Below are 56235 nucleotides of genomic sequence, written 5' to 3' on the forward strand. Positions count from 1 at the left end.
TTCGCGCTAATTACGGGTTTGGGTTATGCCTTTACCGCCGAGCAGGGCGGGATTGCTCGCAAGCTTATAAACCGAGTTGCACAAGGTTTGTATCAAATTGGATTGCAAGGCGCAGCAGGGGTTTTCTTTCAAAACCCTGATGACCGTGCATTATTTCAAAGCTTAGGCTTGTTGCCTAAAAAAACTCAAGTGACCTTGGTTAATGGTTCTGGTGTGGATACTGCACATTTCGCGTCGTCCTCATTACCCGAAACTCCAAGCTTTTTGCTCATTGCTCGCTTGCTGGCTGATAAGGGGGTGCGCGAGTATGTCGCCGCTGCAACCCGCGTCAAGGCACAATATCCCCTAGCCAGATTTCAATTGGTTGGCCCGCTTGACCCAAATCCAAGTGCAATTAGTCAGCGAGAGCTAGACGGCTGGATACAATCCGGTGCGATTGAATATCTGGGAGTATTGCAAGATGTTCGCCCCGCAATTGCTGCTGCTAGCGTCTATGTTTTGCCTTCATACCGAGAAGGTACCCCACGTTCGGTGCTGGAAGCTATGTCTCAAGGTCGCGCCATTATTACTACGGATGCACCTGGTTGCCGTGAAACCGTAGAGCAGGGTATCAATGGCATATTGGTTCCTGTGCGGGATGTTGATGCATTAGCCAACGCAATGATTTCTTTGATTGAGAATCCCGCACAAATTGTTGCAATGGCAAAGTCATCCCGTCTAATTGCGGTTGAAAAATACGATGTGCATAAGGTGAATGCTGTCATGCTTGGCGTTATGGATTTGGCAAAATGAAACGTTTATTTGATGTGGTTGTTTCGCTGGCTGTGTTATTGCTGGTTTGGCCAGCGTTACTGGTTTTGATTGTTTTGATTCGATTTAAGTTGGGCTCACCGGTTTTCTTTACCCAAGTTAGGCCCGGTTTGCATGGTAAGCCGTTTCGGATGGTGAAGTTTCGTACCATGACCGATGAGAAGGATCACGCTGGCAATTTGCTGCCTGATGACGTACGCCTGACTCGTTTTGGTCAGTTGCTGCGATCTACAAGCCTCGATGAGTTACCTGAGCTTTGGAATGTTCTCAAAGGCGAAATGAGCTTAGTAGGCCCGCGTCCGTTACTGATGGAATATTTGCCGCTGTATTCTGCGGAGCAGGCACGCCGACATGAAGTTAGGCCTGGTATTACTGGTTGGGCGCAAGTGAATGGTCGTAATGCTATATCTTGGGAAGAAAAATTTGCACTTGATGTTTGGTATGTCGAGCATCAGTCGATTTGGCTTGATATTAAAATTCTTTGTTTGACAATTAAAAAAGTATTAATTCGTGATGGAATATCTGCAGAAGGTCAAGCCACTGCAGAAAGATTTAGAGGTTCAAAATGAAAATTGTTTATGCTATTTATGGTGCTAGCGGTTACGGTAGAGAGGTTTTACCGTTATTAAAGCGGCAGTTTAATTTAAGTAATGAAAATTTGTTTTTTATTGATGATGCAAAAAATGAGAGTGCCGCAATTGTAAATTCAATACCCGTATTGAATTATCAACGGTTTTTGAATTTGGAAGCTGATTGTAAAAATGTTGTAGTAGCTATAGCAAATAGTCGTATTCGTGAAGATTTATCAAAGAAACTTATTGAAGATGGAATGCAACTTATCTCTGTTGAGGCTGATAATATTGTTAAATATGATGAAGTAAGTATTGGGTCATCATCTATAATTTCTGCTTTTGTAACATTAACTTCTAACATTTCGATCGGGGAAAGTTTTCAAGCTAATATTTATAGCTATGTAGGGCATGATTGCGTTATAGGAGACTATGTAACGTTTGCACCTGCAGTAAAATGTAATGGTAATGTGATTATTGAAGATCATGCTTATATCGGTACTGGAGCAATAATAAAGCAAGGAACTCCATCAAGGCCTTTACGCATCGGTGCTGGTGCGATTGTAGGAATGGGGGCGGTAGTTACAAAGGATGTGCCTCCAGGTGTTACCGTTATTGGAAATCCAGCTAGACCTTTTAGCAAAGAGGCGCTTCGTAATGAACGTAAATGATGTGAATTTTGGTGGTTATTCAATTGAGGATATCTCAATTGGGATGAAAGAGGCATATTGCCATACTATTTCAGATGCCGATATTAAGTCATATGCAGGTATATCTGGCGACAATAATCCTGTGCATATGAGCAAGGCTTACGCTGCAAGCACCCGCTTTAAAGATAGAATAGCTCATGGCTTCTATTCAGCAGGATTTTTCTCTGCGCTATTTGGTACTAGATTGCCTGGGCCGGGCTGTGTATATGTATCACAAAATTTAAAATTTATTCGTCCTGTGTATATTAATGATGAAGTGATTGCTGTTGTTGAAGTGACCGCTTTAGATCTGCCTAGGGGGCGTGTTTTTTTTAGTACTCGTTGTTTTGTAAATGAAAAAATGGTCATCGATGGTGAGGCCGAGTTATATCTACCCAAGAAATAAGGTTGAATAGTGCTTAATACAAAATTAACTCCTTGGCCTAGTTTTAATATAGAAGAAGCGGAAGCCGTCCAGTCTGTATTGTTATCCAACAAGGTAAATTATTGGACTGGTACGGAGTGTCGTGATTTCGAAAAGGAATTCGCTGCATGGTGTGATTCGAAATATGCTGTTGCACTTGCCAATGGCACTTTGGCTTTGGATGTAGCGTTTAAGTCGCTGGGAATTGGTGCTGGCGATGAAGTGATCGTTACCTCGCGCACCTTTCTGGCTTCGGCGAGTAGTATTGTTACTGCTGGGGCAAACCCAGTGTTTGCCGATGTCGATCTCGATAGTCAGAATATTACGGCTGATACTATTCGTGCGGTGTTGACGCCCAATACCAAAGCTATTATTTGCGTGCATCTAGCGGGATGGCCGTGTGAGATGGACGATATTATGGTCTTGGCTCAGGAAAAAGGCCTCTACGTTATAGAAGACTGCGCTCAGGCTCATGGTGCGAAATATAAAGGTCGCTCAGTAGGCTCGATTGGGCATATTGCGGCATGGTCATTCTGTCAGGACAAAATCATGACCACCGGTGGTGAGGGCGGCATGGTCACGACGAATGATGAGCAGCTTTGGAGAAAAATGTGGTCGTATAAGGATCACGGTAAATCATGGGAAGCGGTTTACGAGCGCCAGCATCCACCAGGCTTTCGCTGGGTGCATGATTCGTTTGGCACCAATTGGCGGATGATGGAGATGCAGGCTGTTATCGGCAGAATCCAACTTCGTCGCATGGCGGAGTGGACCAATAAGCGCCAGGCTAATGCGGATAAGATCGATCAGATTGCGAACGCGTTTACCTCTATTCGTATTCCTACTATCCCTGTTTATATTGAGCATGCCCAGTACAAACATTATTTATTTGTCGAGCCGACTCAATTGAAAGAGGGGTGGTCGCGAGATCGAATTATTGAAGCGCTTGCCGCTTTGGATGTGCCTTGTTATCAGGGATCGTGTTCCGAAGTGTATTTAGAAACAGCTTTTGATGGTACACCTTGGCGTCCAGCGCAAAGACTTGCAATTGCTCGCCAATTAGGTGAAACCAGTCTGATGTTTTTGGTGCATCCGACGTTGACTGATGCAGATATGGATTTGGTTTGTAATGGCCTAAATGCAGTTTTAAGTCAAGCTACATTGTAGGGCGGAAATAAATTCATGATTCATCGTATTTCATATCTGCCCCGCACGACCAAAAGTCTAATCATTCTAGCTGCTGATTTTGTTTTGTTGCCTCTTGCTTTATGGGCGGCAATTGCACTGCGTTTAGATGATTGGCGTTATCCTATCCAGTTTTCTTGGTGGGTTTTTTTATTACCGTCAATCATTGCCGCACCGATTTTTATTCGCTTTGGCCTGTATCGGGCGGTGATTCGTTATATCGAAGATCGGGCGGTGTTAACCATTGCCACTGTGGTGAGTTTAGCGCTATTGGGCTTTGTGGCCGCGATTCAGTTATTGCAAATTACCGGTATTCCGCGTGGTTCTTTAGTGATTTTTTGGCTGTTGGCGATGGCGATTATTATTGCCAGTCGTTTTGCTGCGCGTAGCCTGTTGCGTAAATTGGCCCCGCTATCTAAAGAGCGAAAAACGGTATTGATTTATGGTGCCGGTAGCGCAGGGCGGCAATTGGCGGTGGCTTTGCGTACTGGGCAAGAGTATGAGCCGATTGGTTTTGTTGACGACTCAGTCGCTCAGCAAGGGCTGCAAATTGGCGGACTTAAAGTCTTTAGCAATGATCAAATGCACGGCCAAATTACGCTGGGCCGAGTGGATCAAGTGTTATTGGCGATGCCTTCTGCGCCGCGCTCGCGCCAAATCGAGATCGTTAACCAGCTTGAGCCTTTAGCTGTCGAAGTGCGGATTTTGCCGGGGATGGCCGATTTGGTCAGTGGCGAAGTGCGTTTGGCTGACGCGCGCGAAGTGGGCGTTGATGAGCTACTGGGCCGCGAACCGGTGCCGCCCAATTATGAATTACTCGCCCGCAATATCAGCGGTAAATCGGTGATGGTGACTGGCGCAGGGGGCTCGATCGGCTCGGAGCTATGTCGGCAAATTATTAAAAATCAACCCACGCACTTGGTGTTGTACGAACTGTCCGAATTCGCTTTGTACACGATTGAGCAAGAGCTCAGCCAAATCATTCGTGAACACGCCTTGCCGATTGAGCTACATCCCGTGTTGGGTTCGGTACAAAATGGCCTACGCCTTGCTGCAATTATGGCGCGCTATGGGGTGCAAACGGTATATCACGCCGCAGCGTATAAACACGTGCCCTTGGTTGAATTTAATATTACCGAGGGGATTTTAAATAATGCCTTTGGTACTCGCGCGGCGGCGGCGGCGGCGATTGATGCTGGGGTTGAATCCTTTGTTCTGATTTCAACCGATAAAGCCGTTCGCCCGACCAATGTCATGGGCGCGAGTAAGCGAATGGCCGAATTGGCCTTACAAGCTTATGCGCTAGATCCTTCGGTCAAAACGCGTTTTAGTATGGTGCGCTTTGGCAATGTGCTGGGCTCAAGCGGCTCGGTGGTACCTTTGTTCCGTAAGCAAATTATGGCGGGTGGGCCAGTCAAGGTCACCCATCCTGAGATAAATCGCTTCTTTATGACGATTCCAGAGGCGTCGCAATTGGTGATTCAGGCGGGTGCCATGGGCGGTAGTGGCGAAGTGTTTGTGCTGGATATGGGGCAGCCCGTTCGCATTGTGGATTTGGCGCGGCGGATGATTCATCTATCGGGCTACAAGGTAAAAGATGACGCCAATCCTGCGGGCGATATTGCCATTGAGTTTTCTGGCTTACGCCCCGGTGAAAAGCTGTATGAAGAACTGCTGATTGGCGACAATGTGAGTGGCACCGAGCACGCCCGGATTATGAAAGCCAACGAACAATGTTTAACGCTCGATGAGCTGGAGCAAATCATTGCCGATCTGAGTGTTGCCTGTGTTGGGAATGATTCAACGCAAATCATTGGGATTTTACAGCGCTGCGTGTCTGGCTTTAAACCTGATCAAGCGGTGCGCGATCATTTGCATGAATTTACATAGTTGTCGGTCATGCAAAGTGGAATATTGTAGGGTCGGCTTTCGCCGACTTGTTCGTCGCCTGAAGGCGACCCTACGTAGCTGATATATTCGCTTGCAGCGTTTGATTGAATTTTTTTGGGTATTTCAAACTAAGTACCGCAGATACGCTGAGCAAAGCGTAATCGTACGCATGCCATTCCTCCGATTTCGCTTTGCTCTATCGGAGCTACAGTACTGCGTGTCTGGCTTTAAACCCGGCCAAGCGGTGCGCGATCATTTGCATGAATTTACATAGTCGTCGGTCATGCTAAACGGCGTCTTGTAGGCTCGGCTTTAGCCGACTTATTTGTCGCCTGAAGGCGACCCTACGGCAGTAGTTGATTAGTTACTGCTTAGGTATGTAGTTCTAGCCTCTGTTAATTAAAGGCTAGATACGAATACCCTACACCAGCACCACATCAAACTGCTCTTGTGTATACGCCGTTTCTACCTGCAGGTAGATGGGTTTTTTGATGAAGTCGGCCAGTTGCGCGAGGTTGGCCGATTCTTCGTCAAGGAACATATCGACCACCGATTGCGCGGCGAGGATGCGGTATTCTTTGGCGTTAAATTGCCGGGCTTCGCGCAAAATCTCGCGCAAAATTTCGTAGCATATGGTTTGGGCGGTTTTGATTTCGCCGCGCCCTTGGCAGGTGGGGCAGGGCTCGCACAGCACATGGGCGAGCGATTCGCGGGTGCGTTTGCGGGTGATTTCGACTAAGCCTAGGCTGGTGAAATTAGAGACGGTGATTTTGGTGCGATCTTTGCCTAGCGCTTTATTCAGTTCGCTCAGCACCGCGGTTTTGTGTTCTTCATTATCCATGTCGATAAAATCAACGATGATAATGCCGCCTAAATTGCGTAAGCGCAGTTGGCGGGCGATGACTTGGGTGGCTTCGAGATTGGTTTTGAAGATGGTGTCGTCAAATGAGCGGGTGCCAACAAAGCCGCCGGTGTTGACGTCTACTGTCGTCATGGCTTCGGTTTGATCGATGATCAGGTAGCCGCCAAATTTAAGATTGACGCGGCGGCTCATGGCGCGCTCGATTTCGGCTTCGACGCCGTGCAGCTCAAACAAGGGGCGATCGCCCGAATACAGTTGAATGCGCGGTAACACGTCGGACACAAAACGGCCGGCAAATTCAGTCATTTTGGCGAAGTTTTCGCGGCTATCGACCCAAACACTGTCGGTATCGGTGGTGACCATATCGCGCAGCGCGCGCAATTGCAGCGATAAATCTTGAAATAATAGCGAGCGGGCCGGTAGGGTGATCGAATTGGTTTTGATATCGGCCCAAATCAAGCTGAGGTATTCAATATCGGCGCGTAGCTCGTCGTCTGAGGCATGATCGGCGCTGGTGCGAATAATGTAGCCGCGATGATTGTCGGGCAATAAGCTTTCCATCCGAACGCGCAAACGGTCGCGCTCTTGGTCGTTACCAATGCGCTGAGAAATGCCAATGTGGGTGTCTTGCGGTAAAAACACTAAAAACCGGCCAGCAATGCTGATTTGCGTTGAAAGCCGCGCGCCTTTACTGCCGATCGGGTCTTTAACCACTTGCACCATAATGGCTTGGCCTTCATGAATCAGCCGCTCAATGCGCTGCACTTCACTGGGGTTTTGCCGCTGCTCGATGACGTCGGCAATATGCAAAAAAGCGGCGCGCTCAAGGCCGATTTCGATAAAGGCGCTTTGCATGCCGGGCAATACCCGCTTGACCATGCCGAGATAAATATTGCCGACCAAGCCGCGATGCGCGGCGCGTTCGATATGAATGTCGTGAACTACACCTTCATCAATGCTAGCGACGCGGGTTTCTTGCGGGGTGATATTGACGAGGATTTGTTCTTTCATAGTGGTCTCAAAGACTGGCTCAGTGGGTGCGTAGCGATGTGCTGCCAGATACTTAATAAATGCTGTGTTCCCGTTAGAAACTGTTGAATCAATTGGGCACTCAGTTGCGGATCATCAGGATATTCATGGGCGAGTGTGTTGCGGGTTTCACGCAGTGTTTTCCATTCGTTGACGCTAGGAATGACGGTCAGACGCTCTAATCGTTGTAGCTTTTCGGCGAATGGCGTATTGGGCGGAAAAGCTTCGCCAGCTAAGTCACAGATTGCGGGGAGCAGTAGCATGCCTAATGTGTCTTGTAATTTACCAAAGCGATACGCCAGTTGATCCAGTATTTGGCGTTGCTCCATCGTCAGATTACCCCAATCGGGGTGATCAAACTGATCTAGCTGCATGAGCGCATTTTGCATGGTGCTGGCATGCAGTTGGCAGCTTTGAAAGATGCTGCGTAGTTTAAGTGGGTTCATAAGATCACGCCTTCTCGCTTGGCAACCGCAACGATGGCGGGGGCTTGTGTGAGTTGTGGGCTGCTGAGTACCACGTCGATTTTTTCATCTTCAAGGCAAGGCTGGCTGTGCAGTTGCACTAAAAATGCTAATTTGGCTTGGATTAATTGGGCTGCGTTTAAATCGGCTTCAATCAGCAAATCGTAATCACCGCCTTTGGCGGCATCGTTGACTCTGCTGCCAAATAGCCAAACTGTGGCGCTAGGGCCAAAGTGTTGTTGAGCGGCTTGTTGTATTGCGCGGTGTTGCTTAGCGGTGATTCGCATTGTTCGCCCTGCTTAAACTTAGCGCCATTGCGGTCAGCTCATGCCAAACTTCACCTTCGCCGATGCCTTTGATCAAACTGTCGATGCGCGCGGCCTGTTGTAGTGCATTGGTCAGTTGCCGGCGGTTAACGCGGGCGGCGGCGGCTTCGATGAGTTTTTGCTTGTTGCCCCACAGGCGTAAATCTTTGATCAGTTGCGCGGTGGGGATATTGCGCGCGCGCCCTTGGGCAAAACGATAGAGATTACGCGTTTCTTCGGTCAGCGCCCACAGTACCAGTACCGCCGATTCGCCCTCGGCTTTGAGCCCGCTGAGCATATGCACCATGCGCTCGGCGTCGCCCTGCAGTAGCGCTTCGCCCAATTGAAACACATCGTAGCGCGCCACATTGGCCACAGCCGCCGTCAGATCGTCCAGCGTTAATAGGCCAGATGGGTGCAATAGCGCGAGTTTTTGGATTTCTTGCAATGCGGCTAATAAATTGCCTTCAACGCGATCGACCAACCACGCCATCGCTTCGGGGCTGAGGTTTTGTGCTTGGGTGGCGAGGCGTTTGCTAATCCATTGTGGTAAGGCACTGCGCTCGATGAGCTTGGCTTCGATGACTTCACCAGCCTTGGCCAGCGCCGACATCCATTTGCTATTGAGCGCGGTTTTGTCGAGCCGAGGCAGGGTAATAATAGTGAGTGTATCGCTGGGCAGCTTGCTGGCAAAGGCTTCTAGGGCTTTACCCCCTTCGGTGCCGGGTTTGCCATTGGGAATGCGTAATTCTAAAATCCGCAGCTCGGCAAATAAAGACAGCGATTGCCCGGCCGAGATGAGCTGCTCCCATTGAAACTGCGCGGCGTTTTCAACAGTGAGCACTTCGCGCTCGCTATAGCCTTGCTGCCGCGCGATGTCTCTGAGCGTTTGCACCGCCTCTAGGCTCAATAGCGCTTCGTCGCCATGAATAATATAGAGCGGGGCGAGTTTGCGTTTGGCTGCGGCGGCTAAGTCTTCGCTACGCATTATGGTTGTGTTGGCTTAATCGCGGATGCTGCCGATGTTGCTGCGGATGTTGCTGCGGATGTTGCTGAGGCCGCCGATGCTGCTGATGCCGCTGAAGCTTTATTGACGCCTTTGGCGGCGGCATTGATGCGGCGAATCAATTGCTGCGAAGAATCGCGCTGCATTTCGGTAATCAATTTACCTTCTTCGCTTTCATTGGCGAGGATGTCATTTTCATCCCACTGCAAGGTACGGCTCAGCGAGATATTACCGTCTTCAATTAATGGCTGTTTGTCGAGCGTGGCGGTAAAGCGAACGCGGTAATACACGCGGTATTGCACCACTTGGCCCTTGTTATTGACACTTAAAATTTGCTTGTCACTACTTTCATTAACGATATTGACCGCCACTTGCGCATCGCTAGTCACCAATTTAACGTTGTCTTGCACGATGATGGCTTTGCGTAGCTCTTGCGCAGCGCTGCCGCCACCGCTGACTTGTATGGTTTTAAAGTTCAGTTGTGCGGCCGGCCCTTGTCCGCGTAAATGAAAGCCGCAGGCCATTAGGCTAAGGCAGAGCCCAAGAAGGACGAGGGTTTTCAAACGTAAGGGCATGTGGTACTCCAAAATAATTGCGGCTTAACGCCAGCGGCTTGATATGGGCTGCGGGCATTGAGTCGGCGTATTGACGGGTATGGACCAGTTTTTTACTGGCTGGTTCACACAACGGTTCAGTCGATTGGATACGTCTAGCGTATCGGTGCTTTGGGGTGCTTATTATGCCCGCTGATTTGCCACCCAACTCAGCGAAATCGAGCGGGCTTGCCCGCGATGGTTTTTCTAATGCACTGCTACGTTTGACCTTGCCGTACTCGATCAGTGACAAGGTCAAACGCTTAACTCGCTAAATGCTCGCGTGCAGCGTTAGAGCACAATACTGACTAATTTATTCGGCACTACAATCACTTTCTTCGGTGTGCCAGTCAGGTGTTTTTGTACCGCTTCATCGGCCAATGCGGCGGCTTCGATTGCGTCTTTGCTGGCGTCTTTGGCGACAAAAATCTCGCCGCGAACTTTGCCGTTCACTTGCACCATCATTTTGATTTCGTCTTGCGTGAGCGCGTCCAGAGCGGGCTCTGGCCATGCTGCATGCGCGATTTCACCGGCAAAGTTCAAGTCTAGCCACAAGGTGTGTGCGATATGCGGCGCAGCAGGGTAGATTGCGCGTAGCAACAGACCAAAGCATTCGCGCATCACTGCGGCATTGCTCTCCGAGTACGCATCAAGCGCATTGAGCATTTTCATCACGCCAGACACGATGGTGTTGTATTGCAGACGTTCGTAGTCGTTATTAATTTGCTTGAGCGTGTTGTGGATTTCAAAACGCAAGGTTTTGTCGGCTTTACTGAGTTCAACGCCATCAAGGGTATTGCTTGCTGATTTAATTGCATCAGCATGCTTAACGCTATACCCCCATAGACGACGCAGGTAGCGATAAGCACCTTCTACGCCGCTGTCTGACCATGCTGCGCTTTGCTCGGGTGGGCCAGCAAACATCGTGAACAGGCGCGCAGTATCGGCACCAAATTTTTCGATAATGTCTTTTGGCTCAACCACGTTGTTTTTCGACTTCGACATTTTTTCGATGCCGCCCATCACCACGGGCAGGCCGTCTTCGACGCAAATTGCTGAAATCGGGCGACCTTTTTCGTCGTGTTGAATTTCAACTTCGGCAGGATAGAACCAGCGTTTTTTGCCGCTGGCTTCTTCGCGATAATAACTGTCGCGCAGCAACATGCCTTGGGTAAAGAGGTTTTTGAAGGGCTCGTCAAAGTTGATCAAGCCTTCATCGCGCATCGCCTTGGTCCAAAAACGGGCGTACAGCAAATGCAATACCGCGTGCTCAATCCCGCCGATGTATTGATCCATGCCGCCAGCTGCATCTGAACCGGCGCCCATCCAGTATTGGGTGCCATCGCCGACCATGGCTTCCGTATTTTTTGGGTCGCAATAGCGCATGAAATACCAGCTCGAATCGACGAAAGTATCCATGGTGTCGGTTTCGCGCTGCGCGGCTGTGCCGCATGTTGGGCAGTCGACATTCAAAAAGTCGGCGCGTTGTTTCAGCGGATTGCCTGAGCCATCGGGGATGCAGTCAGTCGGTAGTACGACTGGCAATTGCTCGTACGGTACCGGCACATCGCCGCAGCATGGGCAGTGGATGATTGGGATTGGCGTGCCCCAATAACGTTGGCGTGAAATGCCCCAGTCGCGTAAACGCCAAGTGGTTTTTTTCTCGCCGGCGTCTTGCGCTGCTAAATCAGCAGCAACCGCATCAACGGCCGCTTTAAAGCTCAAGCCGTCGTATTTGCCAGAGTTGATCGTTACGCCACGCGTTTTGTCGCCGTACGATTCTGCCCAAGCATCCGTACTGAAGTTTTCGCCTTCAATCGCAATGACTTGTTTGATTGGTAAGTCGTATTTTTTGGCAAAACCAAAGTCGCGTTCGTCGTGCGCTGGCACGGCCATCACTGCGCCGTCGCCGTAGCCCATCAACACGTAATTGCCGATCCAGACTTCAACTTGCTCGCCAGTGAGTGGGTGAGTGACGAATAGGCCGGTGGCTTTACCGAGTTTTTCTTGGCTGGCGATTTCAGCTTCGGATACGCCGCCTAGTTTGCATTCTTCAATAAACGCCAGCAATTCTGGTTTGAGTTCAGCAGCGCGGGTGGCGATGGGGTGTTCGGCGGCTACCGCACAGAAGGTCACGCCCATAATGGTGTCAGCACGGGTGGTGAACACAAACAGCTTGCCGTCTTGCACTAAATCGCCGTTGGCATCTTGAATGTCGTGATTAAACGCAAAGCGCACGCCTTCGGATTTGCCAATCCAGTTGCGCTGCATGGCGCGCACCATATCAGGCCAACCGGTGAGCTGATCGATGTCGGCCAGCAATTCTTCGGCGTATTGTGTGATGCCAAAGTAGTAGCCCGGGATTTCGCGTTTTTCGACCAAAGCGCCAGAGCGCCAGCCACGGCCATCCACTACTTGCTCGTTGGCTAATACGGTTTGATCTACTGGATCCCAATTGACGACTTGGGTTTTTTTGTAGGCAACGCCTTTTTCCAGCATTTTTAAGAAGAACCATTGGTTCCACTTATAGTATTCAGGATCGCAAGTGGCGATTTCACGCGACCAGTCAAATGACAAACCCAGTGGTTTCATTTGCGACTTCATGTCGGCGATATTGGCGTAAGTCCATTCCGCTGGCGATTTGTTGTAGGCAATGGCCGCGTTTTCTGCTGGCAAGCCAAATGCATCCCAACCCATTGGCATCAAAACATTAAAGCCTTTCATCCGTAGGTGGCGCGCCAGCATGTCGTTGATGGTGTAGTTACGCACATGGCCCATATGCAACTTGCCCGATGGGTAAGGCAGCATTGAGCAGGCGTAATACTTAGGACGGCTCTCGTCTTCAGTGACTTCAAACGCGCGTGCATCTTCCCAGTGCTGTTGGGCGGCGGCTTCGACTTCAATCGGTGAATACTGTTCTTGCATGTGAATGGACCTGCGGATGGCTGACAACAATCTGCCGATTATACCCGAGTGCGTGTTTTAAAAGTGCTGCGTCGGGCTTGAACACTGACGATTTTGGTGACGAGCTGCCGCAAATTGGCTTGCAATAGCTTAAATAATGACAAATATTGAATGCTATTTGACTGACTCAAGAAAGAATTTGATCGGTTTAACTGGATTGATGGGTTTATCTGGCGTGAGATAGGAGTAACAACAATGCGGCAAAAACAGGGCTTTACCTTGGTTGAAATGGCGATTGTACTGGTGATTATTGGTTTGATTTTGGGGGCGGCGTTTAAGGGCAAAGATTTGATTGATAGCGCCAAGGTGAAAAATATGGCGGCGCAAGTCAATAAAATGCAAACCGCGTTTAATGCCTATTTTGATAAATACGGCGCGTATCCGGGCGATGGTTGTCCGGGCACCGGCACTGCGCCCGCATTGGGCAATGGCGTGAGTCTGTGTGTTGCTGGCAGTCGTAATGGCTTACTGAGTGATGCCACCGAAGCCAGTGATGCACTGATTTTGTTGCAAAATACCAATACGCTGACTGCTGCCGATTTAAATAGTGTTTTTGGCGTGCCGTGGCAGATTTCAGTCGCCGGCGCAGCGAGCGGCAATTATGCGGCCAATACCAACTATATGCAGCCGGGCACGGGCGCGGTGGATTTGCGCTTTGTGTGCGCGCTGGATCGTTTAATTGACGATGGTATTCCCAGCGCGGGGGTGATGCGCAGCTCGGCTACCGCAGGGGCGGTCACGGCAACAGGTACCAGCTACGATGCGACGTCTGACTGTTGGCAAGGCGCGACACAGGTCACGATGGGCGTGCGCATTTTGCCTTAATACCTGCCGTATGGGACGGCTGACGCGTCACCGCCGATGTGCCGGCATGGCGCTGCAATGCACGATCGCTATCGCGACGAGAGTGCGATGCTGTCTTTTGCTGCAATTGATTTTTGTCGGCTGGTTTGTCTGCGAGGCGCACTTGGATCGTCGGCTAAAGCCGACCCAACAAAGTCGTTGGCTTTCTGAACGAAAAACATCAGCAAATAAGGCTAGGTGAGTGAGCCGCAGCTTTAGCGTGGCAAGGCGCGCGTGGCTGGCCTTAAAGCCAGGGCGTCAATGACTAAGCTGATTCGTTTTTGAGCGCTTCGCGCAATAGGGCGAGCGTGACTGGGCGTTGCTTGGATAACGACAGGGCGTTAATGGTGTCGATTTGCCGATACAGATTGGGTAGGTCGCGCTCGGCATGGCGCATTAAATAATCAACTTGCTCTTCGCTGAGCTCAAAACCCAAACTGCGTGCGTGGCGTTGTAATGCGGCGGCTTTGTCGGTATCCGATAGCATTTTGAGTTGATAAATCAAACCCCAGCCCAAACGAGTGGTTAAGTCGTCGCGCAGCGGCAGCAACATCGGCGGTAAATGGCCGCTGACCAAAATCCGGCCATTGCCTTCACGCAGCGTATTGTAATGATCAAATAAAACGATTTGCTGCTCGGCGTCGAGGTTTTCTACGTTATCGACAATCAACGCAGCATCGCTGGCGAGGGTTTGCGGCAGCATGTCGCGTTTGGCATTCACTAAATACACGGTGTGCGCGTCGATGAGGCGCTCTTTGGCCGCAGCGAGCAGATAGCTTTTACCTGCGCCGTGTTCACCCCAGATATAAATCGCGCGAACGGTACGATCGCCACTGGCCCATTGGCTGAGTTGAAACAGCAGCTCGGCGTTTTCTCCGCGCACAAAATCATCAAAACTTTTGGGTTGTGGCAGGTGCAGATCAAGGACGAGCTGATTCATTCAGGGCGACCTTGTCGGTTTTGGAGGCAATTTATGCGCTGAAAACGCATTCTTCCTGTGAATGGGGGCAGGCGAAGTGTCAATTTTGATATAAAATGCGTGGTTTAGCTGATGTGCTCTCTATTCTAACGCACACGGCGGGTGTTTTGACAGTCAATGAGTTAACTCATTACCAAGCCATCCGCGCTCAGCCCAGATCACTCCAGTACGAGGCCTTAATCCATGTCCAAACAAAGTCTGAGTTACCGCGATGCCGGTGTTGATATCGACGCTGGTGACCAGCTCGTTGAAAACATCAAACCGTTTGCTAAACGTACGATGCGCCCAGAAGTGCTTGGCGGTATCGGTGGTTTTGGCGCGCTGGTTGAAATCAGCAAAAAATTCCAAGAGCCAGTGTTGGTGTCGGGCACCGATGGTGTGGGCACTAAACTCAAACTCGCATTCGAATTGAATCGTCACGATACCGTGGGGATTGATTTGGTGGGTATGAGTGTGAATGATATTTTGGTGCAAGGCGCAGAACCGCTGTTTTTCCTTGATTATTTTGCTTGTGGCAAGTTGGACGTTGCTAGCGCAACTGAAGTCATCAAAGGCATTGCTGCCGGTTGCGAGCAAGCCGGTTGCGCTTTAACCGGCGGCGAAACCGCTGAAATGCCAGGCATGTATCCTGTTGGCGAATACGACTTGGCGGGCTTTGCCGTTGGCGTCGTTGAAAAAAGCAAAATCATTGACGGCACCACCATTGCTGCTGGCGACGTGGTATTGGGCTTGGCATCCAATGGCGCGCACTCGAATGGTTATTCGCTGATTCGCAAAATCTTGCATCTGGCTGATGCCGATTACGCAGCTGAATTTGATGGTGGCAAGAGCTTGGGTGATGTGGTGATGGCACCAACGCGCATCTATGTGAAGCCATTGTTGAAACTGATGGCCGAAATGACCGTCAAAGGCATGGCACACATCACCGGTGGCGGCATTACTGAAAACGTACCGCGCGTATTGCCAGCTAATGTGGTGGCGCAAATTGATGCGGCTAGCTGGACGATGCCAAAATTGTTCCAGTGGTTGCAAACAGAAGGCAATGTTGCGCCACAAGAAATGTACAAAACCTTTAACTGCGGCGTGGGCATGGTGGTGATTATGTCGGCGCAAGATGCTGCTGCGGCTACGGCTTTACTTGAAGCTGAAGGCGAAACGGTTTACCAAATGGGTACTGTGCGTGCACGTGTTGGTGAAGAGCATCAAACACAAGTGGCGTAAGTTACCGCGCAGCTGATCGCGAATGGGGAGGCAAACATTAATATGGATGCCGGCCTTTTTTGCGAGGTGCTAGGCGAGACCAAGGTCGGTCTCGCTTTTTTATTTTTAAATCCACAACATTACATTTAGTGGGTATACGAATGCAGTCTTTTCTGTATCTAGCTTGCATTCATATACGTCACTCATTAGTTAGAATTTATGCCAAAAAATATTGTTATTTTAATTTCGGGCCGTGGCAGCAATATGCAGTCGATTGTTAACGCACAGATTGCCGGAGCGCAGATTGCGGCGGTGATTTCTAATCGGCCAGATGCGGCTGGATTGGCATGGGCGGCTGAGCGTGGCATTACCACGGCGGTGCTCGACCATAAAGCCTTTGCGGGGCGCGATGCGTTTGATGCGGCCTTGCAAAATTTGATTGACGGCTTTGCGCCAGATTTGGTGGTGTTGGCTGGATTTATGCGGATTTTAACCGCGGATTTTGTGAAGCATTACGTCAATCGCTTGATTAATGTGCATCCTTCATTATTGCCGGCGTTTATTGGCGTGAATACCCATCAGCGGGCGATTGATGAAGGCGTTAAATTAGCCGGTTGTACCGTGCATTTTGTAACGGCCGAGCTCGATAGCGGGCCGATTATTGCGCAAGCGGCAGTGCCGGTATTGCTCGACGATACTGCCGATAGTTTGGCGCAGCGGATTTTGCAGCAAGAGCATCAGCTCTATCCCAAAGTGGTGCAATGGTTTGTCGCAGGTCAGCTTGAAGTGCAAGGTTCGCGAGTGCGGGTGAGCGCGGCCAATGATGCAGCGGCCTTTTTGCAAGCGCCGGGTGGCTAAGGGATGAAATTTTGGCGCTATCTTTTTGGCTTTGCTTTACTGGCTTCAGTGTTGCTGCATTTGAGCGTACTGCTGGCTGGACCGATTTATGATTGGTGGACGCAGCCGGAGTTTGAGCAAACTGCGCTGAGAAAAACTGAGCGTAAATTGGCCGAACAAAGCTTAGACGACAGCGATAAACCGGCTGAGCTGGCGAATGTGCAAGCAGTGGATCAGCAGCAAGTATTTTTAGCGCCAGCGACTGAACCTAGCATCAAACCGACAGCAACCAAAGTCGCCAGCGCGCAGCCAAAGCCGCGACTCAAGACGGCATCCAAACCGGCGGTACTGGTCGCTTCCGCAGTTGTTGTTGCCTCTGCCGTGGCCAGCGAAAACATGCCGGTGAGTGTCGATGGCAGTGATAGTTTGGGGGTGAATGTCGCCAGTGCGGTTGTGGAAAATAATCCAGCGAGTGCGGTGGCCAGTCAGCCGGCGGCGGCGGTCACTGCGGATGCAGAGCCCGCGAGTAAGGTAGCCAATAAAGCCTCACGGGTGATGGCGCAGCTCAATCGTGAAGCGAATAAACGCTTTCCAAAAGTGGTGGATATTGGCTATTACTGGACCGTGTTTGATGCGCGAATGCAGTGGAAGATCGACAAAGATCAGTATGTTTTGCGCTTACAAGCCAATCCAGTCGGCAAAAAAATTGAGTATTTGAGCGAAGGTAAAATCAGCGCCAAACAGGGCGTAACACCAATGCGCTTTGCCGATTTGAGTCTGGGCCCCAATACACCTAAAAATTCGGTTGATTTTAATTGGGCCACGCAGACGGCCGTTGTGGGCCCGCCGAACGCGCTAAAAACCGAGCCTTTAGAGGCGGGCGATCAAGATTTATTATCCGCCGCCTTGCATTTGGCGCTGATGGGTAGCCGACAAACGAGTTATGGCATGTCCTTGTTTAGTGGTAAAAAACGCTACCCCGATGTGGTTTTTGAGCTTAAAGGCGAGGCCACATTGACTTTAGGCACCACTAAAGTGGATGCCGTTTTGATGCGCGCACAATGGAGTGATCGCCAAGTTGATTTTTGGTTGGCACCGGAATGGAATAATCTGCCGGTGAAAATGTCGGTCAATTTAGGCAAAGATGGTAGTTTTGAAATTTTGGCCAAGGAAGTGACGTTGGATGGGCGTAAAGTGCTAGAGTGGATTAGCCCGCAAAATCAGCAGCAGCGCCGACCTTAATGTCGATGATCAGTAATGAATGAGCGCTCATTTGAGTGTGAAACGTAATTAATAAAGAGAGTAAATCATGACCCCTATTCAGCTTTCCGCTACTTTGGATGTGCTTAACGCCGCGCTAGGTTTTAATGCGCCTGCTGATGCCGTGGTTTCACGCCATTTTCGTGAAAATAAAAATTTAGGCCCAAAAGATCGTGCCGTCGTTGCTGAAACCGTATTTGGTGTATTGCGCCATTTGCCACAGCTCGATTGGTTGGCCGGTGGTGATGCGGGGAGCAAACTACCGAGCACGCGCGATTTATTGTTGGCGTTTTTTACCCGCATTAAGCATTTAAATCTGCGTGAGTTGCCAGGCGTATTTGGTGATAATGATAAAGAACGTGCTGCTGGTATGAAGGGTATGTCGCTGCGTGACGCACCACTTCACGTGCGTGCAGCATTACCCCAGTGGGTGATTGATGCTTTATTGGCTTCTGGCAAAACCGAAGATGAAATTTTGGCCTTGGGCCAGTCGATGTTGCAAGCGGCACCGCTCGATTTGCGCGTCAATGGCATTAAAGCCAAGCGCGATGCGGTGGCGGAAGAATTAAAAGCCGCGGGCGATATTAATACCACGCCAACGCCATTTTCACCGTGGGGTTTACGCGTTGAAGGCAAGCCGGCGATTAATAAATACAAAGCGTTTATGGAAGGCCGCGTTGAAGTGCAAGACGAAGGGAGTCAGTTGTTGGGCTTACTATGTGGCGCCAAACGCGGTCAAATGGTGGCGGATTTTTGCGCTGGTGCGGGTGGCAAAACATTATTGCTGGGCGCAATGATGCAAAATACCGGCCGCTTGTATGCGTTTGATATTTCAGAAAAACGACTGTCAAACCTGAAACCACGCTTGTCGCGTTCGGGTTTGTCGAACGTGCATCCGCAATTGATTTCGAGTGAAACCGATCAAAAAATCAAGCGTTTGGCTGGCAAAATGGACGTGGTTTTGGTGGATGCGCCGTGTTCAGGGATGGGTACTTTGCGCCGCAATCCCGATCTTAAAGCGCGTCAAACCGCTGAGGGTGTGTTGGAGTTAAATGCCAAGCAAAGCAGTATTTTGAAATCAGCAGCGCGTATGGTAAAAGCCGGCGGTCGTTTGGTGTATGCCACATGCAGCTTTTTGCCGAGTGAAAATGAAGCGATCGTGGCTGAATTTTTAGCTAATCATGCCGATTTCCAATTGCTTGATGCGCGTGAAATCTTGAAAAAAGAGCGCGTTGAGATTGAATTGGCGAATGAATATTTGCAGCTCACGCCACAACAGCATCACACTGACGCCTTTTTTGCTGCGGTGATGACGCGAGTGGTACCGACGGCGGTTGTTGCTCCAGATGAAGAAGTCCCAGCAGCGGAATAAATCAGCGCCACCCAATAAAAAAGACCCGCAAGGGTCTTTTTTATTGTCTGAACTTTGATTCTCTGAACAGTTACTTATTTTACCACGCGTAATTGCGGCTTGCCCGTTGGGCGTGGTGGCGGATCTTTGGGCTCATCCGATGATTCTGGCGCACTTTCTGGTGCGCTATCGGCTTCTGCAAAATTATCTTCGTATTCAAAGCCCATTCCTTCGCCATTTTCGCGCGAAAAAATAGAAATCACTGCGCCGACAGGGATGGCGATATCGCGTGAAACGCCATTAAATCGAGCCGAAAATTGAATAAAGTCATTGGCCAGCTCTAAATTGCGACAAGCGCTATAGCTAATATTAAGGACGATTTCACCGTTTTTGACGTATTCCATCGGCACTTGCATCTGGCCGCGCACCGCAACGACCAAAAAAGGGGTGAAGCCTTGATCGGTACACCATTCATGGATGGCGCGTAATAAATAAGGTTTGGTTGACACGATTTGCATAAGATTCTCCGTGAGAATGGGGTGTGAGGTGGGGCTTGCGCCTCACACCTCTTCACAGCATTACTTGCGCATTGCTTTTTCGTTGGCAGTCAATGAGTCAATAAATGCTTCGCGGCTAAATAAACGCTCAGCATATTTCATCACTGGCGCTAGGCCTTTGGTGACTTCGATTCCGTAGTGCTCAAAGCGCCATAGTAGCGGTGCGATGGCAACGTCGAGCATTGAGAAATCTTCGCCCAAGATGAATTTTTGCTTGGTAAACAGTGGGGCAATTTGCGTCAAATTATCACGGATGGTGGTGCGCGCCAGTTCAAGCGCTTTTTTCGTTGAGCTGCTGTCTTCGAGGGTTTTAACGTGAATAAATAATTCGCGCTCCAAATTAAAGAGCATCAAGCGAGCACGAGCGCGCATCACTGGATCGGCTGGCATTAATTGTGGGTGAGGAAAACGCTCATCAATATATTCATTGATAATGTTGGATTCGTACAATTGCAATTCACGCTCAACTAAGACCGGAACTTCATTGTAGGGGTTCATGATGGCCAAATCTTCGGGCTTGCTGTGGATATCGACATCGAGAATTTCGAAATCCATTCCTTTTTCAAATAGTACAATGCGGCAGCGGTGACTAAATGGGCATGAGGTACCAGAATATAATTTCATCATAATGATGCCTATCAACTTTTAAGAATGAATGGGATTTTACTATTTTTGCAGCGCAATATCTAGTTGTTGTGCCATAAGTGCTTGTTATTAAATAAGTAATTGCGAAGTAATTGGCAATAAAAAAGGGCGGTTAATCCGCCCTTTAAATCGATTTCACACTTTAATGAATGTCTTTCCAGTATTCTTTTTTCAGTAAGTAAGTCAGAGGCACCAAGATAAACAGTAAGAACAGCACGACGGCGTAGCCGATTTGTTCACGTTTAACTTGTGCAGGTTCTGACATATACGTCATGAAATTCACCAAATCACCAACACGCTGGTCAAATTCTTTGTTGTCATAGCCGCCACTTTCAGTGCCTCGGGTTAAGAGGCCCGGTTGTGCCAGCTTAAGGGTATGCACTTCGTGCTCGCCTTCTTTTTTGACTTCTAGAATCTGCTGACCTTGCAGTTGCCAAAGTACGTTTGGCATGCCGACTTTATCAAATACGGTGTTGTTCCAGCCAGTAGGGCGGGTGTCATCACGGTAAAAGCCACGTAAATAGGTATACAGCCAATCAGAGCCACGTGAACGCGCAATTAAAGACAGGTCTGGCGGTGTGGCACCGAACCAAGCTTTGCCTTCTTTGGCATCCATCGCCACTTTCATTGGGTTGCCAATTTTGTCAGTGGTGAACATCAGATTTTTTTCGATCTGCTCTTGAGTTAAACCAATGCCTTCGAGGCGGTTATAGCGCATCGCTACCGCGCCATGACAGCTAAGACAGTAGTTCACAAAAGTTTGTGCACCCCGTTGCAGGCTTTCAGCATTACGCAAGTCAATCGGCGCTTTGTCCAGTGCAACGCCACCACCAGCTGCATGGCTGTTGATTGACACTGCCGCAAGCAAGGCAAACAGTAAGTGATTAATAATTTTTTTCATGCTCCCCGCCTTATCTCATTGTTACGCGGTCAGGAACCGGTTTCGTTTTATCGATCTTGGTATACCAAGGCATCGCGATAAAGAATAAGAAATAAATGACTGATAACACTTGCGACAAAATCGTACCAATTGTCGTTGGTGCTTGTGTCCCTAAGTAGCCCAAACCTAAGAAGGAAATGACAAACAGGGTCAGTGCAAATTTATAAATCGGTCCGCGATAGCGAATTGATTTCACCGGTGAGCGATCGAGCCAAGGTAAAGCAGCAATAATCATCGTTGCCGCACCCATCGCCAATACGCCCCAGACTTGCGAACCAAAGAACGAGGGTACCGCACGCAAAATCGCGTAGAACGGGGTGAAATACCAAACAGGGGCAATATGCGCCGGTGTTTTTAAGGCGTCCGCTGGGTCAAAGTTGGGTGCTTCTAAGAAATAACCGTTCATCTCTGGAGCAAAGAACAAGATGGCAGTAAACACCACTAAGAACACCGATACACCAAAAATGTCTTTCACCGTGTAATACGGGTGAAACGGAATGCCATCGAGTGGAATGCCAGTTTTTGGGTCTTTGTTCTTTTTGATGTCAACGCCGTCAGGATTGTTTGAGCCAACTTCGTGCAATGCCACCAAGTGAGCAACCACCAGGGCCAACAAAACTAAAGGTACGGCGATCACGTGCAGTGCAAAGAAGCGATTCAAGGTTGCATCAGAGACGACAAAGTCACCCCGAATCAACTCAGATAAATCTGGGCCAATCACCGGGATTGAAGCAAACAAGTTCACAATCACTTGTGCACCCCAAAATGACATTTGACCCCAAGGCAATAGATAGCCTAAGAATGCTTCAGCCATCAGGCACAAGAAAATCATCATGCCAAAAATCCAGATTAATTCACGGGGTTTTTGGTATGAGCCATAAATCAGGCCACGGAACATATGCAGATAGACCACGACAAAAAACATCGATGCGCCGGTTGAATGCATATAGCGAATCACCCAGCCGCCGGCGACATCACGCATGATGTATTCAACAGAGGCAAAAGCGACCGAAATATTGGTACCCGGAATCAAATTGCCATCCGGTTTGTAGTTCATGGTCAAGAAAATACCGGTGACGATTTGGATAACCAAAACCATCATGGCTAATGAACCAAAAAAGTACCAAAAGTTAAAGTTTTTTGGTGCGTAATATTCGGAAATATGTGCTTTCCAAGTCGATGTCAGCGGAAAACGCTCATCAACCCAGCCGAGTACTTTTTCGGGCACTTGATCTAGTTTGCTCATGTCTTCTCCCTTTATTAAGCTTCACCAACCAACAGTCGAGTGTCGGATAGGTATTTGTGTTCTGGGATAATTAAGTTGGTTGGCGCAGGGACACCTAAGAATACGCGGCCAGCCAAGTCAAATTTGGAACCATGACAAGGGCAATAAAATCCACCAAGCCACTCTGGACCCAAATCAGCAGGCGCTAAATCCGGGCGGAAAGTGGGTGAACAGCCCAAATGCGTACAGACGCCGACAGCCACCCAGATTTCAGGCTTAATCGAGCGTGTTGCATTGTGACAATACAGCGGTTGGTGATCGACGATGGACGTCGGGTCAGCCAGCTTAGGATCGTTTTTGGGTAAGAGTGTCAGCATTTCTGGGGTACGTTTGACGACCCAAACTGGTTTGCCACGCCATTCAATGGTGATCTTTTGTCCGGGCTCTAATTTGCTAATATCGACTTCGACCGATGCACCTGCCGCTTTAGCCCGTTCTGATGGGAAAAAGCTGGCAATAAACGGTACTGCGACCCCTGCGACGGCTGCGCCACCAGCGGCACTGGTCGCGATCAGCAAAAATCGTCTTTTACTATTATCTACTTGTTGGTCACTCATAACCCAATCCCTGATTGACTGAACGCAATATCTTTTAAAGTAGCAAATTCTACCTGAAAGAGGCTTGGAACTTAAAGCAGCTTTACTCGTCTGACGCTGCATTTTTACAAAAAGTCAGCGTTTTGTAGCTATTTTGGCGTAAAGCGCCAATTCTTCCGCCAGTTTGTCGGCTAAAGCTTGGGTGATTTCTTGTACGGTTTCTTGCTTGCTGCCAGGGTTGCTGATTTGAAATACCCGCACATTGACGCGCCAGCCTTGTTCGGTTTGCGTCAGGATATACTGCATTCTGGCCTCGGTCGGGATGCTGGTATTGCGCATTGGCATCATCAATTCGACCCTTTGCTTGCCTCGGCTGCGAATTTTCATGCCCTTGTCGGTGCGGTATTTGATGATATCTTCGAGGATGGCTTTGCTGCTGCGAGACGGAATAATGATGCTGGGGCTAAGCGGATCTTTGCTTACAGATGAGGTGTTATTGGGGTTTGGATTTGATGGTTCAGAGGGCGAAATTGTGGTGCAGGCACTGATAATGCTCGCAATCAGTAGGATACTGAGCGTGTGAACTGAGCGCAAAATTTGCCAATTAGAAGCGATTTTCATACTGGGTTATCCAAATCAAGATGGGTATGTTGAAGGCCAAACTGCTGCGCTAAGTGCTCTCCTAGTGCGGCGATGCCGTAACGTTCGGTCGCGTGATGGCCTGCCGCAATAAAACTGACGCCGCTCTCTTTAGCAAGATGAGTGACAAATTCAGAGGCTTCTCCGGTGATAAAGCAATCCACCGCCAAATTGGCGACCTCATGGAAATAACCTTGCGCGCCACCGGTGCACCAAGCAACATGACGTATGATTTGATCGGCTGGCCCAATACTGAGTGGTTGACGATTTAGGGCGACGGCAATGTGTCGCGTAAAAGTATCAAAAGACATCGGGACGGGTAATTCGCCGAGCCAAACTAAATTTTGGTCACCGCAGCGCCCAGTGGGTATAAGACCCAGTTGTTTGGCTAACTGAGCGTTATTTCCGAGTTCAGAATGAGCGTCGAGCGGTAAATGATAGCCAAATAAGTTTAAATCGGCGGCTAGTAAGGCGGCAATGCGTTGTTTTTTAGTGCGTACAATGGGTAATGCTTCGTTTTTCCAAAAAAAACCATGATGCACCAGCAGCGCATCGGCATTGAGTGCAATGGCGGCATCAATCAGCGCTTGCGATGCGGTCACGCCTGTGACGATATGTTGTATTTGATTGCGGCCCTCAACTTGCAATCCATTGGGTGCATAGTCCTTAAATTGCGCAACAGACAATAGTTGGGCAAGGTAAGCTTCTAATTCTTGACGTTGTATAGGCATAAAAGATCTACGAGATATGAAAAAACTTTGGTTGATTTTCGCACAAACGACCACGATCGGCTTAGCCATCTGGTTTTTGTTTTCGGTATTAAGTCCAGCACCAACGCCACCTGCGGTGGTGACGGTGAAAGAGGTGATTGCTTCGGCTCCGGTTTCGAGCGAGCTTTCTTATCGTGGCGCAGCTAAGCGGGCTAAAGCGGCGGTGGTCAATATTTATACCTCCAAGGAAGTCAAATCAGGGCGTCGGGCCTTATTTAATGACCCGGTATTGAAGCGCTTTTTTGGTGAGCGAGATGGTGAAGACGGCAATAAAGCATCGAGCTTGGGTTCTGGTGTTTTAGTCTCGCCGCAAGGCTATATCGTGACCAATAATCACGTGGTGGAGTCGGCCGCAGAGATTGAAGTGGCACTGGCCGATGGCCGTACGGCGAGCGCTAAATTAATTGGCAGTGATCCTGAAACCGATTTAGCGGTGATTAAAATTGATTTGGATCAGTTGTCGGCGATTGATTTTGCCAATGTCGATCAGGCCGAAATTGGCGATGTGGTGCTGGCGATTGGTAATCCATTTGGCGTTGGCCAAACGGTGACGATGGGGATTATTTCGGCTTTAGGTCGCAGTGAATTGGGGATTAACACCTTTGAAAATTTCATTCAAACCGATGCCGCAATTAATCCGGGTAATTCGGGTGGCGCTTTGGTCGATGTGCATGGCAATTTATTGGGGATTAACACCGCTATTTTCTCTAAAACTGGCGGCTCACTCGGTATTGGCTTTGCAATCCCGGCCAATATTGTGAAGCAAGTGATGGATGCCATTATTAAAGATGGCAGTGTCACTCGAGGCTGGTTGGGGATTGAGGTACAAGATGTGACACCAGATTTGGCCGCTTCGCTCAAACTTGAATCTAGTAAAGGCGCTTTGATTGCGGGGGTGGTTCGCAATGGCCCTGCTGCGGTGGCAGGGATTCGTCCGGGGGATGTTTTGCTTCGTATTGATGGTAAAGAAGTGAGTAATTCAGCACAAATGTTGAATTTAATCGCGGCATTACCGCCCGAGCAAGCAACGCCGATTACTGTCATACGCCAGGGCGAGCCTTTAACTTTAAATGCCGAAATCGGTATGCGGCCTAAATTTAGTCGCCGTTGATGGATTGACACAATGAAAAGCACCGCTGAAGTCTGCGGTGCTTTTTTTATGCCCCTCGTTGACGACGCTCGTTTCGAGCGCGGCGGATTAAAAAAGACGAGGGCTTGGGGTTGATGGGCCGTGCTAGACGGCTTGGCCGGTGTGTTGTGTCTTAGCCTTGCAACAGCAGCATCTCGGCGGCCGCTAAATTGTCTTGCTCTCCAAGAAGGACTAACACATCGCCGCTATTGAGCTGGAAGCTCGCATCGGGCTGGATAGGGGGCATGTTGCGGCGGCGAATGCTGCGAATTTCGACTTGGAATTGCTCTAGTTTGAGCTCGGCAATGGTGTAACCAATGGCATGCGCATTTTGGGTGAGTTGCAAGGTGTGTAGGCGTGGATAGTTACGATCGCCTTCATCGGCATCTTCATTGAGTCCGCGATAAAAGCCGCGAATCAATTGGTAACGGGCCTCACGAACTTCACGAATTCGGCGAATCACTTTATTGAGCGGCACCCCCAACAGCATCATGGTGTGCGACGCCAGCATCAAACTACCTTCCATGATTTCGGCTACGACTTCGGCTGCGCCAGCGTTTTTGAGTAAATCGATGTCGCTATCGTCTTGCGTGCGCACAATGACGGGGATTTCAGGGCGAATTTGATGGGCTAACTCAAGGATTTTCATCGCTGAATGCGTGTCGGCATACGTGACAATGATGGCGCGTGCGCGCATCAGGCCGGCGGCGAGTAACACTTCGCGTTTAGCGGCATCCCCAAAGACCACCGATTCACCCGCCGCAGTGGCTTCACGCACTTTTTCTGGGTCTAAATCAAGGGCGAAAAAATGGATGTCTTCTTGGGTTAAAATACGCGCCAAAGATTGGCCGCTACGGCCAAACCCACACAAAATAACGTGGCCATTGGCGGCCATGCTGCGTACGGCAATATGGTGCAAATTGGCGGCGAGATTCATCCATTCGGAGCTGGCTAAACGCAGTACTAATTTATCTGAATGCTGAATGAGGAACGGCGTAATGAGCATCGATAGAATCACCCCGGCAGTGACCGCTTGCAGTACATTGCTTGGCACTAAGCCGCCTTGTGCGGTGAGTGCCAGCAAAACAAAAGCAAATTCGCCACCCTGACCCAGTGCAAACCCAGTGCGTAGTGAGGTGCCTGCGGTGTTACCGAATAGCCGTGCTAAACCGGCAATAAGGGCAATTTTTAGCGGGCCCAATAGTAATAAACTGGCCAGCACAATACCCCATTCTGAAATTAAGATGCTGAAGTTTAAATTCATCCCCACGGTGACGAAAAATAGGCCGAGTAATAAATCGCGGAAAGGACGAATATCGTCCTCCACTTGATAGCGATACTCGGTTTCAGCAATCAACATCCCGGCTAAAAAAGCCCCTAAAGCCAGCGACAACCCGGCTTGTTCGGTCAGCCATGCAGTCCCGAGCGTGACCAATAAAATATTGATCATAAATAGCTCGCTGGCATGCTGTTTGGCGACCAAATTAAACCAAGGGCGCATGATTTTTTGCCCCAGCGAGAGTAGTACGGCCAAGACAAAGACGATTTTAATCGCGGCTAAAAATAGCGAAAATAGTAGTTGGTCAACTTGGATATTGAGCCATGGAATGGTGATGCTGCCATCGGGCAGGCTTAAGGCAGGAATGATAATAAGGAAAGGGACGACGGCCAAATCTTGGAACAACAAAATCCCAATCGCATTTTGCCCGTGGGGTGCATTGAGTTCGCTGCGATCACTGAGTAATTTAGACACCATCGCGGTGGAAGACATCGCCGCTGCGCCGCCAAGAATTAAGCCGGCTTTCCAATCTAAACCGGCAAATAAGACTGCGGCTGCGACGCAAATTAATACCGCCGCCACTTGTGCTGCGCCTAAACCAAATACAATTCGCCGCATGGCATTGAGTTTGGCGAGGTTAAATTCCAGCCCAAGGGTAAACATCAGAAAAACAATGCCGTATTCTGCCAAATGACTAGCTTCATCACTCGATTGAATCAATCCCAAGGCATAGGGGCCAATCAGCATCCCGACTAGTAAATAGCCCAGCATGGCCGGCAATTTGAGTTTGCGGCAGAGTACGACGGTGATCACTGCCGCAGCAAGCAGTACAAGAAAGGACTGTAAATTAATCGGCATGGGTTTCATTAGAGTGGAATGCAATTTGATTATAACTGAGCTGGCCCTGTTGCTGACGTACTGATTATTCACAGCCTACTGTTATCTAATGATGAGGTCTTTTATACTGCGGCCTTGTTTATGCGCTAGGTGTGTTGCTCTGTGATGAATGCCATAGAATCAAAAGTTGCATGGTCGGCCTGTGATGTGGCGCGACGCGTGATGCAAATTGAAGCTGCCGCTATTTTGGCGGTGTCGACGCGTTTGGATGCCCAGTTCGATCAGGCTTGCCAGCTCGCTCTGAATTGTCAGGGGCGAATTGTGGTGATGGGAATGGGAAAATCGGGGCATGTGGCGCGTAAAATTGCCGCGACCATGGCCAGCACCGGCAGCCCCGCTTTTTTTGTCCACCCTGGTGAGGCCGCACACGGCGACTTGGGAATGATTACCTCCGTCGATATCGTGTTGGCCTTGTCCAATTCTGGCGAGAGTGATGAATTGGTCGCATTGTTGCCTAGCTTGAAACGCTTAGCGATTCCGATTATTGCGATGACTGGCAATGTGAATTCGACGCTAAGCCAAGAATCCACCGTGCATTTGGATGTGGCGGTTAGCGAAGAAGCTTGCCCGTTGAATTTGGCACCAACGGCCAGCACCACGGTGGCTTTGGCGCTGGGTGATGCGCTGGCTGTGGCTTTACTTGAGGCGCGTGGCTTTCAAGCGGAAGATTTTGCTTTGTCGCATCCTGGCGGCACTTTAGGGCGGCGTTTATTGGTGCATGTGCGTGATTTAATGCATCAGGGCGAGCGTCTCCCGGTGGTAGGGCAAGACTTACCGCTGCGCGATGCTTTGCTCGAAATTAGTCGTAAAGGTTTGGGGATGACGGCGGTGGTTGATGCGGCCGGAGTCTTAGTTGGCGTGTATACCGATGGTGATTTGCGGCGAACCTTAGATTTGGATGTGGATATTCGTACCACTCCGGTGAGTGCCGTGATGACGGCAAATCCTGCTACTATTGAGGCTTCGCGTCTGGCTGCTGAGGCGGTTCAGCTGATGGAGTCACGACGGATTAATGGTTTATTGGTGCAAGATCAAGGCCGATTAGTCGGCGCATTAAATATGCATGACTTGTTACGTGCCCGCGTTGTTTGATTGGGTATAGCGCTGAACGCAATGAAATCCATACGCTGCCATTGAATACCTGTAATGTGGTATAAATTTTTATTAGAAGGGAAGCTGAATGCTTGAGCAAGCAAAAAAAGTTCGTGTGATGATTTTTGACGTTGATGGCGTCATGACGGATGGGCGTTTGTATTACACCGATGCTGGCGAAGAATTAAAAGCGTTTCATTCTTTGGATGGGCACGGTTTAAGAATGTTGCAGCAAAGTGGCGTTCAGCTAGCCATTATCACTGGTCGTACCTCAAGCTTACTCACGCATCGAACCCAGAATTTGGGGATTGATTTGGTCTATCAAGGCGCACACGATAAATTAGCCACGTTTGAGCAGCTGCTGTTAGATACCGGCGTTACGGCTGAGGAATGCGGCTATATGGGCGACGATGTCATTGATTTGCCGATTATGCGCCGGGTGCCATTTGCCGTTGCGGTACCGAATTCACCGACGATTGTTCGCCAGCACGCACATTACATTACAGGTAGCCAAGGCGGTTTGGGCGCGGTACGTGAAGTGTGCGATTTAATTATGCAATCGCAAAACACCTATGATGCTGCGATGGCGCCATATTTGCGCTAGGGGATCGGTTTGCGTAGTTTAACCACCTGGGTTTTACCCTTGCTTTTATTGCTCTTGGTCGGTAGTTTAATCTGGGCCTTAAGCCGCGTGGCCACTAATTTAACCGCCCCGCAGCGCTTGGATTTAAATGCCCCCGATTTAATTGCCGATGAAGGTGTATTACGGCGTTATGACGAAGCTGGCATGAAGCGTTCACAGTTGGTCGCTAGCCGAGTCACGCATGTGCCGCTGCAAGATACCATGCTGTATGAAAAACCGGTGTTGACCCAAACGGAGGCCAATAAGCCGACGATTGTGGTGATTGGCACCCGGGCAAAGTCGATTCATAAAGGCTCAGAAACATGGTTTTATGACGCGACTCAATTGCGCCGAGCCCCGTATGAGGGCAGTGCCGAGTTAGTCATCAATGGGCGTGATATTTGGATTGATGGCCAAGCTGAAATCGCTAAATCAGATCAGTTTGTGACTGCCGATATGGGTAAAAATCATGCCGAAGGCGTGGGGTTTATCGCCAATAATAAATTGCAAACCTTAGAACTTAAATCACAAGTAAAGATGACCTATGTCCCGACTCCTCGTCCTGCCGCTGTTCGCCCTACTCATTAATTCACACGCTTTGGCAGAAACGGCTGATCGTGAAAAACCAATGAATATCACTGCAGACAATTGCGTTGCGGATCAGAAAAATTCGCAAACAGTCTGTACCGGCAATGTGATTGCCACGCAAGGCACGATGAATATGCGTGCCGATAAAGTGACCATGAGCGAAGATGCTTTTGGCAAGCAGTACGCCAAAGGCGAAGGTCGTCCGGTGCGCTTTAAGCAAAAACTCGATAGCGGCGAAATGCTCGATGCTGAGTCACTGCGCTTTGATTACGACGGTGCGAAAGGCGAAATGATATTAATCGATAAAGCTTGGGTTAAAAAAGGCCAAGATATCGTGATGGGCGACACCATTAACTACAATCTGAATACTGAGTTTTATCAGGCACAAAGCAAGCCGGGTAATCGAGTGAACATCACCATCAACCCCAAAAAGAAAGACGCCGCCAAATGAGTGTGTTGAAAGCGCAGCATTTACAAAAATCGTATAAAAAACGTACCGTCGTGCGTGACGTCTCCCTAGAGGTCGCCAGCGGTGAAGTGGTTGGTTTATTGGGGCCCAATGGCGCTGGTAAAACGACGAGTTTTTATATGATTGTTGGCTTAGTGAAAATGGACGCCGGTTGTATCGAACTTGACGGCATTGACGTCAGTCAGCTGCCGATTCATAAACGTGCCCGGCTCGGGCTGGGCTATTTGCCGCAAGAGGCGTCGATTTTTCGCAAAATGACCGTCGCGGAGAATATTAAAGCGGTGCTTGAACTGCATTACAGCAGTAAAGACGAAATTGAGTCGCGCTTAGACGAGTTGCTGCACGATTTACATATTGCGCATTTGCGGGAAAGTGGCGCAATGAGTCTTTCGGGCGGGGAGCGCCGCCGTGTTGAAATCGCCCGCGCACTCGCCTCTAATCCACAATTTGTTTTGCTCGACGAGCCATTTGCGGGGGTTGATCCGATTGCGGTGATTGATATTCAGCGCATTATTGGTTTCTTAAAAGGGCGCGGCATTGGTGTTTTGATCACGGATCATAATGTTCGCGAAACCTTAGGGATTTGCGATCGTGCCTATATTATTTCTGAAGGTGCTGTGATGGCGGCTGGTAAGCCCGATGAAATTGTCAATAATGAAGATGTTCGCCAAGTTTATCTGGGCGAGCATTTTAAAATGTAGTGTTTTTGCCAACCTAGGTTATTCCCTTCATGAAGCAAACTTTGCAGTTGCGGATGTCGCAACAGCTCAATTTAACGCCGCAGCTTCAGCAATCGATTAAGCTTTTGCAGTTGTCCACGCTTGATTTTCAACAAGAAATAGAGCATTTTTTAGCCGAAAATCCAATGCTTGAACGCGAAGATGGCGTGCAAGATGCGGGTGAAGAGGCCGAAAAACCAGAGGTGAGTGAGGTTGTTGAGGACGGCGATAGCTTACGTTGGGAAGACGTACGCGCGAACACTTCGTTTGATGAAGGCGATGAAAATGATCCCGCACTTCGGGTGGCCAAGTTGTATTCACTGCGTGATTATTTGTTAGAACAAACGGGCTGCTTGCCCTTGTCGCTGCGTGATAGTGCATTGATTTCATTGTTGATTGATGCTTTAGATGATGACGGAATGCTGAGCCAGAGCTTGGATGAAATTTACGCCCAGCTACCAGAGGGCTTGGTATTAGAGTTTGAGTTAGAACCAGAAGAATTACAAATCGCATTGCAACATTTACAGCAACTAGAACCACTTGGTGTTGGCGCTCGTGATTTGCCGGAGTCATTAACCTTGCAATTGCGGGTCTTGCCAGAAAATACCATTCGAAATATTGCCATTCGATTGGTGAATGAAGGTCTCGATTTATTGGCGCAACGGGATTACACTAGACTTAAACGCCAACTACAGTGTGATGAAGTTGTCCTTAAACAAGCTCAAACACTGATTCGCGGTTTAACGCCAAGGCCGGGCGCAAACTGGTCAGCAGAAACAACGCGTTATGTATTACCAGATGTGATTGTGACCAAGGTGCGTGGGCAATGGCAGGTACGTTTAAATAGTGCGGCGCAACCGAAGTTAAGAGTCAATGAGTTGTACGCTAAATTACTCCAGGGCGATTCAGCGGCGGCACTCAGTGGTAAGCTACAAGAAGCACGTTGGTTGATTAAAAGTGTTGAGCAAAGAGGCAGTACCATATTACGGGTGGCCGAAGCCATCGTAATACGACAAAAAGCTTTTTTTGAATACGGTGAAGTGGCAATGCGGCCTTTGGTGCTGCGCGATATTGCCGATGAACTTGAGTTGCATGAATCGACGATTTCTCGGGTAACCACGCAAAAATACATGCTGACGCCACGCGGTGTTTTTGAGTACAAATATTTTTTTGGCAGTCATGTTGAAAGCGAAAGCGGGGGTGAAAACTCTGCGACATCGATTAAGGCTTTGATTAAACAACTGGTACAGCAGGAAAATCAGCACAAGCCATTATCCGATAGTGCTATAACTGAAGAACTCGCACGGCAAGGTGTGGCAGTTGCGCGGCGCACCGTTGCTAAGTACAGGGAGGCATTAATGATTCCTCCCGTTAATCTGCGCAAGTGTTTATAAAAACACTGCCTTATAAAAGCATGAAGAACCGAAGGAGTAGTATATGAACCTCAACATTAGTGGTCATCATCTGGAAGTTACACCAGCGATTCGTGAATATGTTTCAAGTAAAATTGAACGCACGACCCGCCATTTTGATAATGTGATTGATGTTTTAGTCATTTTGTCAGTGGATAAGCTGGAGCATAAGGCCGAGGCGACAATCAATGTCGTTGGTAAAGATCTGCATGTTGAGTCTGTCGATAGCGATATGTATGCCGCCATCGATAGCATGGTCGATAAACTGGATCGCCAGATTATTAAATACAAAGAAAAATTATCTGGTCATCGTAATGATGCCCTGAAGCATCAAGTGGTAATCGAAGAATAATCCGTTGCACAAGCAACACAACGGGAACGCCGCGAGTCGTTCCCGTTTTTGTTTATCGGAGTGCGAGTTACAATAGCAGCTCCTTTAAGGACATAAGTTTGAACATGAGCCTGATTAGCAAAATACTCCCAGTAGCCAATGTTTTTTTAGATTTGGATGTGGGTAGCAAAAAACGCGTTTTTGAACATGTCGGTATCCTGTTCGAAAACAGCCATGGGATTGCGCGTAGCGTAATTTTTGATAGCCTGTTTGCCCGCGAAAAGCTCGGCTCAACGGGTTTGGGTCAAGGCGTCGCCATTCCGCATGGTCGGATTAAAGGCTTAAAAGAAGCGGTAGGGGCCTTTGTGCGCTTGAGTGCGCCCATTCAGTTTGATGCGCCGGATAGCAAACCGGTGTCATTGATTTTTGTGCTGTTAGTGCCAGCCAATGCCACTGATCTACATTTGCAAATTTTGTCAGAATTAGCACAGCTGTTTTCTGATAAGCAATTACGCGAAGAATTAATGACCTTGCCCGATCCCGAAGCGGTATGGCAGCGCATTTCGACATGGGAGCCCTATGCTCCCGACTTCTCCTGATCGATTTGAGCCCTCAGCCAAGATCTGAGGGTTTATTTTTTGCCCGATGCCCATTTCGTTTTTGACCCATACTGGCATAAAATCACTGCTTTTTAAGCCATAGCGAGGCCGCATGCCGCAGATCACCGCTCGACAACTATTTATTGATAACGCCGAAAAACTGCGTCTGACTTGGGTTGCTGGGCAGTCGGGCGCAAATAATTTATTGTCCAATGATGCCTCAGAGCAAAAGCCATCGCTATCTTTGGTTGGGCATTTGAACTTTGTGCATCCCAATCGCATCCAAGTGCTTGGGATTGCTGAAGTCGCTTATCTCAATGGCTTATCAATGGAAGTGCAGCACTCGAGCCTGAATCAGCTATTTGCCTATGATATGTCGGCGATGATTGTCGCCAATGGGCAAGCGGTGCCCGATTCTTTGCGGGAAGCGGCTGAGCGTCATCATGTTCCCTTACTCACTAGTCCGGAGCAATCACCGTATTTAATGGAGGTATTGCGCTACTATCTTAGTAAAGCTCTGGCTGTATCAACACACCTGCATGGGGTATTTTTGGATGTGTTGGAAGTCGGTGTTTTGCTGACTGGTGAGTCGTCGATGGGTAAGTCCGAGCTGGCACTGGAGCTGATTTCCCGTGGCCACGGCTTGGTGGCCGATGATGTGGTTGAGGTGTATCGCACCAATCCAGAAACCTTAGAAGGGCGCTGCCCGCCGATGTTGCGTGACTTTTTAGAGGTGCGCGGGATTGGGGTGCTCAATATCAGAACCATCTTTGGTGAAACGGCAGTCAGGCCGAAAAAAACGCTGAAATTGATTGTGCATTTGGCCAAGGCCGGCGGTGAAAATGTCGCACCAGTTGATCGCTTACAAATGCAAGCGGCAACGCAGGCGATTTTGGATGTGCCGGTCAGAAAATTAGTGATTCCAGTCGCGGCTGGGCGTAATTTGGCGGTACTGGTCGAGTCGGCAGTGCGAAATTATATTTTGCAATTACGCGGTATTGATTCAACGCGTGAATTTATCGAGCGCCACCAAAAATTTATGGAGATGGGGGAATAATGGCACACAGCCAACATCAACAATTGGTCTTGCTATCGGGTTTGTCGGGCGCGGGTAAAAGCGTGGCTTTAAAAGCATTGGAAGATTTGGGCTTTTATTGTTTAGATAATTTACCCGCACCGCTTTTGCCGCAAGCGGTGTCGATGCTCGATTTGGATGGTTACCCTAAAATTGCCATCGGGATTGACGCTCGTAGCGCGCATAACTTGGCCACTTTCCCCGATCATTTAGCCGCTTTGATGGATTTAGGGCTGGATGTGCGGATGTTGTTTTTGGAAGCCAATAACGAAGTTTTGGTGAAACGCTATTCAGAAAGTCGCCGCAGTCATCCGCTGTCGCTGGGGGAATTAACGGTGACCGAATCGGTGGCGGTTGAGCATGAAATGCTAGAAAGCATCCGTGAGATGTCGCATGCCATCGATACTTCGGGTTTATCGGCGGCGCAATTACGCACTTGGGTACGGGAGTTTATCGCGACCGATCAAGCCAAATTAATGCTGATTTTTGAGTCGTTTGGCTTTAAGCATGGTTTGCCGCTGGATGCCGATTTTGTTTTTGACGCGCGTTGTTTGCCCAATCCATTTTATGACCCGGCGCTACGTCCTTTAACGGGTATGGATCAGCCGGTGGCCGATTTCTTAATGCGACAAGCCAGTGTCGGCAATTATTTGACGCATATTTTGGGCTTTTTAGAGCGCTGGTTGCCGGAGTTTGAGCGTGATCAGCGTAGTTATGTCACGGTGGCCATTGGCTGCACCGGCGGTCAGCATCGTTCGGTGTATTTGGCCGAAGAGCTACGCCGACATTTTTCACGCAATCGTCAGGTCTTGGTTCGGCATCGTGAACAGCATCAGCGCAGCTAAATCATGGCGCGATTGGCTGAGCTTATTGCGCTCAGGTGATTATGTGGTGATGGGGCTTTGTATCGTGCTGTGGGGGGGGATTACCGCCTTCTGTTGGTCACAAGCTGGGGCGACTCGCGTTAAGATTTTTCAAGATGGCCAACTGTATGCCGAATTAGATTTAGCCGCAGCGCGCATCTTGGCCATTGATGGCCCGCTTGGCAAAACCACGATCGAGGTGGCCGCAGGCCGTGCACGGATCGCTAGCGATCCAAGCCCGCGCCAGTATTGTGTGCGGGCTGGATGGTTGACTCAAGTGGGGCAAAGTGCGATTTGCTTGCCCAATCGCACCAGTATTGAACTCGTTGGTCAACGTCCTGCCCGTTATGACAGTCTCAGTTACTAAAATCACTTTAAATGTTAGTACCACCGATGAGCAAATTGCCCGCTTTGCCGCATGCGCCATTGTGTTAGCGGTAATTGAATCGGGGATTCCATCACCGATTCCGGGCTTTAAACCAGGGCTGGCCAATATTGTCACCTTAATCGCTTTACAGCGTTTGGGCTGGTCCGCCGCAGCGTGGGTGTCGATGTTGCGGATTTTAGGTTCAAGCTTGGTATTAGGCGGAGTGTTTTCCCCTGGTTTTGCTTTAAGCTTGGCGGGTGGCGTTGCCAGTGTATTGGCTTTGGCGCTGGTGCAATATTTACCGCGACGCTATTTTGGTTTAGTCACTTGGTCACTGTGCTCGGCTGTGGCGCATTTAGTCGGGCAGCTGCTGATTGCGCGTTTATGGTTAATTCCGCATAACGGCATTTTGGTTTTAATCCCTTTACTGTTGGCAATGGCCATTATTTTTGGCGTGGTAAATGGCTTGATTGCCACCCATTTATTACGCACTCACCCTGCTGTGGATACGACACAATGAAGACAATTACGCTGGCTTTTACTGGCGCATCCGGTTTGCCCTATGGTTTACGCACGCTAGAATGCTTGCTGTTGGCCGGTTGTAAAGTGCGTTTGGTGTATACCCAAGTGGCGCAAATTGTCGCCAAACAAGAGTTAAATTTAACTTGGCCTAGCCGTGCCGCCGATTTGGCTGAATTACTGCGTGCGCAGTATGGCGTGACTGCAGAGCAGTTACAGGTTTATGGTCAGCAAGAATGGTTTGCACCGATGGCTTCGGGCAGTAACCCTGGGGACGGTATGGTGGTGGTGCCGTGTACCATGGGCGCTTTGTCGGCGATTGCTAATGGCGCGTCAGATAATCTCTTAGAGCGTGCGGCCGATGTGATGATTAAAGAGCGTAAAACGCTGATTATTGTACCGCGCGAAACGCCATTTTCAGCGATTCATCTAGAGCATATGCTGAAATTATCGCGTCTTGGCGTGGTGATTTTGCCGCCTAATCCGGGTTTTTATCATCACCCGCAAACCATAGAAGATTTAGTCGATTTTGTTGTGGCGCGAATTTTAGACCAGCTGGCGGTACCGCATCAACTCATGCAGCGCTGGGGCGAGTCCTGAGGTCAATGCCGCGATAAGGCAATGTTCAGATTGCGTGTTGATGGTTTTAAGTGCCTACGGCACGGCTGTTTACAGTCGCAGTCCGCGACGGGGACCCTCTTTCTTTGACTCGCCAAAGAAAGAGGGGGAAAGAAAGGCGCCCCGAGCGCGCCCAGCTCCGCTGTGCCCTCGATCGTCGTGAGTCAAACGATAAAGCTGTTTGTCTCGCTCCTCACTCGGTGCGCTTAAACGGGTTTTTAAGCCCCAGCTCGACGAACGCGGCACAGCATCAATACCAAATCTGAACATTGCCCCGCTTGGTACGGTATTGCTCTCTAGCCTTTGTCCATCAAGTACTAGCTTGATATACCCGTATGTAGTGCTCGTATACTGATGCGTCTAAAAAACACATACAGCGCAATCGCCGCAAACGTCAGCGCAATCACCAGCGCCAGCCAATAACCTGCCGGGCCATGCGGGCTAAATGGGCCGACACCAAATGTCAGTGCGTAACCGAGCGGAATGCCAATCACCCAAAATGCCGTTAAGTGGATAATCAGCGGCATCCGCGTTGATTTATAACCGCGCAATACACCGGCGACCACAATTTGAGTGGCATCTGAAAATTGGAAAAATCCCGACAACAATAGCAATTTGGCTGCGAGCAAAATCACCGCTGGATCGCTGGTATACCACGCCGCAATCGTGCTGCGAAATGCAATAATCATGCAGCCAGAAATAATCGCCAAGATAAACCCTAGGTAAATCCCCGTCTCACCAATAAAGCGTGCCAACTTAAAATCACCTGCGCCAACGGCTTGCCCAACGCGAACGGTGAGGGCGGTGCTAATGGCCAATGGAATCATAAAAGTCAGCGAAGAAAAATTGAGCGCAATTTGATGCGATGCCACGGTGGTAGTACCTAACTTGGCCAACAACAAGGCAATCAAACTAAACGCGCTCGATTCAACAAAAAACATAATGCCGATTGGAATCGCCAACTTGGCCAATTGCTTTTGCGTCTGTAGACGTAGACCTTCGATATGCCGAAATGGGTGCGTGTCACGATAAATCGGCGAGACGCGAATCCAAATAATCCACATAATGGCGCTCAACCACATGCACATTGCCGTGGCCCAAGCGCAGCCGACCGCCCCCAACTCGGGAAATCCCCATTCGCCATAAATTAAGACGTAATTGGCTGGAATGTTCAGTAGCAGCGCAATAATCGAAATGACCATCATTGGCTTGGTTTGATTTAAGCACGAGCTATAGCCATACAAAACGCGCGCAATTGCCACCGCCGGAAATCCCCATGAAATCACCGCTAAAAAGCGGCTGCCTTTTTCGGCCACATCGGGCGCTAAACCAATATGCGAAAAAATCGGCAGCAAACTATGCGCGATCAACATCATGATTAGGGCGATAAACAGCCCTTGATATAAAGCTTGTTGTGTTAACGACGGGATCTCATGCCACGCCTTGGCGCCAACTTTTTGCGACGCCATTGGGCTAATGGCAATCAATAAGCCAAACATGGTGACAATCATCACGCTCCAAATCGACGTGCCGACTGAAACTGCGGCCAAATCTCCGGCCGATAAATGACCGGCCATCACCGCATCGACAAAGCCGGTGCCAGTTTGAGCGAGTTGGCCAATCATAATTGGCCAAGCGAGAATCCAGGTGGCTTTAACGTCTTGCAAACGGGGCATTGCTATCCTTTGGGAATGGGGCGTGCTGGCTCATAAATGGCCAATAAATCAGGAAAGCGGCGTTGAAACAATAAGGCTTCAGTGCAAAGCAAATCCAAAATCAATAAACTACCATCGGGTAAATTATGCGTTGGTAGGTGTAAGCTTTGGGCTGCGGCAAACGCCCGAATTAATGAATGCGGGCCGGTATAGGGCGCAGCACGAAGCTGTAGGCAGTGGTGTTCGCGATAGTGATCAAAATTAAGCCGTCTATTTTTGCGTAGCGACGATGATTTTGGACGCTGTATCGTTTCTACTTCTAAACAATCATACATGGGCAAGCTCCTAAGAAACTCGCCGGTGATTCTGTGGTATTGGATTGAATCACCGACGCTTTAGCGGCATTTCGAACGCGCCCCGCAATTTGTCGATTAATTGGCGCAAAAAACAAAAAACCCACGTGCAGTGGGTTTTGCACGCTTTAGCGAGTATTTATAAAGCGCCCGCAAGCTGGGTTTCAAATCGGCGCTGAGGTCATTCTGCACTTGGCATGTTGTTTCGGTCAAGTACGGGTTAAGCCTTATTTGGCGGCGATTGACGTTGGGTTTTTTGCCGCGTTGGAGCGATTTTATCGGCGAATCAAGGCGCTTTGCTATCAATCCATAAAGTGATTGGGCCGTCATTGATTAAAGCCACCTGCATATCCGCACCAAATCGCCCGGTCGCCACGGGTTTGGCCAGTTTGACGCTGAGCTGGCGAACGAATTCATCAAATATTGGCTGGCTGATTGGTCCCGGCGCTGCCTCGCCCCAACTGGGTCGATTGCCTTTTTTGATATTGCCAAACAGCGTAAATTGGCTAACTGCCAATACGTCAGCGCCTACTTCCCGAATGGATAAATTCATCACGCCGTTTTCATCATTAAATAGCCGTAAATTGGCGATTTTATTCACCAGCCATTGGATGTCTGCCGCAGCATCTTCATGACCAACGCCAACTAGCAGCAATAATCCGGCATTGATTTGGCCGACGGTTTCTTGGCCAACATCGACTTGAGCTTGTTTGACTCTTTGAATTAAAACGCGCACCGGAGCTCTCTTTGATCGCAAAAAACCTAATTTTAGCGCCGATTGGCGGGGCATGCTGCACCGTGAAGGTACGTTTGGAAACATTTAAATTGGATAAAAGCGCGCTTAATTGGCTTTACTGGCTAGTCAGGCATACGGAATTTCACTAATATCTAAGGCTCGAATTAATTAATTTGTTGTCGCTAAAGGATGTAATCATGAAACGGGTGGGTCTAGTCGGTTGGCGCGGTATGGTGGGTTCGGTTCTGATGCAACGCATGCAAGAAGAAAAAGATTTCGATGTGATCGATCCGGTTTTCTTCACAACGTCGCAAGCAGGCCAAGCCGCACCTAATTTTGGTAAAGACGCTGGCACCTTGCAAGACGCCAACGATATTAGCCAATTGGCGGCAATGGACGTGATTATTTCTTGCCAAGGCGGCGACTACACCACCGAAGTGTTCCCAAAACTGCGCGCTAGCGGCTGGCAAGGCTACTGGATTGACGCCGCTTCTACCTTGCGCATGGAAGACAATGCCGTCATCGTACTCGATCCGGTGAACGACGATGTGATTCAAGGCGCACTGGCCCGTGGCGTAAAAAACTACATCGGCGGCAACTGTACCAACTCGATCATGCTAATGGGCATGGGCGGTTTGTTTAAAGCCGGTTTAGTCGACTGGGTTTCTTCAATGACCTACCAAGCGGCTTCAGGCGGCGGCGCGAATCACATGCGTGAACTCCTTAAAGGCATGGGCGTGGTGTACAACGCCGTGGCCGATGAATTGGCGACACCAGCTTCAGCGATTTTAGAAATCGACAAAAAAGTCGCGCACACCATTTCAAACGATGTGCCGACTGAATTCTTTGGCGCGCCACTCGCTGGTGGTTTGATCCCGTGGATCGACAAGCAACTCGATAACGGTCAAACCAAAGAAGAATGGAAAGGCCAAGCCGAAGTGAATAAAATCCTCGGTTCTGACGCCACGATTCCAGTCGATGGTTTGTGTGTACGGATTGGCGCGATGCGTTGCCACAGCCTCGCATTGACGATCAAACTGAAAAAAGATCTGCCACTCGCAGAAATCGAATCCATCATCAAATCGGGCAACGATTGGGTGAAATGGGTGCCGAACGACCGTGAAGTAACGGTGAAAGAGCTGATTCCTGCGCAAATCACCGGCAAACTCGATATTGGTGTAGGCCGCGTGCGTAAATTGAATATGGGCCCAGAATACATCAGCGCGTTTGTGATTGGTGACCAATTACTCTGGGGCGCTGCTGAGCCTCTGCGCCGTATGTTACGGATTTTGTTGGCGAAATAAAGTGTTAGGTGTTTAAAGATAACGGCGCGCAGAGCGCCGTTTTTTATGGGCCGTCGGCCGAGTGCGCGGGTTGCTTGCTGTGCAGTGGCGAGGCGTACTGTGATGACGACTTGCTGCTGACTTTACCGACCCATTGAATGAGTATTGAGCGATGAATGTATTGAGTTTAATTGGCATGTCCGCCGCGCTATGCACCACCGTCGCCTTTGTGCCGCAAGTGTGGCAGGTTTGGCGTAGCCGTTCGGCGAAAGATATTTCCTTAGGAATGTATTTGATTTTTGTTACTGGGGTGAGTTTATGGCTGGTGTATGGCTTTATGCTCGGAGATTGGCCGTTGATTTTGGCCAATTCAGTCACTTTGGCGCTGGCCGGTGCGGTGCTGGTAATGAAGATTTATTTTGATTTATGCAGTAATAAAAAGCATAAATAATGGGTATATAAATGTGGCCCATATTCAATATGAGCCACATTAAAATACTACATACCGGTATAGAGCGGCCCACCGCCGCCTTCAGGCGGTACCCAATGGATGTTTTGCTGCGGGTCTTTGATGTCACAGGTTTTGCAATGCAAGCAATTTTGCGCGTTGATTTGTAAGGCGGGTGCGTCGTTGTGTTGAATAATTTCATACACGCCAGCAGGGCAGTAATGGCTTTCTGGTGAGCCATACTGGGCCAGATTGACGGTAATTGGAATTAAAGTATCGCGTAATTGCAAATGGCTGGGTTGATCGTGATCGTGCGAGACATTGGCCAGCATTAAAGAATCAAGCTTATTGAACGTCAGTACGCCATCGGGTTTAGGGTAATGAATCGCTGCGACGCTATTGAGGCGTTTTAGCGTGGCATTGTCAGGCGTGCTGTGGCGTAATGTCCAAGGGGTATTGATCCCTAGCTTAGATAACCAAAGCTCTGCACCGGCATACATCGTGCCTGCTAAAGTGCCGAGTTTAGAGATCGCCGGTTTGATATTGCGAACTTGTTGTAGTTCTTGCCAAATACTCGATTGCGCAAAGGCGGAGTTAAAAGCAATCAGTTCATCGCGTTGTCGATCATTGGCAATGGCGTCGACGATGGCTGGCGCGGCTAACATGCCCGATAGCATGGCGTTGTGGGTGCCTTTAATGCGTGGAAAATTGAGTAAACCGGCTGAACAGCCGAGCAAAATCCCACCAGGGAAGGTCATTTTTGGCAAGGATTGCAGTCCACCTTCGGCAATCGCGCGTGCGCCGTAAGCAATGCGCTTGGCGCCAGCGAAAGTACCGCGAATTTTAGGATGGGTTTTAAAGCGTTGTAATTCTTCGAATGGCGATAAAGTCGGATTTTGGTAGTTCAAATGCACTACATACCCAATCGCCACCAGATGATCAGGCAAATGGTAAATAAACGCGCCACCGCTGGTGCTGTTGTCGAGCGGCCAACCTTGGGCGTGCTGTACTAAACCAAGATGATGCTGTTCGGGTTTGACTTGCCAAACTTCTTTTACCCCAAGACCAAAATGCTGCGGATCGGCGTCTTGACGTAAAGCATATTTGTTTTCTAAATCACCAGCGAGTGAGCCGCGCGCGCCTTCGCAAAATAGCGTGTATTTGGCATGAATCGCCATGCCGAGCGCGTAATCGGCTTTGTGTTGGCCTAATTTATTGATGCCCATATCGCCAACGGCCACGCCCATGACGGCACCTTGATCGTCGTACAATACTTCGGTAGCGGCAAAGCCGGGGTAAATTTCAACGCCAAGGTTTTCTGCTTCGCTGGCGAGCCAAGCGCAGACTTCGCCCAGCTTAACGATAAAACAGCCGTCGTTGTGTAATTGTGGTGGCAGTAAGATTTGTGGAATCTTAATGCCGGTGTCTTCATCGAGTAAAAAGAATTCATCTTGGCTGACTGCGGTGGCCAATTGCGGCGCGCGCTGTTGCCAGTCTGGAATCAGCTGATTGAGCGCAATCGGGTCAATCACCGCGCCAGACAAAATATGCGCGCCCACTTGCGCGCCTTTTTCCAAAATACAGACTGAAATTTCGGGGTTGAGCTGCTTTAAAGCAATGGCTGAACTCAGGCCAGCAGGGCCAGCACCAATAATCAGCACATCGTATTCCATGACATCGCGTTCTTGCATCTCAATCTCGCTTCTATATCTGTAAAATCGAATATGTTTATAATAACAATGTGTTTTACATATAGTTTACCGCCGAATACAATCTTGTGCAAAATGGCATTTGTTCTATAATCGCGCGCGTTGATGACCATCAAAGGTCGCTATGTAAGGAAGCAGTATGAAAATTCTAGTCAGCATTAAACGGGTCGTTGATTATCAAATCCGTCCACGGCCAGCTCAAGATGGTTTGGACGTTGAGTTGACCAATGTCAAAATGAGTATTAATCCATTTGACGAAAATGCCGTCGAAGGCGCAGTACGCTTGAAAGAAGCTGGTGTGGCCAGTGAAGTGGTGGTGGTTGCTGTGGGCACTGCCGCCAATCAAGATGTGCTACGTCATGCTTTGGCAATGGGTGCAGATCGGGCCATTTTGATTGAGACGCCTGCTGTGGTGCAGCCATTAACGGCGGCAAAATATCTGCAAGCCATCGTTCAGCGTGAAGCGCCAGATTTGGTGCTGACGGGTAAGCAAGCGATTGATGATGATGCGGCTGAAACCGCGCAAATGCTGGCGGGTTTATTAAATTGGCCGCAAGCAATGTTTGCCTCCAGCATTCAACTAGCCGATGGCCGCGCCACCGTGGTGCGAGAGATCGATGGTGGTCAGGAAACCTTGTCCTTGCAATTGCCGGCGGTGATTTCTGTGGACTTACGCTTGAATGAGCCACGTTTTATCAAACTGCCGGCATTGATGATGGCCAAGAAAAAACCGATTGAGACTTTGCCTGCGGCCGATTTTTCCGTCAGCGCACCGGTGTTAACGGTATTGCAGATTGCTGAACCGCCAGCGCGTAAGCCGGGGAAAATTTTGAATAATGTGGCTGAGTTGGTCGCTGCATTGCGAGCAGAGAAGGTGTTGCCATGAGCGTTTTAGTGATTGCTGAATTAGACAGCCACGGCATTAAAGCCGCTACGCGCTCGGCGATTTGTGCTGCGAGCCAACTGGGCGAAGACGTGCATTTATTGGTAACAGGCAATGATGTAGCAGGTATTGCTCTCGAGGCCACAAAAATAGCTGGCGTGAGCAAGGTACTCCATGCTGATGCGCTAGCCTATGCCCATGGTTTGGCCGAAAACCTCGCGCCTTTATTGGTGCAACTCGCGGTCAATTATTCTGCATTGGTCGCTGCAGCCACCAGCTTTGGCAAAAATGTATTGCCACGTGCTGCGGCATTGCTCGATGTGGCGATGGTGTCTGAAGTGATTCAAATTATCAATGCCACGACCTTTGTGCGACCAATGTACGCTGGCAATATCAATGCCACCGTTGTTGCGCCAGCCGGTTTGCGGATTTTGACCATTCGTCCAACGGTGTTTGAAGCGGTTGCCGCGACGGGGGGGGCTGCGGCACTGGAAACGTTGACAGCAACGGCCGAGAGCGGACAAACCACATGGCTGAGCCGTGATTTGGTTCAGCTTGACCGCCCAGAGCTGGCAACGGCGCGGGTGGTGATTAGCGGTGGTCGTTCACTCGGTAGTGCCGAGGGCTTTAAGTCAACGCTCACGCCATTGGCTGATGTCCTTGGCGCAGCGATTGGTGCGACACGCGCTGCGGTGGATGCTGGCATGGCGCCCAATGATAGCCAAGTCGGTCAAACCGGTACCGTGGTCGCGCCTGAGCTGTATATGGCTTTTGGCGTGTCGGGCGCAGCACAGCACGTGGGCGGGATTAAGGACAGTAAGGTGATTGTGGCGGTGAATATCGACGCGGACGCACCGATTTTCCAAGTGGCCGATTATGGTTTGGTCGCGGATTTATTTACCGTGATTCCTGAATTAGAAGCGGCGTTAAAAGCTGAATAATTTGAACCACAAAGACGCAGAGGCGCAGAGATTAAGCAGCACTGAAAGCGGTCCCATTTTTTAGGACCTTAATGCTTTTATCTGTCTCTGGCTGCCTTTGTGATGATTGTTTTTGAAGGAAGTTAAATGTCTAAGTTTGCCCATGAAACCGTGCTGAGTGTTCGTCACTGGAATGATACTTTATTTAGCTTTACCACCACGCGCGATGAATCGCTGCGTTTTGAAAATGGCCAGTTTGTCATGATTGGCTTGGAAGTAGATGGCAAGCCATTAATGCGCGCCTATTCAATTGCCAGTGCCAATTACGAAGAAGAGCTCGAGTTTTTTAGTATTAAAGTGCAAAACGGCCCACTTACATCGCGGCTGCAGCATTTAAAAGAAGGCGATAAATTATTAGTGAGCCGTAAACCCACCGGCACTTTGGTATTGTCTGATTTAAAACCGGGTAAACATTTGTATTACCTCAGTACTGGTACTGGTTTAGCGCCTTTTATGAGCTTGATTAAAGATCCTGAAGCGTATGAACGATTCGATAAAATTATTTTGATTCATGGCGTGCGTACCGTTAGTGAATTAGCGTATGCGCATTACATTGAGCATGAATTGCCAAATAACGAATTTTTTGGTGAAGAAGTTCGCAATAAATTAATTTATTACCCAACTGTGACGCGTGAGCCATTCCGTAATCAAGGCCGTCTGACTGATTTAATTACTTCGGGTAAATTATTTGCAGATATCGGTTTGCCGCCGCTGAATCCAGAAACCGATCGCGCAATGCTGTGTGGTAGCCCGGCGATGCTTGCCGACACGTGTAATCTACTTGATTCATTAGGCTTTAAAGTGTCTAAACGCATCGGTGAGCCGGGTGATTATGTAATTGAGCGCGCTTTCGTGGAAAAATAATCTGTAGGTTGGCGAGCTTTTTTTAACTGCAAGCTTTGCATAAGTCTCCTCTCTAGCTAGACTATATCGTACATACAGTCATCAACGTTTTTGGAGTAGGTCTATGCAAGTGAATGTACGCTTTGAAAATAACCGCGCCATCCTCGCTTTGAATGGCAACTTTACCTTTGAATTTCATCGCGAGTTTAAGCACGCAACCACCTCGGCTTTGCAGCATCCAGGCCTCTCGGATATCGAAATTGATTTCTCGGCCGTGGATTATATGGATTCGGCGGCCTTAGGGATGTTGTTGCTACTCAATGAGCGCGCTGGTGGTAAGAAAATTACCTTAGTCAATTGTAAAGGCACGGTGAAATCGGTACTCGATATTGCCAACTTTGGCAAAATTTTCGAAATTCGTTAAGCCATTTAATATTGTCAGCATGCAAAAAAGCCCTCGGACAAAATCCTAGGGCTTTTTTATGGTGCATGTGTGGCTGAGCTGGCAGCAGCGCGTTGAGCCATTGGCATTTGTGGACTTTAGGCGGCGCTGGATTTGAAATTAGACGCTATGCTCGTCGATACCCAGTTCTTGGATTTTTCTAGTTAGGGTATTGCGTCCCCAGCCTAGTAATTCCGAGGCCTCTATTCGTTTACCCCCGGTTTGGGCCAAGGCTTGCTCGATAACAGTGCGCTCAAAATCGAGCATCATACTGTCTAAAATCCGGCTTTCGCCGCGTTGCAGGCGGTGTTTAACTTCCGCCGCTAATGACGATTGCCAGTCGCCAACCAGCTGATTGCTGATGATTTGGGTTTGCAATTCGGGAGGTAAATCATGGCTTTCAACGCATTGCCCGGGTGCCATAACGCTGATCCAATGGCAGATGTTTTCGAGCTGCCGAACATTGCCCGGAAAGTGATATTGAGTTAGCTGCTGCATGGCGGCGTCGCTTAAGCGTTTGCTTTCAACCTCGAGGTTTTTAGCCGACTGCGTGAGAAAATGCTTGGCCAGTAGCGGAATGTCTTGCTGACGTTCGCGCAGGGCGGGTAAGCGCAAGCGAATCACATTGAGGCGATGATATAAGTCTTCGCGAAATAGTTTTTCTTTGACTCGGTCTTCAAGATCTTGATGCGTGGCGGCGATGACTCGTACATTGGCTTTAATGGGCTGGTGACCGCCAACGCGATAGAAAAAACCATCCGACAGCACGCGCAATAAACGTGTTTGCAGATCAAACGGCATGTCACCAATTTCATCCAGAAAGAGCGTGCCCCCTTCGGCTTGTTCAAAGCGGCCAATCCGTTTGGCGTCGGCTCCGGTAAATGCGCCACGCTCGTGACCGAATAATTCAGACTCTAATAAATCTTTAGGGATTGCTGCGCTATTAATGGCGACAAAGGTTTTGTTCGCGCGTGGGCTATGCCGGTGCAGCGCACGGGCAACTAGCTCTTTGCCGCTGCCAGATTCACCGGTAATCATCACCGTCGCCGCTGAATGAGACAAGCGGCCAATTGCGCGAAATACATCCTGCATCGCGGGGGCTTGGCCGAGCATTTCAGCCACCGCTGAATCGGTTTCATGACTAGGGCTGCGTACTTCACTTTCTTGCATGGCGCGGCGAATCAGTGCAATCGCTTGGTCAACGTCAAATGGTTTGGCAAGGTATTCAAATGCGCCACCTTGAAACGCCGAAACGGCGCTGTCCAAATCAGAATGCGCGGTCATGATAATGACTGGGATTTCAGGCCATTCGCGTTTGACGATCTCTAAAAAACTTAAGCCAGATTCGCCGGGCATGCGGATGTCACATATCACCGCTTGTGGGCGTTCGGTTTGCAATCGAATCAGCGCTTCGGTGGCAGAAGCAAAGGCGGTATGGGCAATTTGTTCGCGACTGAGTGCTTTTTCAAACACCCAGCGAATCGATTTATCATCGTCAATAACCCAAACTGGTTTCATGATGTGCTTCCTGTGTCTTGCCATGCATTAAGGGGCAAAAAAAGACTAAATGTGGTGTGACCCACTCGGCTGTCAAATTCAATCACGCCGTGGTGTTGCGCAATATATGTGTGTGCTAAATGTAAGCCAATGCCAGTTCCACCTGGGCGTCCTGACACCAGTGGATAAAACAAGGTCTCTTTTAAGTGCTCAGGAATGCCAGGGCCGTTATCACTAATGTCGATACGCAAGGCCAATGGGTAGCGATGACGATTGAGCGTGACTTGACGGGCAATTCGGGTACGTAATATCACCTCACCAATATTGGACATAGCTTGAATGGCATTGCGCACAATATTGAGCACCGATTGAATCAATTGCTCTTTATCGGCAATTAAAGTCGGGATGCTGGTGTCGTAATCTCTTTTTACCGCTAAGCCGTTGGGCGTTTCGGCCAAAACCAGGCTGCGTACCCGCTCTAAGACTTCATGAATATTGAGTTCTTTCAGTTGTGGTAAACGATGTGGCGTGAGTAGGCGATCAAGCAAGCTTTGCAGGCGAGATACCTCGTCAATAATGACGTCGGTGTATTCTTTGAGTTGTGGATCGGGTAATTCATGCGCTAATAATTGGGCTGCGCCCCGAATGCCGCCGAGGGGGTTTTTAATCTCATGCGCTAAATTACGAATTAATTCGCGATTGGCTTGTTGCTGCGCTTGCAAGCGTTCTTCATTAATAATTCGGCGCTGTTGATCAATACGGCGTATTTCTAGTAGTACCGTTGCTGCTGCTGATTCAATGGGCGTGACATCCAGCGTGACATACATTTCACCCTCAATGCCAAAAACAATGAGTTCGTGCTCAGTGATTGAGATCCGCTTTTCTAATGCAGTTTGTGCCGCAAAAACTAAAGGCGAGTTCTCGCCAAAGCAATGCGCTAATGATTGCTGCTCATTTTTTTTAACATTAAATAAACTATTTGCCGCTGGATTAGCATAACTAATATAGCCATCTTGATTGACAGCTAAGACAGCAGCGTCGAGATAATCGAGGCCAGCAAAAATAGGATGGCTCATAATGCGGCTCCATCGGATACAAACTCATTTGAAAAAGACAGATTGTCGCGCTGAAAAGTCAATTTAACTAAAGCAAAATATAGGCCAGCTTTTGGCGAGCAGATTGCGCCAATCTTTCTCAGCCTTGCACAATATTGGTGCTGCGGTGCTCGATCCGTCGCTTTAACGCACTCGCGTTAGCTCCGCTTGCAGTGCGGTGACGTTTTTTTCATGCATCACAATGGCTTCGCGCAAGCGGCCGATGCGATCAAGATAGAGCTTAGGATTGGCTTGCTCGGCAGCGGAGCGATTGGCATCGGCTTCTTGTAAGTTCTTTTTGGCTTTATTGAAAAGCTCGCGCTCACTGCTGAGCTCTTCTTCTAAAATTAATTTACGATTGCTGTCACGGGTTTTTTGCGTTGCCGCATCGACTTTGGGGAAATTGACGGGCGAAGGGACCGCAACACGCGGTGATTTAACACTCTCGTTATTGCGGCGAATGGGGTTGGCTGCGGGTTGCGATTCACTCATGATGCGCACGGCACCTTTAATCGGTGAATTAGTAAATGTCACATTGCCATTACTATCTACATATTTGTAGATATCGGCATGCGCCATATTGCAGAGAAATAGAAGGCCAATGAGTCGTTTTGAGTGCATAACAGAAAGGTATCACAGCCTGCGCTTTGTGCCTAATCAGCAGTGTATGAATTGTATTTCAAGTGAATTTAATCGGAATTTTTATCTGAATGTCCTAAGTTTTTGTCGGGTGCGATCAGATCACGAATTCTTTGTTTTAAAACTTTGGCCTCTGGAAAACCATTTTCAATGGTTCTATCCCAGACCAATACATCATCGCAATGGATTAAAAAAATACCACCGGTACCCGGTTGCAATGCCACTTCGCCTAATTCAAAAGCAAAAGTTGAGAGTAATTCTTGCGCTAGCCATGCGCTGCGCAAGAGCCAGCTGCACTGAGTGCAGTAATGGATAACGATGCGTGGTTTTTTGATTGAGTTCATGATGATCAAATTAAAGTGAAGGCGCTATTTTGCCTAACATTGTGGGCTAAAGACAATCGATTTAATGTATTTTTAGGTGCGTGGATTCAGGGGTATCTGTTTGTATGCAATTGCGACCATTGGCTTTGGCTAAATACATGGCATTGTCGGCACGCGACAATAAATCATCTAAGGTTTGATCGTGCTTGAGTAAACTGGCGATGCCGATGCTCACTGTGGTGTCCATGTGCTGGTTTTGGGGGGGTAAAAATGAGTAATCGGCAATTGCGCGTCTGATTTTATCGGCTACAATTTTCGCTTGTTCTCGCGTTGTTTCTGGCAATAAAACCACAAACTCTTCCCCGCCCCAGCGGGCGACTAAATCCGTTTCCCGGGTATTGGCTAAGCACAATTGGGCTATTTTTTTTAAAATCTGATCGCCAAATAAATGTCCGTATTGATCGTTAATCATTTTAAAGTGATCGACATCAATCATCATCAAGCTCATATTTTTTTGGTAGCGCAAAGCATTTAAAAAAACCGCTTGGGCTTTTGATTGCCATTCACGACGATTATTTAACTGGGTTAGTTCATCGGTGGTAGCTAAAATACTAAGTTCGAGATTGAGTTTTGCCAATGTGTCGGTTCGTGATTTGACCTCTTGCTCCAAATAAGCTTGATTGTGCATAATTTGTGTTTGTGTTTGCGCTAAATATTGCAAAGCCAATGTAATAGAAAAAACAAAAATTTGGATTTGTAATAATGAAATAATCATGTTTTGTGGATTCACAAAACCATAGCCTTGGGCTGTTAAGCCAATACACATGAGTGTAATGAGTAAGAGTGAAAAATTGGTCGCTGCAATTTTAAACCGGACAGCAATGTAGAGCATCAAAGGGAGCAATAAAACCAAGGTGCGATCTAAAATAAAATAATTAATGATAATTGGAATCGGGATCATGATCAAAAAATAAATAGGTTTTAAAAACTCTTTAATTAATGTTCTTGACTTCAGGTAGGGGTATAGTGGAGTAAATAAAATAAGTCCCGACGAATCTGCCAGCATTAAAATCATGCCGCGAATTAATATAGAATCTAAATTTATCGGAATTAAGCCTACAGAAATTTGCAATGCGGTAAATAACGGCATGGTGACTGCGACGGGAATAAAGCAGACACGCAGCCAAATTTTGGGTAATACCATGGGTTGTTGCCACATGGCGTTGCCGTATTGGCTGGTTAAGGCCTGATAAGCGCGTGCAGCTAAATACGATTGCAAGGTGTCAATCGCGGCAAAAATACCTCCGCTGATTAAAATGCTGCCGATTTGATGTTGCCAGTGGCCATGAAATAAATAAGGGGTATTGATGGCGAGGCTGCCAAAGTAAACGATGACAAGGCCAGTGCGGCCTAGTTGCAAAACGGTAAATAAACCAATGCCTGCGGCTAGCCAAATTAAGCCCATATTGCCGGGATTGATTGTCCCGAGTTGAATGGATAACACCCCAGCAAATAAGTAGCTGACTAAAAATAGGGTAGCGGTGATGATTTTTGTATGAGCGCTCATTTTTATAAATGTAGTATGTTTTGCATAAGCATAGTTGTCAGTTTACGTCGGTGTGCATTAAAGTTGTGAATATGGTAAGTAATGTAATTTTGTTTTGATGATGTGTGGCCAAGCAAAGGCGATAAAAAATGCCGCTCACTTACTCTTAAGTGAGCGGCACTAAGCCACTGAGGACCGGTTTTTCTTAGCCGAATTAAATTAAGGAGGCGATTGGTGCGAGCTAATTTCGGCTTGGGCTAATTTTAAATATTCGCCCCATCGCTTGGCTACTTTGCGGGCCAAACCAGTGATTAAAGATCGCCAGAGCTTCACCTGAGGTCTCCATATCGACGAGCGCATTATTCACAGCAGTTTGTAGCGTTTTTTCGCCTTTGGGCATCGCGACACCAAAGGTTTTCGTATCCAACGCAAAATCACTCACCTCAAATTGATTACGCTGTGCTGCAGGAATTTGCGCCAATGTGGCGGTCATCACTGGCCCGTCACCCAACATTCCGTCGACAACCCCCGCCAATACCGCCTTTAACATTTCTGGTTTATCTTCAAATTCAGCGAGTTTAGTCTCTGGGAAGGACTTGCGCATTAATTTGACCGAGCTGGATGCCGAAGTCAGCGCAATTTGGCTGCCTGCTAAATCTCTTTCAGATTTAAAGCGCCCTTTTTTGGCCAGAATGCGCGTATCAGTTACAAAATAACCGGTACTAAAAGCGACTTCTTTCTCGCGCTCTGCGCTGCGTGCTAAATCAGCGATGACAATGTCCGCTTTACCTTCCTTAATCCAAGGAATGCGATCGTCCGACTCTAAGGTTTTAAACACAGGCTTCACCTTCAAGCGCTTGGCAATTCCCAAAGCAAAGTCAATGTCATACCCTTTGAGTGCGCGGGTTTTAACATCGAGTTGTGAGAATGGCGGCGAAGAGTCTTTTACACCAATGACAATTTGGCCACTTTTTTGAATGGTTTCTAGTGATGCGGCTTGAGCCAATTGAAAGACAAGAACGGCTGCTAAAGCCGTGCCAATTTTGAACATAGTAATTCCTTGGTTTAAATAAATAATGCGTGGTTCTGCTACATCACATATCAAGCTGGTTTTTAAGATTAATTATTGCTCTGCCGATCACTTCAATGCGTCCACTCTCGGCTGCCTGACAAGGCTATACGCTGCGGTTAAAATATCGGTGAATAGCGTAAGTGTCAGTGGTACGTCTGATGGTGGCAGTGGCGCGAGATCTTATTTTGCTAGGAGCCCAAAGCCTTTAACACGACACACTTGCAAAACGCTCGGAATGCGCATCTAGAAAATCTGCCGCCGCACGCTGATCAGCAAACGGTTGTGGCACGAATCAATGCGCTTCGTGCAATAGGCCGACCCAATTTGCGTCGTCGGTAAACGCCATTTTCTTACCAAACAAAACCATCTATTCACCCGCAAAATTTAATCTCCGCGCATGTCGTTTTGGCTCTTGGTTGCGGATTGGCGCCTGCGTATACAGATCAATGCCATTAAATTGAAGCACCATAATTTAGGTCTTTAATTTGTATCACGAGCGCGACCTAGATCCGGTCGCCCAGCATCTTGCCTTGCTGCTGCTTACTTGGCGAATTTAATTCAGGCATCTAACTATTTTTCTTCATCAAAGCAACAATGAAGAGGCTATTGCTTAACGAGGCATAGGAATTTGCAGAGGTATTGCTCGCTAAGCTTTACAAAAAAAGAGCCCAAGTAACATACATCAATACCGTAGGTGCGGCGTAATCCATCCATTTAGATGGAAAACTTAAATCCAATCACCATGTTGAATTGAAGAAAAATTAGTAAGATTTTGCAGAAAGCAAGGGAAATAATACACACAAAGATGTAAAAAAAATGTAACATTTGCGTCATTGTTTTGAGCGATAAAACAAGCCAATTTTATATTTTTACGTCTAATAGAGTAAGGACATCATGCTTAAACATCTTCTCGCCGCAACTCTTGCAGCTACTTTTGCCCTGCACGCCCATGCAGAAAGCTACACACTGGAGTTGGGTCAAACTCACATCAACCGTGACCTGCCATCGGCTTCTGGCCTGAATTATCGCAACGGTTTTTTCTATGCGGTGGGTGATGATGCTCAATGGCTGTTTGAGCTCGATAAGAATTTCTATATCACTGATAAACAGTTGATTAAGGAATACCCAATTGACCCAGTTACGGGCCGGATCAATAAAAAAGTAAAACCTGACTTTGAAGCCTTAGCGCAATTTCGCCAAGGCAAACAAACTTGGAGCTTAACGCTAGGCTCGGGCAGTAAATCAAATCGCGAAGTAGGCTTTTTGCTCTCTAGCGATCGCATTAGCAAACATGAGCGTAGTCTGACTAGCTTATACACGCAGCTGAAAACTGCAGCGGGTATTGCTGAACTCAATATTGAAGGCGTGGCACTGGGCAACGGCAAAGCGTACATCTTCAACCGTGGCAATGGCGGCGGCAATCTGATTTTTGCTGTGAAGCAGCATGAGTTGATTGAATATATGTTCAATAAACTAGAAACCTTCAGCAAAGTAGAAACTTTCAAAGTGACTTTGCCAGTAGTGGCGAACTTTGAAGCGGGTCTGTCAGGCGGCGATGTCTGGGCGAAAAATAACAGTTTGGTTTACACCGCCTCAGTGGAAGCCACTGGCGACTCATACAACGACGGCCAAATTTTGGGTAGCTTCATTGGTGTCATTCCATTGGAAAAACTGAAAGACGGTGCGGTACTTAATTTGACGCCAACGTCAGTACCCTTGCTCGACCAAGGCGGTCGCGTCGTGATTACCAAGGCAGAATCTTTAGCGATTATTAGTAGCGAAGAAGACGAAATCAAAGGCGCAATCGCCAGTGATAACGATGATGGTACCAGTGAGTTTTTCTATTTCAAGCTAGAAAAGAATGATTAATTGAGGTTAATCCTCAATCGCCACAAATACCGAATGCCGTTCACTTCAGTGAGCGGCATTTTTTATGCAGTCTTGCGCGTAAAACATCTTTCTTTGGCTGGGGTGGCTAGCGCGGCAGCGATCGCTGCCGGTGGAGCGGCTCAACCCTTACCTTATTCCGATCGTTAGCCATAAAAAAACCCGCATCAGCTGGGCTGTGCGGGTTGCTTACTTATTTTTTAGCCTGCATGCAGCAAGCTAAAAAATTAGAGAGAGTAGTACATGTCAAATTCAACTGGATGCACATTCATGCGTGAGCGATTAACATCGTTCATTTTGAGTTCGATGTATGAATCAATCCACTCGTTAGTGAATACGCCGCCACGAGTCAAGAATTCACGATCAGCATCTAAACACGCCAAAGCTTCGTCCAGTGATGAGCAAACTGTAGGAATCAATTTGTCTTCTTCTGGTGGCAAGTCATACAGATTTTTGTCTGCTGGATCACCAGGGTGAATCTTGTTTTGGATCCCATCCAAGCCCGCCATCATCAATGCAGCAAAGCATAGGTATGGATTAGCCAATGGATCTGGGAAGCGCGCTTCGATACGACGGCCTTTTTCAGACGCAACGTGCGGAATACGGATCGATGCAGAACGGTTTTTAGCCGAGTAAGCCAATTTAACCGGTGCTTCGTAATGCGGTACCAAACGCTTGTACGAGTTGGTACCTGGGTTGGTGATCGCGTTCAATGCTTTAGCATGCTTGATGATACCGCCGATGTAGAACAGCGCCATTTCAGACAAACCAGCGTATTCATTACCCGCAAACAAGTTTTTGCCGTCTTTCCAGATTGACTGGTGAACGTGCATGCCCGAACCGTTGTCGCCAACGATTGGTTTTGGCATAAACGTGGCGGTTTTACCGTATTGGTTGGCTACGTTGTGCACCACGTATTTCAGGATTTGAGTCCAGTCAGCGCGCTGGGTCAAAGTCGAGAATTTAGTACCGATCTCGTTTTGACCTGCGTTTGAAACTTCGTGGTGGAACACTTCAACGGGCACGCCCATTTCTTCCAAGATCAACACCATCGAGGCGCGGATGTCTTGATGGCTGTCCACTGGTGGTACTGGGAAATAGCCGCCTTTAACGCGTGGACGGTGACCTAAGTTGCCGCCTTGTACTTCATCAGCAGTGGCCCAAGCGCCTTCGTCTGAACCGATCTTTACGAACGAGCCTGACATATCCGTATTCCAACGGATGCTGTCAAAAATAAAGAATTCTGGCTCTGGACCAAAGTAAGCAGTGTCACCGATGCCGGTGGTTTTTAGATACGCTTCAGCGCGGCGGGCTAATGAGCGTGGATCACGATCATAACCTTTGCCAGTTGCTGGCTCGATCACATCGCAAGTCATGATCAGCGTTGGCTCATCAAAAAATGGATCGATGTTGGCTGTTGCAGAGTCTGGTAACAACAGCATGTCGGAAGCTTGAATGCCTTTCCAGCCGGCGATCGATGAACCATCGAAGGCGTGACCCGCTTCGAACCATTCTTCATCAACGACGTGAGAAGGAACAGTTACGTGGTGCTCTTTACCGATGGTATCGGTGAAGCGCAAGTCAACGAAACGAATGTCGTTTTCTTTAATAAGCTTGAGAACGTCGGCTACCGC

58 protein-coding genes (2 of these 58 only partly in view) are annotated in these 56235 nt (G+C 48.6%); 32 read left to right on the top strand and 26 right to left on the bottom strand.

Annotated elements, in window-relative coordinates; genetic code table 11:
* The 6 genes in view from Q0V82_RS00525 to Q0V82_RS00550 are tightly spaced (at most 15 nt apart) and all read left to right on the top strand, a layout consistent with a single transcriptional unit that may run on beyond the window.
* Positions 1-792: the 3' portion of a glycosyltransferase family 4 protein gene (locus Q0V82_RS00525; protein ID WP_297571795.1), read on the top strand. It extends 333 nt beyond the left edge of the window; 792 of the gene's 1125 nt are visible here — the last part of the coding sequence; the start codon falls outside the window, past its left edge; its stop codon occupies positions 790-792.
* Positions 789-1379 (top strand): sugar transferase, encoded by a 591-nt coding sequence (locus tag Q0V82_RS00530; RefSeq protein ID WP_297571798.1) that lies wholly within the window; start codon positions 789-791, stop codon positions 1377-1379. The genes Q0V82_RS00525 and Q0V82_RS00530 overlap by 4 nt, the downstream gene beginning before the upstream one ends.
* Positions 1376-2050: a NeuD/PglB/VioB family sugar acetyltransferase gene (locus tag Q0V82_RS00535; RefSeq protein ID WP_297571801.1), complete on the top strand. Its 675-nt coding sequence runs from the start codon at positions 1376-1378 to the stop codon at positions 2048-2050. The genes Q0V82_RS00530 and Q0V82_RS00535 overlap by 4 nt, the downstream gene beginning before the upstream one ends.
* On the top strand, positions 2037-2474 hold the full coding sequence (locus Q0V82_RS00540) for a MaoC family dehydratase (protein WP_297571803.1): 438 nt from the start codon (positions 2037-2039) through the stop codon (positions 2472-2474). The genes Q0V82_RS00535 and Q0V82_RS00540 overlap by 14 nt, the downstream gene beginning before the upstream one ends.
* A gap of 9 nt (positions 2475-2483) precedes the next feature.
* Positions 2484-3659, top strand: coding sequence for a DegT/DnrJ/EryC1/StrS aminotransferase family protein (locus tag Q0V82_RS00545; protein ID WP_297571805.1), 1176 nt, complete (start codon positions 2484-2486; stop codon positions 3657-3659).
* A 15-nt stretch (positions 3660-3674) separates the two neighbouring features.
* A complete protein-coding gene (locus Q0V82_RS00550; RefSeq protein WP_297571807.1) occupies positions 3675-5567 on the top strand; it encodes a nucleoside-diphosphate sugar epimerase/dehydratase in 1893 nt (630 codons plus the stop codon).
* A 421-nt stretch (positions 5568-5988) separates the two neighbouring features.
* Here the strand turns inward: Q0V82_RS00550 and rng are convergent, their stop codons facing one another.
* From rng to leuS, 6 genes are all read right to left on the bottom strand, one after another.
* The gene (gene rng / locus Q0V82_RS00555; RefSeq protein ID WP_297571810.1) at positions 5989-7440 is read right to left on the bottom strand and encodes a ribonuclease G; all 1452 of its coding nucleotides are present in this window, start codon (positions 7438-7440) and stop codon (positions 5989-5991) included.
* Positions 7437-7904 (bottom strand): hypothetical protein, encoded by a 468-nt coding sequence (locus Q0V82_RS00560; RefSeq protein WP_221020989.1) that lies wholly within the window; start codon positions 7902-7904, stop codon positions 7437-7439. Before Q0V82_RS00560 ends, rng begins: the two co-directional genes overlap by 4 nt.
* Complete coding sequence (locus tag Q0V82_RS00565; RefSeq protein WP_297571813.1) at positions 7901-8209, bottom strand: nucleotidyltransferase domain-containing protein; 309 nt, start codon at positions 8207-8209, stop codon at positions 7901-7903. Before Q0V82_RS00565 ends, Q0V82_RS00560 begins: the two co-directional genes overlap by 4 nt.
* Complete coding sequence (gene holA, locus Q0V82_RS00570; protein ID WP_297571815.1) at positions 8193-9215, bottom strand: DNA polymerase III subunit delta; 1023 nt, start codon at positions 9213-9215, stop codon at positions 8193-8195. The genes Q0V82_RS00565 and holA overlap by 17 nt, the downstream gene beginning before the upstream one ends.
* The gene (gene lptE, locus Q0V82_RS00575; protein WP_297571818.1) at positions 9215-9808 is read right to left on the bottom strand and encodes an LPS assembly lipoprotein LptE; all 594 of its coding nucleotides are present in this window, start codon (positions 9806-9808) and stop codon (positions 9215-9217) included. The genes holA and lptE overlap by 1 nt, the downstream gene beginning before the upstream one ends.
* Positions 9809-10117: 309 nt before the next feature.
* Entirely contained in the window at positions 10118-12751 is a 2634-nt protein-coding gene (gene leuS / locus Q0V82_RS00580) for a leucine--tRNA ligase (protein ID WP_297571821.1), read from the bottom strand.
* A gap of 234 nt (positions 12752-12985) precedes the next feature.
* Here leuS and Q0V82_RS00585 point away from each other — a divergent pair, with 234 nt between their 5' ends.
* Positions 12986-13615, top strand: coding sequence for a type II secretion system protein (locus tag Q0V82_RS00585; protein WP_297571822.1), 630 nt, complete (start codon positions 12986-12988; stop codon positions 13613-13615).
* A gap of 283 nt (positions 13616-13898) precedes the next feature.
* Here the strand turns inward: Q0V82_RS00585 and hda are convergent, their stop codons facing one another.
* Positions 13899-14573, bottom strand: coding sequence for a DnaA regulatory inactivator Hda (gene hda, locus Q0V82_RS00590; RefSeq protein ID WP_297571825.1), 675 nt, complete (start codon positions 14571-14573; stop codon positions 13899-13901).
* Between the two features lie 222 nt (positions 14574-14795).
* Here hda and purM point away from each other — a divergent pair, with 222 nt between their 5' ends.
* The 4 genes from purM to Q0V82_RS00610 all read left to right on the top strand — a co-directional run bounded on the left by purM (position 14796) and on the right by Q0V82_RS00610 (position 19281).
* On the top strand, positions 14796-15833 hold the full coding sequence (gene purM / locus Q0V82_RS00595; protein ID WP_226763874.1) for a phosphoribosylformylglycinamidine cyclo-ligase: 1038 nt from the start codon (positions 14796-14798) through the stop codon (positions 15831-15833).
* Between the two features lie 198 nt (positions 15834-16031).
* Positions 16032-16670: a phosphoribosylglycinamide formyltransferase gene (gene purN / locus Q0V82_RS00600; RefSeq protein WP_297571827.1), complete on the top strand. Its 639-nt coding sequence runs from the start codon at positions 16032-16034 to the stop codon at positions 16668-16670.
* A 3-nt stretch (positions 16671-16673) separates the two neighbouring features.
* On the top strand, positions 16674-17891 hold the full coding sequence (locus Q0V82_RS00605; protein ID WP_297571828.1) for a DUF3108 domain-containing protein: 1218 nt from the start codon (positions 16674-16676) through the stop codon (positions 17889-17891).
* A gap of 67 nt (positions 17892-17958) precedes the next feature.
* Positions 17959-19281: an RsmB/NOP family class I SAM-dependent RNA methyltransferase gene (locus Q0V82_RS00610; protein ID WP_297571829.1), complete on the top strand. Its 1323-nt coding sequence runs from the start codon at positions 17959-17961 to the stop codon at positions 19279-19281.
* A 74-nt stretch (positions 19282-19355) separates the two neighbouring features.
* Here Q0V82_RS00610 and Q0V82_RS00615 read toward each other — a convergent pair whose 3' ends face one another.
* The 7 genes from Q0V82_RS00615 to Q0V82_RS00645 all read right to left on the bottom strand — a co-directional run bounded on the left by Q0V82_RS00615 (position 19356) and on the right by Q0V82_RS00645 (position 24593).
* A complete protein-coding gene (locus Q0V82_RS00615; RefSeq protein WP_297571832.1) occupies positions 19356-19778 on the bottom strand; it encodes a ClpXP protease specificity-enhancing factor in 423 nt (140 codons plus the stop codon).
* Between the two features lie 60 nt (positions 19779-19838).
* On the bottom strand, positions 19839-20444 hold the full coding sequence (locus Q0V82_RS00620) for a glutathione S-transferase N-terminal domain-containing protein (protein WP_297571833.1): 606 nt from the start codon (positions 20442-20444) through the stop codon (positions 19839-19841).
* Between the two features lie 160 nt (positions 20445-20604).
* A complete protein-coding gene (locus Q0V82_RS00625) occupies positions 20605-21363 on the bottom strand; it encodes a cytochrome c1 (RefSeq protein ID WP_297571834.1) in 759 nt (252 codons plus the stop codon).
* Positions 21364-21373: 10 nt separating this feature from the next.
* On the bottom strand, positions 21374-22648 hold the full coding sequence (locus Q0V82_RS00630; protein WP_308445209.1) for a cytochrome bc complex cytochrome b subunit: 1275 nt from the start codon (positions 22646-22648) through the stop codon (positions 21374-21376).
* A gap of 14 nt (positions 22649-22662) precedes the next feature.
* Positions 22663-23244, bottom strand: a complete 582-nt coding sequence (petA, locus tag Q0V82_RS00635) for a ubiquinol-cytochrome c reductase iron-sulfur subunit (protein ID WP_297571836.1) — start codon at positions 23242-23244, stop codon at positions 22663-22665.
* Positions 23245-23358: 114 nt separating this feature from the next.
* On the bottom strand, positions 23359-23844 hold the full coding sequence (locus Q0V82_RS00640) for a hypothetical protein (RefSeq protein ID WP_297571838.1): 486 nt from the start codon (positions 23842-23844) through the stop codon (positions 23359-23361).
* Positions 23841-24593, bottom strand: coding sequence for a Nif3-like dinuclear metal center hexameric protein (locus Q0V82_RS00645; protein ID WP_297571840.1), 753 nt, complete (start codon positions 24591-24593; stop codon positions 23841-23843). The genes Q0V82_RS00640 and Q0V82_RS00645 overlap by 4 nt, the downstream gene beginning before the upstream one ends.
* A 16-nt stretch (positions 24594-24609) precedes the next feature.
* Between Q0V82_RS00645 and Q0V82_RS00650 the strand changes: the two genes are divergently transcribed.
* Positions 24610-25743 (top strand): Do family serine endopeptidase, encoded by a 1134-nt coding sequence (locus Q0V82_RS00650; protein ID WP_297571842.1) that lies wholly within the window; start codon positions 24610-24612, stop codon positions 25741-25743.
* A 151-nt stretch (positions 25744-25894) separates the two neighbouring features.
* On the opposite strand, the gene Q0V82_RS00655 is transcribed toward Q0V82_RS00650, so the two are convergent.
* Entirely contained in the window at positions 25895-27898 is a 2004-nt protein-coding gene (locus tag Q0V82_RS00655) for a monovalent cation:proton antiporter family protein (protein WP_297571844.1), read from the bottom strand.
* Between the two features lie 144 nt (positions 27899-28042).
* Here Q0V82_RS00655 and Q0V82_RS00660 point away from each other — a divergent pair, with 144 nt between their 5' ends.
* From Q0V82_RS00660 to Q0V82_RS00720, 13 genes are all read left to right on the top strand, one after another.
* Entirely contained in the window at positions 28043-29029 is a 987-nt protein-coding gene (locus tag Q0V82_RS00660; protein WP_297572012.1) for a KpsF/GutQ family sugar-phosphate isomerase, read from the top strand.
* A gap of 88 nt (positions 29030-29117) precedes the next feature.
* Complete coding sequence (gene kdsC / locus Q0V82_RS00665; protein ID WP_297571845.1) at positions 29118-29633, top strand: 3-deoxy-manno-octulosonate-8-phosphatase KdsC; 516 nt, start codon at positions 29118-29120, stop codon at positions 29631-29633.
* 9 nt (positions 29634-29642) lie between these two features.
* Positions 29643-30239, top strand: a complete 597-nt coding sequence (gene lptC / locus Q0V82_RS00670; RefSeq protein ID WP_297571847.1) for an LPS export ABC transporter periplasmic protein LptC — start codon at positions 29643-29645, stop codon at positions 30237-30239.
* Positions 30196-30690 (top strand): lipopolysaccharide transport periplasmic protein LptA, encoded by a 495-nt coding sequence (gene lptA, locus Q0V82_RS00675; protein ID WP_297571850.1) that lies wholly within the window; start codon positions 30196-30198, stop codon positions 30688-30690. Before lptC ends, lptA begins: the two co-directional genes overlap by 44 nt.
* A complete protein-coding gene (lptB, locus tag Q0V82_RS00680) occupies positions 30687-31409 on the top strand; it encodes an LPS export ABC transporter ATP-binding protein (RefSeq protein ID WP_297571851.1) in 723 nt (240 codons plus the stop codon). The genes lptA and lptB overlap by 4 nt, the downstream gene beginning before the upstream one ends.
* Before the next feature lie 29 nt (positions 31410-31438).
* Positions 31439-32821, top strand: a complete 1383-nt coding sequence (locus Q0V82_RS00685; RefSeq protein ID WP_297571854.1) for an RNA polymerase factor sigma-54 — start codon at positions 31439-31441, stop codon at positions 32819-32821.
* A gap of 43 nt (positions 32822-32864) precedes the next feature.
* Positions 32865-33191: a ribosome hibernation-promoting factor, HPF/YfiA family gene (hpf, locus tag Q0V82_RS00690; RefSeq protein WP_297571855.1), complete on the top strand. Its 327-nt coding sequence runs from the start codon at positions 32865-32867 to the stop codon at positions 33189-33191.
* A gap of 104 nt (positions 33192-33295) precedes the next feature.
* A complete protein-coding gene (gene ptsN, locus Q0V82_RS00695; protein ID WP_173534556.1) occupies positions 33296-33769 on the top strand; it encodes a PTS IIA-like nitrogen regulatory protein PtsN in 474 nt (157 codons plus the stop codon).
* Between the two features lie 112 nt (positions 33770-33881).
* Entirely contained in the window at positions 33882-34826 is a 945-nt protein-coding gene (gene hprK, locus Q0V82_RS00700; protein ID WP_297571857.1) for an HPr(Ser) kinase/phosphatase, read from the top strand.
* The gene (gene rapZ / locus Q0V82_RS00705; RefSeq protein ID WP_297571863.1) at positions 34826-35689 is read left to right on the top strand and encodes an RNase adapter RapZ; all 864 of its coding nucleotides are present in this window, start codon (positions 34826-34828) and stop codon (positions 35687-35689) included. Before hprK ends, rapZ begins: the two co-directional genes overlap by 1 nt.
* Complete coding sequence (locus Q0V82_RS00710; protein WP_297571864.1) at positions 35667-36074, top strand: NusG domain II-containing protein; 408 nt, start codon at positions 35667-35669, stop codon at positions 36072-36074. The genes rapZ and Q0V82_RS00710 overlap by 23 nt, the downstream gene beginning before the upstream one ends.
* A complete protein-coding gene (locus Q0V82_RS00715) occupies positions 36055-36594 on the top strand; it encodes a Gx transporter family protein (protein WP_297571866.1) in 540 nt (179 codons plus the stop codon). Before Q0V82_RS00710 ends, Q0V82_RS00715 begins: the two co-directional genes overlap by 20 nt.
* Positions 36591-37193 carry a flavin prenyltransferase UbiX gene (locus tag Q0V82_RS00720; protein ID WP_297571868.1) on the top strand — a complete coding sequence of 201 codons (603 nt, stop codon included), beginning with the start codon at positions 36591-36593 and terminating at the stop codon, positions 37191-37193. The genes Q0V82_RS00715 and Q0V82_RS00720 overlap by 4 nt, the downstream gene beginning before the upstream one ends.
* Positions 37194-37528: 335 nt before the next feature.
* On the opposite strand, the gene Q0V82_RS00725 is transcribed toward Q0V82_RS00720, so the two are convergent.
* The 3 genes from Q0V82_RS00725 to dtd all read right to left on the bottom strand — a co-directional run bounded on the left by Q0V82_RS00725 (position 37529) and on the right by dtd (position 39955).
* Entirely contained in the window at positions 37529-38887 is a 1359-nt protein-coding gene (locus tag Q0V82_RS00725) for an MATE family efflux transporter (protein WP_297571870.1), read from the bottom strand.
* A 2-nt stretch (positions 38888-38889) separates the two neighbouring features.
* Positions 38890-39201 carry a hypothetical protein gene (locus Q0V82_RS00730; RefSeq protein WP_297571872.1) on the bottom strand — a complete coding sequence of 104 codons (312 nt, stop codon included), beginning with the start codon at positions 39199-39201 and terminating at the stop codon, positions 38890-38892.
* A 304-nt stretch (positions 39202-39505) separates the two neighbouring features.
* The gene (dtd, locus tag Q0V82_RS00735; RefSeq protein ID WP_297571875.1) at positions 39506-39955 is read right to left on the bottom strand and encodes a D-aminoacyl-tRNA deacylase; all 450 of its coding nucleotides are present in this window, start codon (positions 39953-39955) and stop codon (positions 39506-39508) included.
* A 197-nt stretch (positions 39956-40152) separates the two neighbouring features.
* On the opposite strand from dtd, the gene asd reads away from it, so the two are divergent.
* Both asd and Q0V82_RS00745 read left to right on the top strand, forming a co-directional pair.
* Positions 40153-41259, top strand: a complete 1107-nt coding sequence (gene asd, locus Q0V82_RS00740; protein ID WP_297571878.1) for an aspartate-semialdehyde dehydrogenase — start codon at positions 40153-40155, stop codon at positions 41257-41259.
* A 151-nt stretch (positions 41260-41410) separates the two neighbouring features.
* Entirely contained in the window at positions 41411-41689 is a 279-nt protein-coding gene (locus tag Q0V82_RS00745; RefSeq protein ID WP_297571879.1) for a SemiSWEET transporter, read from the top strand.
* A 47-nt stretch (positions 41690-41736) separates the two neighbouring features.
* Here Q0V82_RS00745 and Q0V82_RS00750 read toward each other — a convergent pair whose 3' ends face one another.
* The gene (locus Q0V82_RS00750) at positions 41737-43377 is read right to left on the bottom strand and encodes an electron transfer flavoprotein-ubiquinone oxidoreductase (protein ID WP_297571881.1); all 1641 of its coding nucleotides are present in this window, start codon (positions 43375-43377) and stop codon (positions 41737-41739) included.
* Positions 43378-43534: 157 nt separating this feature from the next.
* Between Q0V82_RS00750 and Q0V82_RS00755 the strand changes: the two genes are divergently transcribed.
* From Q0V82_RS00755 to Q0V82_RS00770, 4 genes are all read left to right on the top strand, one after another.
* Positions 43535-44281: an electron transfer flavoprotein subunit beta/FixA family protein gene (locus tag Q0V82_RS00755; protein ID WP_297571882.1), complete on the top strand. Its 747-nt coding sequence runs from the start codon at positions 43535-43537 to the stop codon at positions 44279-44281.
* Positions 44278-45219, top strand: coding sequence for an electron transfer flavoprotein subunit alpha/FixB family protein (locus tag Q0V82_RS00760; protein ID WP_297571883.1), 942 nt, complete (start codon positions 44278-44280; stop codon positions 45217-45219). Before Q0V82_RS00755 ends, Q0V82_RS00760 begins: the two co-directional genes overlap by 4 nt.
* Positions 45220-45345: 126 nt before the next feature.
* Entirely contained in the window at positions 45346-46122 is a 777-nt protein-coding gene (locus Q0V82_RS00765) for a ferredoxin--NADP reductase (protein WP_297571886.1), read from the top strand.
* Positions 46123-46225: 103 nt separating this feature from the next.
* Positions 46226-46525 (top strand): STAS domain-containing protein, encoded by a 300-nt coding sequence (locus tag Q0V82_RS00770; protein WP_297571888.1) that lies wholly within the window; start codon positions 46226-46228, stop codon positions 46523-46525.
* Positions 46526-46663: 138 nt separating this feature from the next.
* On the opposite strand, the gene ntrC is transcribed toward Q0V82_RS00770, so the two are convergent.
* From ntrC to Q0V82_RS00800, 6 genes are all read right to left on the bottom strand, one after another.
* A complete protein-coding gene (ntrC, locus tag Q0V82_RS00775) occupies positions 46664-48061 on the bottom strand; it encodes a nitrogen regulation protein NR(I) (protein WP_297571891.1) in 1398 nt (465 codons plus the stop codon).
* On the bottom strand, positions 48058-49116 hold the full coding sequence (glnL, locus tag Q0V82_RS00780; RefSeq protein ID WP_297571892.1) for a nitrogen regulation protein NR(II): 1059 nt from the start codon (positions 49114-49116) through the stop codon (positions 48058-48060). The genes ntrC and glnL overlap by 4 nt, the downstream gene beginning before the upstream one ends.
* A 162-nt stretch (positions 49117-49278) precedes the next feature.
* Positions 49279-49755, bottom strand: a complete 477-nt coding sequence (locus tag Q0V82_RS00785) for a DUF4124 domain-containing protein (RefSeq protein WP_297571895.1) — start codon at positions 49753-49755, stop codon at positions 49279-49281.
* 68 nt (positions 49756-49823) lie between these two features.
* A complete protein-coding gene (locus tag Q0V82_RS00790) occupies positions 49824-50117 on the bottom strand; it encodes a SelT/SelW/SelH family protein (protein WP_297571897.1) in 294 nt (97 codons plus the stop codon).
* A 61-nt stretch (positions 50118-50178) separates the two neighbouring features.
* Positions 50179-51663: a diguanylate cyclase gene (locus tag Q0V82_RS00795; RefSeq protein WP_297571898.1), complete on the bottom strand. Its 1485-nt coding sequence runs from the start codon at positions 51661-51663 to the stop codon at positions 50179-50181.
* A gap of 220 nt (positions 51664-51883) precedes the next feature.
* Positions 51884-52693 carry a transporter substrate-binding domain-containing protein gene (locus Q0V82_RS00800; protein ID WP_297571900.1) on the bottom strand — a complete coding sequence of 270 codons (810 nt, stop codon included), beginning with the start codon at positions 52691-52693 and terminating at the stop codon, positions 51884-51886.
* 915 nt (positions 52694-53608) lie between these two features.
* Here Q0V82_RS00800 and Q0V82_RS00805 point away from each other — a divergent pair.
* Positions 53609-54583, top strand: coding sequence for a DUF6929 family protein (locus Q0V82_RS00805; protein ID WP_297571901.1), 975 nt, complete (start codon positions 53609-53611; stop codon positions 54581-54583).
* 245 nt (positions 54584-54828) lie between these two features.
* On the opposite strand, the gene glnA is transcribed toward Q0V82_RS00805, so the two are convergent.
* On the bottom strand, positions 54829-56235 hold the 3' portion of the coding sequence (glnA, locus tag Q0V82_RS00810) for a type I glutamate--ammonia ligase (protein ID WP_297571902.1). 3 nt of this gene lie beyond the right edge of the window; 1407 of the gene's 1410 nt are visible here — the last part of the coding sequence; the start codon falls outside the window, past its right edge — the gene reads right to left on this strand; its stop codon occupies positions 54829-54831.

Origin of the sequence: uncultured Deefgea sp. (genome assembly GCF_947072475.1) — a bacterium.
Classification (GTDB): domain Bacteria; phylum Pseudomonadota; class Gammaproteobacteria; order Burkholderiales; family Chitinibacteraceae; genus Deefgea.

Bases quoted from the DNA above. Each gene is read 5' to 3' on its own strand.
- Q0V82_RS00530 (WP_297571798.1), top strand. From the start codon at position 789: ATGAAACGTTTATTTGATGTGGTTGTTTCGCTGGCTGTGTTATTGCTG.
- Q0V82_RS00535 (WP_297571801.1), top strand. From the start codon at position 1,376: ATGAAAATTGTTTATGCTATTTATGGTGCTAGCGGTTACGGTAGAGAG.
- Q0V82_RS00540 (WP_297571803.1), top strand. From the start codon at position 2,037: ATGAACGTAAATGATGTGAATTTTGGTGGTTATTCAATTGAGGATATC.
- Q0V82_RS00550 (WP_297571807.1), top strand. From the start codon at position 3,675: ATGATTCATCGTATTTCATATCTGCCCCGCACGACCAAAAGTCTAATC.
- rng (WP_297571810.1), bottom strand. From the start codon at position 7,440: ATGAAAGAACAAATCCTCGTCAATATCACCCCGCAAGAAACCCGCGTC.
- Q0V82_RS00560 (WP_221020989.1), bottom strand. From the start codon at position 7,904: ATGAACCCACTTAAACTACGCAGCATCTTTCAAAGCTGCCAACTGCAT.
- Q0V82_RS00565 (WP_297571813.1), bottom strand. From the start codon at position 8,209: ATGCGAATCACCGCTAAGCAACACCGCGCAATACAACAAGCCGCTCAA.
- holA (WP_297571815.1), bottom strand. From the start codon at position 9,215: ATGCGTAGCGAAGACTTAGCCGCCGCAGCCAAACGCAAACTCGCCCCG.
- lptE (WP_297571818.1), bottom strand. From the start codon at position 9,808: ATGCCCTTACGTTTGAAAACCCTCGTCCTTCTTGGGCTCTGCCTTAGC.
- leuS (WP_297571821.1), bottom strand. From the start codon at position 12,751: ATGCAAGAACAGTATTCACCGATTGAAGTCGAAGCCGCCGCCCAACAG.
- Q0V82_RS00585 (WP_297571822.1), top strand. From the start codon at position 12,986: ATGCGGCAAAAACAGGGCTTTACCTTGGTTGAAATGGCGATTGTACTG.
- hda (WP_297571825.1), bottom strand. From the start codon at position 14,573: ATGAATCAGCTCGTCCTTGATCTGCACCTGCCACAACCCAAAAGTTTT.
- purM (WP_226763874.1), top strand. From the start codon at position 14,796: ATGTCCAAACAAAGTCTGAGTTACCGCGATGCCGGTGTTGATATCGAC.
- purN (WP_297571827.1), top strand. From the start codon at position 16,032: ATGCCAAAAAATATTGTTATTTTAATTTCGGGCCGTGGCAGCAATATG.
- Q0V82_RS00605 (WP_297571828.1), top strand. From the start codon at position 16,674: ATGAAATTTTGGCGCTATCTTTTTGGCTTTGCTTTACTGGCTTCAGTG.
- Q0V82_RS00610 (WP_297571829.1), top strand. From the start codon at position 17,959: ATGACCCCTATTCAGCTTTCCGCTACTTTGGATGTGCTTAACGCCGCG.
- Q0V82_RS00615 (WP_297571832.1), bottom strand. From the start codon at position 19,778: ATGCAAATCGTGTCAACCAAACCTTATTTATTACGCGCCATCCATGAA.
- Q0V82_RS00620 (WP_297571833.1), bottom strand. From the start codon at position 20,444: ATGATGAAATTATATTCTGGTACCTCATGCCCATTTAGTCACCGCTGC.
- Q0V82_RS00625 (WP_297571834.1), bottom strand. From the start codon at position 21,363: ATGAAAAAAATTATTAATCACTTACTGTTTGCCTTGCTTGCGGCAGTG.
- Q0V82_RS00630 (WP_308445209.1), bottom strand. From the start codon at position 22,648: ATGAGCAAACTAGATCAAGTGCCCGAAAAAGTACTCGGCTGGGTTGAT.
- petA (WP_297571836.1), bottom strand. From the start codon at position 23,244: ATGAGTGACCAACAAGTAGATAATAGTAAAAGACGATTTTTGCTGATC.
- Q0V82_RS00640 (WP_297571838.1), bottom strand. From the start codon at position 23,844: ATGAAAATCGCTTCTAATTGGCAAATTTTGCGCTCAGTTCACACGCTC.
- Q0V82_RS00645 (WP_297571840.1), bottom strand. From the start codon at position 24,593: ATGCCTATACAACGTCAAGAATTAGAAGCTTACCTTGCCCAACTATTG.
- Q0V82_RS00650 (WP_297571842.1), top strand. From the start codon at position 24,610: ATGAAAAAACTTTGGTTGATTTTCGCACAAACGACCACGATCGGCTTA.
- Q0V82_RS00655 (WP_297571844.1), bottom strand. From the start codon at position 27,898: ATGCCGATTAATTTACAGTCCTTTCTTGTACTGCTTGCTGCGGCAGTG.
- Q0V82_RS00660 (WP_297572012.1), top strand. From the start codon at position 28,043: ATGAATGCCATAGAATCAAAAGTTGCATGGTCGGCCTGTGATGTGGCG.
- kdsC (WP_297571845.1), top strand. From the start codon at position 29,118: ATGCTTGAGCAAGCAAAAAAAGTTCGTGTGATGATTTTTGACGTTGAT.
- lptA (WP_297571850.1), top strand. From the start codon at position 30,196: ATGTCCCGACTCCTCGTCCTGCCGCTGTTCGCCCTACTCATTAATTCA.
- lptB (WP_297571851.1), top strand. From the start codon at position 30,687: ATGAGTGTGTTGAAAGCGCAGCATTTACAAAAATCGTATAAAAAACGT.
- Q0V82_RS00685 (WP_297571854.1), top strand. From the start codon at position 31,439: ATGAAGCAAACTTTGCAGTTGCGGATGTCGCAACAGCTCAATTTAACG.
- hpf (WP_297571855.1), top strand. From the start codon at position 32,865: ATGAACCTCAACATTAGTGGTCATCATCTGGAAGTTACACCAGCGATT.
- ptsN (WP_173534556.1), top strand. From the start codon at position 33,296: ATGAGCCTGATTAGCAAAATACTCCCAGTAGCCAATGTTTTTTTAGAT.
- hprK (WP_297571857.1), top strand. From the start codon at position 33,882: ATGCCGCAGATCACCGCTCGACAACTATTTATTGATAACGCCGAAAAA.
- rapZ (WP_297571863.1), top strand. From the start codon at position 34,826: ATGGCACACAGCCAACATCAACAATTGGTCTTGCTATCGGGTTTGTCG.
- Q0V82_RS00715 (WP_297571866.1), top strand. From the start codon at position 36,055: ATGACAGTCTCAGTTACTAAAATCACTTTAAATGTTAGTACCACCGAT.
- Q0V82_RS00720 (WP_297571868.1), top strand. From the start codon at position 36,591: ATGAAGACAATTACGCTGGCTTTTACTGGCGCATCCGGTTTGCCCTAT.
- Q0V82_RS00725 (WP_297571870.1), bottom strand. From the start codon at position 38,887: ATGCCCCGTTTGCAAGACGTTAAAGCCACCTGGATTCTCGCTTGGCCA.
- Q0V82_RS00730 (WP_297571872.1), bottom strand. From the start codon at position 39,201: ATGTATGATTGTTTAGAAGTAGAAACGATACAGCGTCCAAAATCATCG.
- asd (WP_297571878.1), top strand. From the start codon at position 40,153: ATGAAACGGGTGGGTCTAGTCGGTTGGCGCGGTATGGTGGGTTCGGTT.
- Q0V82_RS00745 (WP_297571879.1), top strand. From the start codon at position 41,411: ATGAATGTATTGAGTTTAATTGGCATGTCCGCCGCGCTATGCACCACC.
- Q0V82_RS00750 (WP_297571881.1), bottom strand. From the start codon at position 43,377: ATGCAAGAACGCGATGTCATGGAATACGATGTGCTGATTATTGGTGCT.
- Q0V82_RS00755 (WP_297571882.1), top strand. From the start codon at position 43,535: ATGAAAATTCTAGTCAGCATTAAACGGGTCGTTGATTATCAAATCCGT.
- Q0V82_RS00760 (WP_297571883.1), top strand. From the start codon at position 44,278: ATGAGCGTTTTAGTGATTGCTGAATTAGACAGCCACGGCATTAAAGCC.
- Q0V82_RS00765 (WP_297571886.1), top strand. From the start codon at position 45,346: ATGTCTAAGTTTGCCCATGAAACCGTGCTGAGTGTTCGTCACTGGAAT.
- Q0V82_RS00770 (WP_297571888.1), top strand. From the start codon at position 46,226: ATGCAAGTGAATGTACGCTTTGAAAATAACCGCGCCATCCTCGCTTTG.
- ntrC (WP_297571891.1), bottom strand. From the start codon at position 48,061: ATGAAACCAGTTTGGGTTATTGACGATGATAAATCGATTCGCTGGGTG.
- glnL (WP_297571892.1), bottom strand. From the start codon at position 49,116: ATGAGCCATCCTATTTTTGCTGGCCTCGATTATCTCGACGCTGCTGTC.
- Q0V82_RS00785 (WP_297571895.1), bottom strand. From the start codon at position 49,755: ATGCACTCAAAACGACTCATTGGCCTTCTATTTCTCTGCAATATGGCG.
- Q0V82_RS00790 (WP_297571897.1), bottom strand. From the start codon at position 50,117: ATGAACTCAATCAAAAAACCACGCATCGTTATCCATTACTGCACTCAG.
- Q0V82_RS00795 (WP_297571898.1), bottom strand. From the start codon at position 51,663: ATGAGCGCTCATACAAAAATCATCACCGCTACCCTATTTTTAGTCAGC.
- Q0V82_RS00800 (WP_297571900.1), bottom strand. From the start codon at position 52,693: ATGTTCAAAATTGGCACGGCTTTAGCAGCCGTTCTTGTCTTTCAATTG.
- Q0V82_RS00805 (WP_297571901.1), top strand. From the start codon at position 53,609: ATGCTTAAACATCTTCTCGCCGCAACTCTTGCAGCTACTTTTGCCCTG.